This window comes from Alteribacter natronophilus (assembly GCF_006007885.1).
GTDB classification, from domain to species: domain Bacteria; phylum Bacillota; class Bacilli; order Bacillales; family Salisediminibacteriaceae; genus Alteribacter; species Alteribacter natronophilus.
Genome location: NZ_VCRO01000002.1, coordinates 173,015 through 230,685, shown reverse-complemented (window position 1 = coordinate 230,685; position 57,671 = coordinate 173,015). Strand labels below are relative to the sequence as shown.

Below are 57,671 nucleotides of genomic sequence, written 5' to 3'. Positions count from 1 at the left end.
TTCATCACCCCCGCCGGCCTCAGTGTCCCGGGGAACCTGTACGTTCTCAGGAGATGCACTTACTTCCACTGCCTCCTGATGAACGTCATCTTCTGACAGCCATACGACAAGTACCGATGGCAGCAGCAGAATGATTCCCATAAGTATAAGTCCTGTAAACAAGATCGGTTTCATGTAGTGTATCTCCCGTCCCTTCTGTTAAAAAGTACTCACTGTACTGGTAAATATCTATGTCTTTCTAGTACAGGATAGAACAGTTTTACACGCTTTTATACTATTCGCCGCCGAGGTTTTGGTAGACTGCTGACACGTCCGTAGATGTTGCGGTTAAAGGTTATATTTAAAAAGCATGCATATGTCTACAGTCAAAATCTCTTTCCCGATTATTAAGAAGAGCCTGGAGTGAAGTGAGGAAAAATAGAGAGCGAATCGTCCCCTTCCGTACTCAAGAATAAATTGATTGCACTCCAGTTCCCGGCATCAGAAAACTGACCGGCCGGACATATGCACCGGAGCTGCAGTTTCCCCGATATTTCCCGGAAAATAACGAATCAAACAAGCTTATGTCGGAAATAATTGGACTCTCACAAATGGGATAAAGTGAGCAACGCGCATTAATTACCCACTATACAACAGGAACCGCCACAGCTCAGGTACCGTCACAAACAAAAAAACACCTCCGGGTCATTTCCCGGAGGTGTTCATGTGGACTGTTTTATGCGAAGTTCGGATCCATCTTAAGCGGAGCCGGAGCTTCGAGGTTTTCCAGTTCATTTTCCTGTGCTTCGTAGATGCGCTCCACGTCGGCACCGAGTGCTTTCAGCTTGCCGGCAAAGTCAACGTACCCTCTGTCGATATGCTTCAGCTCGGTAACGCGAGTGTAGCCGTCGGCAACAAGACCGGCAACAACGAGTGCTGCGCCTGCTCTTAAGTCTGTTGCAGCTACTTCTGCACCCTGAAGGTCGTTTGGACCCGATACGATCGCAGCACGGCCTTCAATTTTAATATTCCCGTTCATACGGCGGAATTCCTCCACGTGCATGAAGCGGTTTTCAAATACTGTTTCCGTGATGACGCTCGTGCCTTCTGCTCTAAGGAGCAGTGCCATCATCTGGGCTTGCATGTCCGTTGGGAAGCCAGGGTGAGGCATGGTTTTCAGGTCTGCAGACTTAAGTGACTCAGGCCCGATCACGCGGATGCCGTCGCTTTCCTCAATAATGATGACGCCCATTTCGTTAAGCTTGGAGATGAGCGGACGAAGATGCTCAGGCTCCACGTTCTCAAGGAGAACGTTTCCTTTGGAAATCGCAGCTGCGATCATGAATGTTCCTGCTTCGATACGGTCAGGAATGATTGTATGTTCTGCACCATGAAGTTCTTTTACGCCGTCAATCCGGATTGTTCCTGTTCCGGCACCGCGAACCTTCGCGCCCATGGCGTTCAGGTAAGTAGCAAGACAGACGATTTCAGGCTCTTCCGCTGCATTTTCGATGACTGTAGTGCCTTCAGCCATTGATGCAGCCATCATAATATTCTCAGTGGCACCGACACTTGGGAAATCAAGGTAAATCTTATTTCCGACAAGCTTATCTTCCACCTTGGCTTCGATAAAGCCGTTTCCGATTTCAACCTTCGCACCCATGGCTTCAAAGCCTTTAAGATGCTGGTCGATCGGACGGGAGCCGATTGCACAGCCTCCCGGAAGCGCGATACGGGCATGACCCACACGTGCAAGGAGTGGTCCCATGACAAGAAATGATGCACGCATTTTTCTTACATACTCAAACGGTGCTTCTGTCTTGAGCTGCTTTTCCGCATCAACTTCGATGGCGCCGTCTTCATAGCTCACATCGATGTTAAGGTTTCTTAAAACTTCGTTAATCGTGTATACATCAGCCAAGGCTGGCACATCATAAATTCTGCTTTTCCCTTCGCCTGCTAAAATAGATGCTGCGATGACAGGCAATACGGCGTTCTTCGCACCTTCAATACGAACGCTGCCGCTTAACTGCCTTCCACCGCGGACGATGATTTTTTCCAACGTATTCCCCTCCGCGTCCAGTTTCTATACTTATTAATATTCAGCCGTAATTATTGGCGTTCCAATTGTGACGGTTGTTTTGCCGCCCAATCCGTCCTGTGTGGCTCTTAGAGCGATCTGTAAGTTCATTGTTTCGCCGCCTGTTTCGATTCCGTTATCCCATAAAGGGGTGTTTGCGGATAATGAAACAAACGATGGTTCGGTTAAATGCTCGATGATTTTTGCGGAAAATGTGTCTGCAATCTCCAGTCCCCATGTTTCTGCGGCTGATCCGTTCCCTTTGCCGTTACCTTCTGCACGGACAAAGTATTCGGAGTGCTTCATCCATTCCGGTGATGTCCCTGTTTCAAAAAGCAGAGAGAACGCGGATTTTTCATCTGATGTGCTGGGGAGCATTGATGCGTCATAGGCATGATATGCCCGGTATTCATCCTTTGCAACTCGTATAGACGACAGTACCAGCCTTTCGGTTACAGTTGAATGTATATCCGTTCGTTTACCTTCCCAAACCACGTTTTCATGGTCCTGTCCAACTTTTGACCATGTAAACATATCCAGCCCGTTCATGTAAGCTTCGGTAAACAGATCCATTTCCGCATGGGACATCGTTTCTGTCCCCTCATGTCTGGAGTAGATATGCCATCGACTGGTCCGGATATTGTTTTCCGCCATTGTATGATTGATGTGCTGTATTGTCTGTAAAGGTGAAACTGCTTCTGAATTCTCTTCCATGACCGCTGTCTGACTGCCGGTAAAAAAAATAAATAATACCACTGCGGCGGCTGCTGACAAGACCGTTACTTTCCCCATTTTAATTCCCCCATGCACGTGTCTTCTTATTAGCATTGTTGCCTTGTTGAACACGCACATACATGGAATTATAAGCTAAAGAACGACATCATCTGCATACGGCCGGGGTTCCGGCGCAGCACCACTGCTTTCAATGTTCTGCTAAAACAGATGTCTGAGCATTGTCGACCAGTTGAAGTAGTTGAGCAGAAAGCTGCTGACCAGGTGCGTAATCGCAACAGCGACCACAATCACCAGGGCTTTCGCCTTCGGTCCATCGGGATCGTCCACAAACAGATCCCACTTAAACGTCTGCAGTGACCACCACACCGTGACAAGTACAACAATATTCACAAACAGACTGACTAACGCTTGCTGACCGAACTGTTCCAACGCTTCTGCTTCCTCCTGCATCGACTCAAGCCACAGCTTTTCGTCTGAATAAGATTTTTGTTGAAGTTTATGTACATCCTGTGGTAACTTGAAACGTTATCTCAATCAGCTGCAGATAAACTTCACAAATCCTATCTTAACGAATTCTTAATTTAATTGCTACGGCTTTTTTCCCTAAAAATCAACTTTTTTCTAAGAATTTTGCGGGCAGTTTCCATTTTTGACTCTGCACTGCCGAATGAGTATTAATTCGGCTTGTAGTTACTAAATATCACTTGTAACACAATTGTAAACTTCTTTCGGTTAAAAAACGGTATTTTTGAGAGAAATCCGGAAATCAGTACCAAATACTCTCAACGCCACCGCTCCCTCCTCAGTCCAAAGCCCTAATTCAGACAAAAAAAAGAACCCGCCCCGACAATGTCCTAAAACATTGTCCGCTGGGCAGGTTCAATTTCTGTCCGTCTGCTGTAAAAAACAGGCTATACTCAAAACCAGGTGAGTCCAGTGAACCAGTTGGTGAGAATAAAGGGAACTAAGCCGAGTCCGATCGTTCCGGTCAGGGAGAAAGCGACCACTGTGATTATTCCCGGGGATGCCGCAGGCAGTGAGCCCGGTTCAAGGGCAGCGGCGACTTCCGTCCTTGCCGCTTCAGCTTCTCCCGGCTGCGTGAACATCCGGTGAATAATTCTGAAGTAGTAAAAGAACGAGATTACCGTTGCAGCAACCATGACAGCTGCAAGCCAGAGGTAGCCGGCAGATACGGCGTGGATGAAGATCCACGCTTTACCGATAATTCCCGCTGATACCGGGAGGCCTGCCAGTGAAACGAGAAAGGCACTCATACCGAGAGCGAGAAACGGCGAGCGGTAATAAAGCCCGCTGAACGCACTTACGTCCTCGGATCCCGCCGTTTCCGTTACTGCTGTTATTACCGCAAACGCCCCGATCGTCATAAGCATGTAAGCGACAGCGTAGAACATGAACACGCTGATGGTCAGATCCACTGTTGAGACCGCAGCGAGGGGCACGAGAAGGAATCCGGCCTGCGCGATCCCCGAGTAGGCCATAAGACGCTTCACATTTCTCTGAGGCAGGGCGATCAGGCTTCCTGCAATCATCGTGAGCGCTGCGATTACAGCAATCAGAAATGCCCACTCTTCATAAATTCCACCGAACCCGGTAAAAAACAGCCGCAGCACGACAGCGAAAGCGGCAATTTTAGATATCGCAGAGAGAAAGGCCGTAACCGGTACCGGCGCCCCCTCGTAAACATCCGGGGCCCACATATGAAACGGCACTACGGACATTTTGAAAGCAAACCCTCCGAGGATAAAAAGTAAGCTCATCATGATGAGAAACGGGTAAGCCTGAAACAGCTCGCCAATCTGCCCGCCAATGACGGTCAGGCTTGTGCTTCCGGTCAGTCCGTAAAGGAACGACATGCCGTAGAGAATGAACGCCGAGGCGGTTCCGCCGAGGACAATGTATTTTACCGCCGCTTCCGCCGACTGTTTCCGGTACCTTTTAAAGCCGACCATGCAGTAGGCGGAAATGCTGAGCAGTTCAAGACCGATAAACAGCGTAATCAGATCGGCAGAGGAAACCATGATCAGCGCCCCGATAACAGCAAACAGGATCAGAGAGTACAGCTCTCCCTGGTAAACATCCTCATGCCGCTCCACGTAATACATCGTAATCATCACAACAAGTGCCGCTCCGAGAAGAATCATGACTTTGACCACGGTGGAAAACGGATCCACAAGGAACGTATCGCCGATCCCCGCCGACTGTGTCCCGTTCACGGTGATCATGAGCACGGCTGCTGTTACGAGTGCGACAATACTGAGTCTACCGGCAAACGGCTTGTGCCCTTTAACCCCGGTCATAAAATCAATTGTGAAGATGAGCAGGGCAAATGCGGCAAGAACAATTTCCGGTGTCAATAGCGACCAGTCTGCTGTGTATGAAATCATTCCTCCGTCACCCCCCTGCCCTTGTAATTATGTCGATTACGGTTGTATTGATGATATCGCTCAAAAGGTTCGGATAAACACCGATCAGGATGCTCAGTCCAAGGAGCCCGATCAGCGGTACATACTCTCCGGGACGCACATCTGGAAGCCCTTTAAACTGCTCCTTCATTTCCCCGAACGCCGTGCGCTGAACGGCAATGAGCAGGTATCCTGCGGTAAGAATCATCCCGATGACCCCAATAATCCCGATGACCGCTGCCGCCGGAATGAGATCACCGGCACCGAAAATGCCCATAAAGGCAAGAAGCTCACTTACAAATCCGGAGAGCCCCGGAAGTCCAAGAGACGCCATTGCCGCTGCAAGCATAAATCCTGCCAGAACCGGCACAGACCTGGACAGGCCGCCGAGTTCCGATAGTGCGCCTGTCTTCGTCCGCTCGTACAGAGCACCGGCAATAAAGAACAGGAGTGCGGCAATCAGGCCGTGGGAGACCATCTGAAATATCGCGCCCTGCATGCCTGCCTGGGTATACGAAGCAGCACCCAGAAGAATAATCCCCATGTGGCTCATGCTTCCGTAGGCGATGAGCATTTTCAGGTCCGTCTGCACGAGGGCGAGACAGGCGCCGTAAATGATGTTGATGACACCGAAAATGGCAATTACGGCAGCAAACGTGGCGGCCTGGTCCGGTAAAATTCCGTAGCCGACCCGGAGCACCCCGTACGCCCCCATCTTCGACATGACACCGGCAAGAATCATCGTCACCGGCACCGGTGCCTGGGTGTAGGCAGCCGGAAGCCATGTATGAAGCGGGAAAACCGGCAGTTTTACCGCAAATGCCAGCACCACTGCGGCAAAAAGTCCTGCCCGGACTGCGGTTCCCAGCACTTCAGGAATAGCCGGGTTTGCAAACATGTCTGCCAGCACGATCATATTGAACGAAGCCTGTGCTGAGGCCGCAGCTTCGGCACCTGTAAACGCCAGGGCGATAAAAGCAACGAACATGACCGCACTCCCGAGCCCCGTGTAGAGAAGGAATTTAAATGCAGCGCGGTTCCGCTCCTTTCCGCCCCAGATGCTGATCAGGAAAAACACCGGAATCAGTGTCAGCTCGAAAAACAGGAAAAACAGGAACAGGTCGAGAGCCGTGAAGACGCCAAGGAGACCGGTGGTAAGAACGAGCATCCAGACGAAGTACTCCTTCACCCGTTCTGTTATCTTCACAGAAGCCAGCACGGCTATTGCCGCGATGACCGTGGTAAGAACGAGAAGCGGCATGGACAGCCCGTCAACACCGAGCTCGTAGCGTACCGCCGCCATCCCGAAGTCGATCCACGGATAGCTTTCACCGAGCTGCATCCCGCTGGCTGCACCGTCAAAACGGCTCCAGGCGAACAGGGAGACACCAAGCGTCAGCAGGGCAGTCCCTCCGGCCATCGAGCGGATGAGACCGTGATTTTCCCTTGGAAGCATCAGTAGAATCAGTGCACCGGCAAGCGGCAGGAACACGAGTACACTCAGCAGATTTCCGGTCATCCGAAATACCCCCTTACAGCGAAGACTGCAGCAATAAGCGCAATTCCGCCTGCCACACTCACAAGCCCGTATGTCTGCAGCTGGCCGTTATGCTGTTTGCCTGCCTGTCTGCCGGTTCTGAACGTAATGGCTCCGGTAAAGTTGACCGCTCCGTCAATGATCCACCGGTCCACTTCTACAAACAGGCGGCTCAGCGTCATAAGCGGCCGGACAATCACAGCTGCATAGATTTCATCGATATAGTACTTGTTTTCAAGGAGGTGGTGGACGGCAGGCACTTTTTCCTGCATCCCCGACTCCTCTCCTTTTCCGTACAGCCGCCAGGCAAGCCCTGCTCCTGCTGCTGCCAGAAGTAGTGATACTGCTGCGAGGCCGAGACCGCCGTGAGCCTGATCGCCGTAGTTAAGACCCGCAGTCATGAACCCTTCCAGCCAGTAGCCGTTCAGGGGAAAGTGAACGAAGCCGGCTGTGACCGCGAAAACAGCGAGCACGATGAGCGGAACTGTCACCGTTTTTCCGTTCTCGGCAGGGGCTTCCACATCTCCCCGGTACGTGCCGGCAAAAACTCTGAAAAACAGGCGGAACATGTAAAACGCCGTAAGTACAGTCGTCAGTGCTGCAAGTGTGATGAGGACCACGTCTCCGTTTGCCCAGACAGCCGCCAGTACCGCCTCCTTGCTCCAGAAACCGGCAAGGGGGAAGATCCCTGCGATCGCCAGTGTTCCGATGAGAAAGGTGACTGCAGTAGTGCGCATCCTGTGCCACAGGCCACCCATACGGGTAATGTCCTGCCGGTGGTGGAGCGCCAGAATGACGGATCCCGCCGCCAGGAACAGCAGTGCCTTAAAAAAAGCGTGCGTCATGAGATGAAACAGCCCTGCCACGTAACCCGCGGTGCCGAGCGCCAGCATCATGAGTCCGAGCTGGCTCACCGTGGAATATGCGAGAACCCGTTTGATATCCGTGTTAACGAGAGCAATCGAAGCTGCGAACACAGCGGTGATCGCTCCTGTGTATGCCACCACAGTCAGCGCTGTACCCGACGCAAGAAACAGCGGGTACGTTACCGCAACGAGATACACCCCCGCGGCCACCATCGTAGCGGCGTGGATGAGTGCACTGACCGGTGTCGGCCCTTCCATCGCGTCCGGAAGCCAGACGTGAAGGGGAAACTGCGCACTTTTTCCCACTGCTCCGAGAAAAATACAGAGAGCAATGACGGTTACCATCGTGCCGGAAACCTCGCCGGCTTCGACTGCAGCAAACGCCGCTCCGTATTCAAAACTTCCGGTGGCGTTAAACAGGAGGACGAGCCCCACAAGCAGCCCCACGTCACCGATCCGGGTCACAAGAAACGCTTTCTTTGCCGCGTCGGCTGCTTCTTTTTTGAAATACCAGAAGCCCACAAGCAGGAACGAACAGAGCCCGACAAGCTCCCAGAATATGAAAAGCTGAAGCAGGTTCGGTGCCAGGACGAGACCGAGCATGGAAAATGTGAAAAACGTCAGATACCCGTAAAATACGTGAATTCTGCCGTCTTCAGCCATATAGCGCTTTGAAAAGATATGGACGAGGAGGCTGACGGCTGTGACGACAAACAGCATCAGACTGTTAAGTGCCGTCACTTCAAATCCCATCGTCACATCCACAGGCCCGATCGTGAGCCAGCGGACCGTTGCGGCAAACGTATCTCCCCCGATTCGCTCCATCAGTACCACTGAAGAGAGCACAAACGCGCCGGCTACAGACGCAATGGCAATTACCGGGGCCGCCTGCTTCAGCTGTCTGCCTCCAAGAAGCAGGATCACGAAGGCAGCGAGGGGAAGAAGCGGTATCAGCCAGGCATTCTGTATCATACGATCACCTTCTTCTCTTTTTCCCCGGCACACCAGTTGTCTGCAGGGGCGAGGATTGGTCTGAACGAGTGAAACGTTGAATCTACCATCGGAGCAGGTCCTGTTTGATGACGTCGATTGACGATCGGTTACGGTAAAGGGCAATCAGGATCGCAAGTCCCACAGCCGCCTCCGCTGCCGCCACCGTAATGACGAAGATCGTAAACACCTGCCCGGTAATGTTTGCAAAAGGGCCGATACTGGAAAAAGCAACAAGGTTAATGTTTACGGCATTGAGCATCAGCTCGATACTGACAAGAATGATGACAAGATGGCGGCGGGTCAGCACGCCGTACAGTCCGATACAGAAGAGAATGGCCGCGAGTGCGAGAAAGAGATTCAAGGAAACCATTCTACTCCGCCTCCTTCCGCGCCAGTACGATCGCACCGGTGAGAGCCGCCAGGAGGAGAACACCGACACCGATAAAGGCAATCAGGTAATTCCCGTACAGTTCGAGCCCGATCATTTCGGCCGAGCCCACGTAAGGGTTGTCATTTGGAGCGAAATCCGCCTGCAGCACGCCGTAAAGGATCGTCCCGAGGAGAATACCCACGCCTGTGAAACTGAGCAATTTATGCACCCGGCTCCGCTCCGGACCGAAGCCTTTGGCGCGGTGGTCGGTGAGCATCATCCCGAAAATAAACAGAATCGAGACGGCTCCCACATAAACCATGATCTGTATGATCCCGATAAATTCCGCCCGGAGAAGAAAGTACAAACCGGCAATCGCCATGAATGCAAATGCCATCGATGCGATCCGGTGGGAGATCTTGTTCAGGATGAGCACCAGTACGGAACAGGCAATCACGATTGTTCCGAGTATGAGGAAAAAAATCATTTCAGCACTCATGCGTCTCCCCTCCCCTTCTCGTCCGGCGGCTCGTTTTCATTCCGGGTTTGCTCCGTCCGGGGGGTACTTTCCGGAGGTTCTGCCTGTTTTTGCTGCGGTTCTTCCTTCACCGCAGCCGTTTCCTCCGAGCTGTCGTTTTCGTCTTTCTTTTCTTTTTTCAGTTCCCTGCGCTCCGCAGCTTCCTGTGAAGAAGCTTTGCCTTTGGCCGCAGGACCGGCTGTTTCAGGAGGTACTGGTTTTTCTGCCTTCTCTGCCTTTTCCGTTTTTTCTGCAGCGGGTTTCTTTGCCGCTGCCGGCTTTTCGACCGGGGCTTTTTCCGCTTTTCCAGCGGCTGTTTTCTTCACTGGATCCTTTTCGGATTTTTCAGCTGCTTTTTTGTCCACTGGGGCCTTTGCCGCTCGTTTTGCCGCCGGCTTTTCGGTTTTCTCTGCTTTTTTCGCCGCCTTCTCGGCTTCCTCCACTTCCGGCTCCTTGTAGTTGCCGTAGACTTTGTTATCGGTGAGCCAGCGCATATCCTTGAAGTGCTCATCGCGGCTGTAGGAAGACAGATTGTCGTAGCGGGCTGTCATGACGATGGCGCTGGTGGGACACACTTCCGTGCAGAAGTCACACAGAATGCAGCCCTGGAAATCGATATTGTACGTGTCGATTACTTTCTTTTTCGGGTTCGCTTCGCTTTTTTTCCCAGTGAGGCTGATCACGTCTGTGGGACACACTTTGGCACAGAGATCGCAGACGATGCACTTTTCCGGAAAAAAGCGATGAACCCCCCGGAAGCGCTCGGGCATGTGGACCCGCTCCTCCGGGTACTGAATCGTAAATTTCTTTTTACGGAAGTAATTCAGCGTCACGCCGAATCCTTTTAATAACCGGAACATCCTACCACCCCATCCAGACTTTGATGACCGCCGTGACGACGATGTTCAGAAGCGCCAGCGGAATAAGCACTTTCCACCCGAAGCCCATCAGGTGATCGACCCGTGCCCTTGGAAGCGTGGCGCGGAGCCAGAACCAGATGAACATGAATCCGCACATTTTCAGGAGGAACCAGACAATTCCCGGCAGAAATGCAGGTCCGAGCCAGCCGCCGAGGAAGAGTGTGGTTGCGAGTGCTGAAATGGCGAGGGCGTACGTGTACTCGGCGAGCATGAAGAAGGCAAACCGGAAACCCGAATATTCCGTGTGATAGCCGGATACGAGCTCTGATTCCGCTTCCGGAAGGTCAAACGGTGACCGGTTGAGCTCGGCGATCGCTGCGATCATGTATACGAGAAAGGCGAGAAACTGCGGGATGATGAGCCACAGTCCGATCGTCTCCTGATACAGGACAATCTCCCTGAAGTTGAGTGTGCCGGCGAGAATCACCACACCGACGATAGACAGCACAAGCGGGATTTCGTAGCTGATCACCTGTGCCACGCCGCGCATGGCGCCCATAAGGGAATACTTATTGTTCGAGCTCCAGCCGCCCATGATTACGCCGAGAGTCGTAATGGAGCTGATGCCTATAAAGTACAGAACTCCGATGTTGAGATCCGCCGCGTAAATGTTTTCGCTCCAGGCGATTGTGGCAAAGATCGCAAACGCCGGAACAAACGCCACCACTGGGGCGAGGATAAAGATCGGACGGTCAGCGGCTTTTGGAATCACGTCCTCTTTCATGAGAAGCTTTGAAACGTCCGCGATCGTCTGGAGCATCCCGAACGGCCCGTGACGGTTCGGTCCGTGGCGCACCTGCATGTAGCCGATGACTTTCCGCTCAAACAGAATTGAATACGTAACAGCCCCGAGCAGGAGCATGAGAACGGTGACGGCGTAGACGACCATCATCAGCAGTTCCATTTACGCATCCACCTCCCCGAGCACGATATCGAGGCTTCCGAAAATGGCAACAAGATTGGCGATCGGCTCACCAACCAGATAGTCCTGGAGGATCTGGACATTTACAAATGAAGGCCGGCGAAGTTTCACCCGGTACGGCTGGGTTTTGCCGTCGCTCACGATGTAGACGCCGATCTCCCCTTTTGAGGCTTCACAGCGTTTATACACTTCGCCCGGCTTCGGCTTGATCATCATGATCCGCTTGCCTTTTTTATGGATGTACTCTCCGTCCGGAATGTCGGCGCACGCCTGCTCGATAATTTTGAGCGACTCGTGCATCTCGGCAATCCTGGTTTTATAGCGTGCGTACACGTCCCCTTCCTGGAACGTTGGCACGTCAAAATCGAACCGGTCGTAGATGGAGTACGGTTCCTCTTTTCTCAGGTCAAATTTCAGGCCGCTTCCTCTGGCAATCGGACCGGATAGACCCCAGTTGATGGCATCCTCCTGGGTGATTTTCCCCACCCCGATCGTCCGGGCCTGGAAAATTTCATTGCCGGTGACGAGACGGTCGTATTCGTGGATGTTTTCACGCACTTCCTTGACGGTCTCCTGGACTTTTTCGATCCAGCCGTCAGGTGCGTCCCACTTCACACCGCCGATGCGCACGTAGTTAAACGTCATCCGCGCGCCGCTGATTTCGTTCAGCCGGTCGAGAATCAGATCCCGGTCGCGGAACGCGTAAAGAAACGGGCTGAGCGCGCCAATGTCGAGGAGGAAGGTGCCCCACCACACCAGGTGGCTGGCGATCCGGTTCAGTTCCATCACAAGCACGCGCAGGTACTCGGCCCGCTCGGGAATTTCCCAGTCAAGGAGTTCCTCCACCCCGGCGCAGTAGATATAGTTGTTCGTCATGGCGTTTAAGTAATCGAGACGGTCGGTGTATGGAATGAACTGTGTGTAGAGGAGGTTTTCTGCGAGTTTTTCCGATCCCCGGTGCAGGTAGCCGATGACCGGTTCGGCTTTGACGATCGTCTCCCCTTCGATCGTCAGCACGAGCCTGAATACCCCGTGGGTACTCGGGTGCTGCGGTCCCATGTTCAGTGTCATCTGTTCCGTACGAATTGACATGTCTTCTGCGCCCCCTTAATCCAAGCCCATCGCTTTTTTATCTGTAACGTAGTCTTTTCTGAGCGGGTGCCCCTCCCAGTCGTCCTCCAGGAGAATGCGTTTAAGATTTCTATGACCCGGGAAGCTGATTCCTAACAGGTCATACGTCTCTCTTTCCAGCCAGTCTGCCGTTTTCCAGACCGGCTGAACGGACTGCACTTCCGGATTGTCCCGCGGCGTTTTCACTTTTACGTAGAGATATTGGTTGTGCGGAATCGAATACAGGTTGTACACCACTTCCATGTGCTCTTCGTAGTCGATGCCGGTTAGACAGCTCAGGAAGTTGAACTTCAGCTCGGGATCATCGTGCAGCATGCGTGCCGTGTCCTGGGTCCAGTTTTCGGTACTGATGGTGACCATCGGTTTGCCAAAATTCAGTTTTGCCTCTTCCACAGCGCTGTCGTGTCCGGCAATGTTATTGATTCTTGCGCTTACGAGTTCGAGATATTCCTCGGTCATTTTTTCGCCACCACCTGTTCGCCTCTCGCTTCACGGCGGATTTTTTCCCGGAGAAGCTCCACACCGTCGAGGAGTGCCGGCGGTGTCGGCGGACAGCCTGGTACGTACACGTCAACCGGTACAATTTTGTCGACGCCGTTTAGGACGCTGTACGCATTTTTGTATGGACCGCCGCATGTAGCGCACGAGCCCATGGCGATCACCCACTTCGGCTCGGGCATCTGATCGTACAGCTGGCGGAGCACCGGTGCCATCTTCGCTGTAACGGTTCCCGCCACAATCATGAGATCCGCATGGCGCGGGGAAGCACGAAAAATAACCCCGAAACGGTCAAAGTCATAGCGGGCAGCCCCCGTCCCCATCATTTCAATGGCGCAGCACGCTAGGCCGAATGTGAGCGGCCAGAGTGAACGCGTTCGTGCCCACGCCTTCACCTGCTCCACTTTTGTAAACAGAACATTACGTTTAAGATCCTCAGCGAGCCTCGGATCGTACTTTTCCAGATCCTGAAATCCTTTCAATTCCATTCTAGCACCTTCTTTTTCCAGGAATATGCAAGTCCCAATCCAAGTATGAAAATGAAGATCAGCATTGCATTGAGTCCGGTCCAGCCGAGCTGGCCAAGAGCCACGGCCCACGGATAAAGGAAAACGGTTTCAACATCGAAGATCACAAATTCGAGGGCAATGATATAGTAGGCAACATGAAAACGCACTTGGGCATCCCCCGTCGGCCTGATCCCGCTCTCGTACGTGATGAGCTTATCCTCGTAGGGATTCTTCGGCCTCAGAAACCGGCCTGCCGTAAGTGCCGCCACCGGAAGCGCAATGCCCAGCAGCATAAAGATGACGACGTACGTGTAATTCGAGTAGTATAGCGCCAGATCCATACTGTCACTTCTCCCTCCATTCGCCAACTTACTCTGAGTATACTTTATTTCGCATTCTATTACTTCAATATTCTAAATAATTCGAATTATACCTTTAGGAGTTTCGAACGGTTTTTGTCGAAGCGTTGTTTTGTGTGTTTTTTGTACGGATTTATTGCGGGAGGATCACCTCGCTTTGGGGTGTGGTGGTTGGTTTTGCGGTTTTTGGTTTGGCGTTTTTGGCTTGCGGTTCTTTGTTTTGGTTTTTAGTTTGGCGGGCTGCGGGTTTGCTGAGTTGTTTTGGGTAAATGGGTTTTCTGCGGGTTGGACTTCGGCTGCGGACAGCACGTCTCTGTAAAGGGTATGTCCGGGGGCGGGGGTTTAGGATAGGGAATTGGGTGGGTTTACCTGGAGGTTGCCCGTTATGTGGGTGAGGCTGTAAAAGCGGCCTCGGTTATGTCCTGCAACAGGCAGTTTCAATTCTCTTAAAAGATGCTTTGCCGTAGATGCTGATTCTATTTGGGCAAACCATCTGAATTCGATATTTGTAATCAGCGGTCCTACAAGTAGTGAAAAGTCTATCAGTGTATCCACGTGTGCGTTTCTGCTTTTCTTCCCGCAATGACTGCACAGCCATCGGTAACGATGTTTGATCATTCGTTTATTGAGACAGGCTGGGCACAGCACTCCGGTCGTGAGCTCCCCAGGCTTCACACCTGTTTCTTTTAGAATACATTGATCGTCGGGTAAATTATGCTCTAAAATGAGTGACTCAAGTTTGGATAATGAGAAGGTCGCTTTTGAATGTTGATTTAACTCGGAAGAAAGTCTGGTTGGGAGGTAGGCACTTCTGATCATGTTCCTGATAGAAGGATGATTGTTAAACTGCGGCGGAATTTCAAGCCTGCAATTGGGGTTGGAAATGACCACAAGTGGATTAATTGGAATCTGCGGCAGATCGGCTTCTGAAATCCAGTTTGCAAGGTGTTCCTTTTGAATGATGGCCTGCAGATAAAAATCAGGCAGAACTTTAACACTATTGTCGGGCTTCGTCCAGATAACCTGATGACGGTCCGGCTCGAATCTAAGCGTGCCCGCTATGTTTTTTACTTCTAGAATCAGCAGGTGAGTCTGGTGCAGGAGAAGAAAATCCATTTGAAAATCATGACCGAGAGTGTTGAGTTTCACACTGTGGAGGATTCGGTACTGTCTGCCTGCTTTTTGGGTGAGGTAGTAGTGAAGAGATTTTTCGCCACTGTATCCGGCCTCTGCCCGGTACAGTTTCTGCAGAATTTCCTGATGTTTAGGGTGGTTATGCGGAAGTCGTCGGGCTAAAGCTTCCAGTTTTAGGAGTCTGAGGGGTTTGTCGATCGGTTTTATGAACAAAACAGCACCTCTATTCTATTTTATGGGGGGAGTTCGGAGAATTGCAGGAGTGGTTGTTTGGGAAATCGACAGAAAAACTCGGGAAATCGTCGTTCGTTCTGGGAAATCGACAGAAAAACTCGGGAAATCGTCAGTCGCAAACCGGATATCGGCGAAGCGACACCCTTCGACAACCTCCGCGCACCTTCCGCCTCCCGCCAGCGCCAAGAGAGCAGCAAGGTGCAACAAATCCCCCGGCCATTTCCTCGGCCGGGGGTTCGTCGCATTCCAATATCTTAACCTCCGCTTACTTCCAGACGGTTGATTGCGCGCTTCAGCGCAAGCTCCGCACGGCGGAAATCGATGTTGTCTTTCTTTGCCTCGTCCAGACGGCGCTGAGCACGCTCTTTCGCAGCACGTGCGCGGGCGACGTCGATGTCGGTTGGCAATTCGGCTGATTCAGCCAGAATGTTGACCTCGTCACGGCGAACCTCCATGAAGCCGCCGTTTACCGCCACCAGATCAACCTTTGAGTCTTTTTTAATCCGCACCGGACCGATTCGCAGCGGCGTCACAAGCGGAATGTGCCCCGGAAGAACCCCGAGCTCACCCTCATGCGCCTTCACGCTGACGAGATTGGCCTCAGCTTCATAGACACTGCCATCCGGCGTGACGACATTGACCTGCATCGTCTTCATGGTTTATCCTCCTTCACCGTTCTACAAGCGGTTCCGGGAAAAAAGAGCGGATCGCACTCCGTTGCCGGAATACGCGGCCGGACCTTTACGCTCCGGTGCCGGCACATCTCTCAGGATGCACGGCCAGCCGCTCTCCTTTTCCCATGCCGCTCATAATCTCGGCTCTTATTCCATTTCCTTCGCTTTTTCGACAACCTCTTCGATGCGTCCCACAAGACGGAAGGCATCTTCCGGAAGGTCGTCGTATTTGCCGTCAAGGATTTCCTTAAAGCCGCGGATCGTTTCCTTAACTGGTACGTAGGAACCTTTTTGACCCGTGAACTGCTCGGCAACGTGGAAGTTCTGGGATAGGAAGAACTGAATACGACGGGCACGGTGTACGACAAGCTTATCTTCTTCGGAAAGCTCGTCCATACCGAGGATCGCAATGATATCCTGAAGCTCTTTATATTTCTGAAGCGTCTGCTGTACTTCACGGGCAGTTTCGTAATGCTCGTCTCCCACGATTTCAGGGGACAGGGCACGGGAAGTGGATGCGAGCGGGTCAACCGCAGGGTAGATACCCATCTCGGAAAGCTTACGCTCAAGGTTCGTTGTCGCATCAAGGTGGGCGAACGTTGTCGCCGGTGCCGGGTCAGTGTAGTCATCGGCAGGAACGTAGATCGCCTGGATGGATGTTACGGAACCTTTCTTCGTGGATGTGATCCGCTCCTGAAGCATACCCATCTCTGTTGCAAGTGTAGGCTGGTAACCTACCGCAGATGGCATACGTCCGAGAAGTGCGGATACCTCACCACCCGCCTGAGTAAAGCGGAAGATGTTATCAACGAAGAGCAGTACGTCTGCGCCTTTCGCATCACGGAAGTGTTCAGCCATTGTAAGACCCGACAGGGCAACACGCATACGTGCACCAGGCGGCTCGTTCATCTGACCGAATACCATTGATGTTTTCTTGATTACGCCTGAATCTGTCATTTCGAAGAACAGGTCGTTTCCTTCACGGGTACGCTCACCAACACCGGCGAATACGGAAATACCGCCGTGCTCCTGAGCGATGTTGTTGATAAGCTCCTGGATCAGTACCGTCTTACCTACACCGGCACCTCCGAAGAGTCCGATCTTACCACCTTTGATGTAAGGGGCAAGCAGGTCAACAACTTTAATTCCTGTTTCAAGGATTTCTGTTTCAGTGGAGAGTTCCTCGTATTTCGGTGCTTCCCGGTGAATCGGGTCACGCTGAACAGAGGCTGGTACTTCCTCTCCAAGATCGATGTGCTCACCGAGTACGTTGAATACACGGCCGAGTGTATCGTCTCCAACCGGAACCGTAATTGGCGTTCCTGTATCTGTTACTTCAATTCCGCGGGTCAATCCGTCCGTGGATCCCATGGCGATAGTACGCACGGAGTCGTCTCCGAGGTGAAGAGCGACCTCCAGTGTTACGTCTACGTCCACTTCCCCAGAGGATTGAGCCTGACGCTTAATTGTAAGAGCGTTGTAAATCTCAGGTAATTCTCCCCGGTTAAACTTAACGTCTACAACCGGTCCAGTTACTTGAGTGACGCGTCCTTTATTCATCATCTTTCCTCCTCACTTCCTAATGAACACGGGTGAACGTTAGTCCAGGGCCGATGCTCCACCTACAATTTCGTTGATCTCCTGCGTGATCGCTGCCTGACGGGCACGGTTGAACTTCAGGTTCAGCTGATCGATCATGTCAGAAGCATTGTCAGTAGCAGCACTCATTGCTGTCATGCGTGCTCCGAACTCACTGGCTTTCCCGTCTAATAAAGCCCCGTACACCAGGCTTTCTGCATAGTGCGGAAGCAATTGTTTCAGAATCGTTTCCTCGTCCGGCTCATACTCGTATGAAGGGGAGTCGCCTCCGCCTGAGTTTTCGCCTTCTGCAGACTCGTCAAAGTCTGTGAGAGGAAGAAGCTTTGTTTCCGTTACTTCCTGGGAGATGGCGCTGATAAAGTGGTTGTAGTGGACATAAATTTCATCGAACACTTCATCGGCAAACATTTCGACTGTAGTAGCCGCGATGTTTTTAATGTCGGCATAAGCCGGCTGATCCGACAATCCGACAATCTCCTGATAGATCGGCATGCCGCGTTTTTTGAAAAAGTCCCGGCCCACTTTCCCGATGACGATAATACCGTACTCGTCCTGGGAGCTGTGCCGTTCCTTAATCGTATTCATCGTGTGCCGAAGCAGTCCGCTGTTGTACGCTCCGCAAAGGCCGCGGTCTGATGTAATTACCAGGTAGGCGGTTTTCTTTACTTCTTCACGTGATTCAAGCATCGGATGGGAGACCATGCTCCCTTCGGCGATACTGCTCACAACGTCACGGATTTTCTGCGTGTACGGAAAAAATGCCTGCGCTTTGTTCTGCGCTTTATTTAACTTCGCAGCAGATACCATCTGCATCGCTTTGGTAATCTGCTTTGTCTTTTTCGTAGATGAGATTTTCGACTGAATATCTCTAAGAGAAGCCAACGTTCTTCACCACCTTTGTTGAAAGCTGCTCCCTGGACTGCGAATGTAACATTCGCTCCAAGCGGACGCTTTCCGTGGGCAACGCTTCAGCCTCCTCGGGTAAGTTCACCCTGCGGGGTCTTCAGCTGTTGCTTTTCCCACTGGAGTCGCCGCTTTCCGCTCCAGGTTTACCAGCGATTGTTAAAAAACTGCCTGTTCCCGTTTAGCCTCATAAAGGGTGGCAGGAACCGGCCTGAACCGGTCCCTCTCCCCTGTCCGCTTACGCGTTGAACGTTTTCTTGAAGTCTTCGATCGCTTTACGCAGATCCGCATCTTCCGGAAGGTTTCCAGTCGTGCGAATGTGGTCGAGAAGATCTTTGTTGTTGTGATCCATGTGGCTGAACAACTCTTCCTCGAACTGGCGGATATGACCGACTTCGACATCGTCAAGAAAGCCTTTCGTCAGGGCATACAGAATAACAACCTGTTTTTCAACTGCGGCTGGCTGGTGAAGACCCTGCTTCAGTACTTCTACTGTACGGGCACCACGATTCAGCTTAGCCTGTGTGGATTTATCAAGGTCCGAACCGAACTGGGCGAACGCCTCAAGCTCACGGTAGGATGCAAGGTCAAGACGCAGTGTACCGGCAACCTTCTTCATTGCCTTGATCTGCGCGGAACCCCCTACCCGTGATACAGACAGACCCGCGTCAATCGCCGGACGTACGCCGGAGAAGAAGAGGTTTGACTGAAGGAAGATCTGCCCGTCGGTAATCGAGATTACGTTTGTCGGGATATAGGCGGAGATATCTCCAGCCTGTGTTTCGATAAATGGAAGAGCTGTCAGTGAGCCCGCTCCTTTATCGTCACTTAATTTTGCTGCACGCTCAAGAAGACGTGAGTGTACATAGAATACGTCACCCGGGAAGGCTTCACGGCCTGGAGGACGACGGAGAAGAAGTGAAAGTTCACGGTAGGCTGCTGCCTGCTTGGAAAGGTCATCGTAGATTACGAGAACGTGCTTTCCGTTGTACATGAACTCCTCACCCATGGATACACCTGTGTAAGGCGCCAGGTAAAGAAGTGGTGCAGGCTTGGACGCACTCGCACTTACGACAATCGTGTAGTCAAGGGCACCGTGCTGACGGAGTGTTTCCACTACGCCTGCAACTGTGGATTCCTTCTGACCGATTGCAACGTAAATACAGATCATGTCCTGGTCAGCCTGGTTAAGAATTGTATCAATGGCAATTGCCGTCTTACCTGTCTGGCGGTCTCCGATAATAAGCTCACGCTGTCCGCGGCCGATTGGAATAAGAGAGTCGATTGCTTTAATTCCCGTCTGAAGCGGTTCGTGAACCGATTTACGGTCCATAACCCCTGGTGCCGGGCTTTCGATTGGACGGCGTTTTGATGTTTCGATGTCCCCCTGCCCGTCAAGCGGGTTACCAAGTGGATCAACAACACGTCCGAGAAGTTCCTCACCTACTGGAACCTCCATAATACGACCTGTACGTTTAACCTCGTCACCTTCACGAATACCGAGGTACTCACCGAGGATGATGATACCGACTGTATCTTCCTCAAGGTTCTGAGCCATACCCATCGTACCGTTTGCAAATTCAAGAAGCTCTCCGGCCATTACGTTCTCAAGACCGTGAGCAACGGCGATCCCGTCACCGATACGGATAACGGTGCCGACTTCATTTACTTCGATATCAGACTGATAACCTTCAATCTGTTTCTTTATCAGAGAGCTGATTTCATCGGCTCTGATGCTCATATTCTTCACCCCTATCTGCTTACGTTCCCTGTAGCATGCGTCTGTGAATTCGCTCAAGCTGGTTGGCAATGCTGCCGTCAAACACGAGATCTCCTACGCGGACTTTAATGCCGCCGATTATATCCGGATCGGTCACTTCATCGACGAGAATCTTTTCGTGTTTTGTGTGACGGGCAAACTTATCTGCAACAAGGGCCAGCTCCTCGCCTGTCAGCTTTTTCGCTGCGTAGACTGTCGCCTCTGCCACTCCTTTGGCCTCGTAGGCCATGCGCTTGAACTCGTCTGCAAGGGCAGGTACGATGTTCAGGCGCTTACGGTCTGTCAGAAGAAGGAGCAGGTTCAGCACTTCCGCTGAAACCTTTTCGCCAAAGCTTTCTTTTAAAAGCGATTTCTTCGTGTCATTCGCAATGCTCGGGTGTCTGAACACTTCGTCAAGAAGGTTCGTATCTTCAAATACATCCTTGATCAGCTGCAGCTCCTCACCAAATGCGTCGAGCTGACCGCGCTCATTGGCAAGGTCATAAAGTGCACTCGCGTAACGAAAAGCTAACGGGTCCCGCTTCATAGCTCTTCGCCAACTTCTTTAAGAGTCTCCTGAATGATTTTTTCCTGCTCTTTCTCATCCAGCTCTCTTTCGATGACCTTAGATGCCACAAGGACAGACAAGGACGAAACTTGCTCACGAAGTGCAGAGATCGCTTGCTCTTTTTCCTGCTGAATGTTGGCAAGAGCTTCCTGAGTCTTACGCTCAGCCTGCTTTTCAGCGTTTGCAATAATATCTTTTTCAGTACGTTCTGCCTGTTTGCGCGCGTTTTCCACGATTTCTTTCGCTTCTGAACGGGCTGTTTTGATGGCTTCACGTTGTTCTTCGAGGTACTTTTCCGACTCTTCGCGGTTCTTTTCAGCAGAGGAAATCTGGTCTGCTATGTGATTCTCTCGCTTTTCCATCATGTCCATAATCGGACCAAAAGCAAACTTCTTTAAGATCAGCAAGAGAACGACGAACCCGGCGAGCTGGTAAATGACATCTCCCCATTCAATAGGTCCAAACATCTGTCTCGCTCCCTTCTCTTGAATCATGCATAAGGAATGGCGAAGAGGTATGGATCCCAAACGTTCTTCGCCATTTTTGTGTTAAATTGCGTACTCGTGATGGTCCGTTATTACATTTGACCAAGAAGCAGGAATGAAACAACGACACCGATGATTGGAAGTGCCTCAACAAGCGGAATACCAATGAACATTACTGTCTGAAGCTGACCGCGCAGCTCAGGCTGACGTGTAATTCCATCAAGAGTTCCTCGTACAACAATCGCTACCCCAAGTGCACCTGCTAGTGCAGCAAAACCTGCTACAAGACCAATACCAATTGCAATCAAACCGACATCCATTTTAAAATCCTCCTTTAATATCTGTAAAACTTTATATTTACGCTCTATCATGAATTTGCTAGAGCTGGTGGTACCTTAAACTTAGTGTTCCTCGTTAACTTTGTGCGCCATGTAAACCATGGTCAGCATACAGAAGATAAATGCCTGCAGCGACCCGATAAACAGACCGAACGCCTGCCATACAACCATCGGTGCAAAGGCGAAAATACCCGCAACAATTCCGGATGTACCCAGACCGACAAGCATAATCATAAGTACTTCCTTTGCATAAACGTTACCAAACAGACGCATTCCAAGCGTGAGTGTGTTGGCAACTTCCTCAATGACTTTGAATGGGAACAGGAAGAATACCGGACGGAAGTAATCCTTTCCGTATTCACCGAATCCCTTCATCTTAATACCGTAATAGTGTGTGAGAAGCACCACCATTGCGGCCAGGGACAATGTGAGCACCGGACTTGAAGTCGGTGAGCGCCACCATACATAATGATCGTCGTCGACAATCTCAAACGGAAGTCCGAGCATATTTGCCGTGAAGACATAGAGAATGATGGTTATTCCCAGCATGATGAAGTTTTTCCCTTTACTCCAGTCCATGTTGGCACTGATGATGTTTTTAATGAACTGAACCAGGTACTCGAGAGCGTTCTGTGCGCCCGTCGGATACATTTTAATGGTCCGGGACATGAAAAAACAGACCAGGAATACGATGAGAATCGTTGCCGTGACGGTGATAATGTTTGTGAGGTTCACCGTAAGCCACGGGATCCCGAAGACTTCAACCACTCTTTCATGATGATCCAATTACTTTCACCTCTTTTCTCGATCTTGCAAGAGCCGTACGCTCAGTACAGAACATATACGCCCCTACTGCAAACGCTTAATATGGAAAATAGGTTCTATCATGATGATGGCATAGGTCAGCATAAGACCTATGATCGCACCAGCAAGATTAAACAAGTGAGGAAAACTTACGGCAATAAGGATACAGACAACGGAGAGAACGATGCGGCTGACTGTGCCGAATGCGAATTTCGTCCGCAGTGCCTTCGACTCCGAAGTGACCCGCTTGACCTGACTGTAGGTCATGAGCAGATTCAGAAGACTGAACGCTGTTCCGAGCATCATGCCGAAGAAGAACGTATCGTAAGGGGTCAGGAAAGCAAGGATTATAAATAGCACAAAAAGCGCTGCTGTGTATAAGATCATCCGTTTTGCCGTTGCACCAAACTCCATTACGTATCGTCTCCCAAAGACCTCTTCAGCACCTGATAAATGCCGTATACCGCTGCTGCCAGTCCGATTAGAAAGCCGGCTGCCATCAGCAGTCCTCCTGTTTCGAAATGACCGTCAAGCCATCTGCCGCCGAGGATCCCGATCAGGATACACCCGACAAAGTACGAAGTGATTGTTGACACGAGTGCCATTTTCCTTATCACAGACTGCAGTTTCTGATTATCTGACATCGGGAACCGCTCCTGTCTGCACATTCCGCCGGACAAATCAGTGCTTCCGGTTAAATGTCGAAAAATCACACTTTTTCGAATCCTCGCCGCAAAAAAGGCCTGGCCTTTTTCCGGGTGTCAGAGCACGGAATCCTCTTATGTATCATACGATTTCATACCCTATGCAATCGTATAATAGTGCTCTGCCTCTGTCAATTCAGTATCAGAAAAAAACAGGAATTTTCTCCGGTGAGGAAAAGCGCTTTCACAAGTTCGTGATTTTTCCGTCGAATGCAGTCATTAACCACAAGTTACATTATACATAAAATCTATTTTCCTGTGGGCTGTTTAGGGAAGAAAATAGATGTTTTAATATTCTGTAAAATGATTTTCGGCGCAGGAAAAAGACGGGCCTTTTACGCCCGCCGGTTCCTTTTTCCTACGGTGATGTTTCCGTTACGATCTGGCCGAGGAAAAGATCCCGCTCGATCGTATCTTCCTTGCCGTCCTGTTTTGCAAAAATCAGCGCTTTGTAAATCCCTGACGGCAGTCCGCCAATCTCGATTTTTTCCTCGAGCATTCCCCGCTCTACATCTGTCTTCGCTTCGATATAGTCGATGAATTCAAATGTATCGGGGTCATACAGAACGATCCCGAACTCCTCCGCTCCGCCGGGGAGGTACACTTCGTACTGGTAAACATTCTCCTCCGCTGTCTGTTCGAGCATAAAAGCCATTACCCGCGGGTAATCGGGCTCTTCCACAAAGAACAGGTACGGAACGTTTACGGATTCGGAACCGCTCTTCACTTCTATCATGCCGCTGTACATACCGCCGTCAAATACTGCCGGGAGAATATCCATAATTACCGGTACTTCCCTTTTTTCTCCGGGGTTCAGGTAAAATGAAAACGGTACTTTCCACTGAATGCCGTCAGGCACGTCAAACGGCGGATCAATTGTGTAGCGTTTTCGCTTATTCGACTGGTTATCGACGGTAATGTGCACTGTTTTTTCAATACGCCGGTCGTTTCTGAGCCACTTACCGAAGCTGACAGCCCCCGGGTAGACAAGTGTTTCGGCATTGAGGGCCTTTGCCAGGTCAACCCTTCCCGTTCCCTGCACGTGGGGCGGCTCCAGCTCGCCGTCACGGTCAACCAGTGGTTTCGCTGTGTTCATAAGTGCCGCTTTCAACTGGTCGGGTGTCCAGTCGGGGTATTTCTGAAGAATCAGGGCAGCTGCCCCGGCTATATGGGGGGCCGCCATGCTTGTGCCGTTCATATCGAGATATCCCTTGGGAACCGTGCTGTCGATCGCCACTCCAGGTGCCACCAGGTCAGGCTTGACGTCCCACGAATACGTCACTGGCCCCCGGGAGCTGAACGGGGCCATAAAATCCTCTTCTTCCCGGTAAATCGTCCGGATGAACGGATGGGCGGTTTTTGACAGCTGCTCTCTGATCGCCTCTCCGTCCTCTTTCGACATACTTACAACCGGAAGATCAAGGGCTTCCTCAAGAGCTCCGGCGTACTCACCTTCCTGATTGTTATATACGATCAGACCGGCAGCACCCGCTTCAAGAGCTGCTTTTGCTTTTACGGTGAAAGTAACGATTCCCCGCTCCACGAGGGCGATCTTCCCTTTTACATCAGTGCTTTTAAAATCCTCTTTCCGGCCAAGACCCGCATACACGATCGGCCGGTCCCGTTTGAGGTTCCATGGCTTTGCCCGCTGCATCGGAATGACACTCCACTCCTCACCCCGGTTCTCATCGAACGTGAGGTAGGGTACTTTCAGCGGCGGTGTGGAAGCCCCTACGCTGATTGCTCTGGAGGAAGTGCCGGGCGAGCCGACGGTCCACAGGTTCGGGCCGCTGTTCCCGTTCGAGGTGACAGCCACCACCCCTTCCTCCACTGCTTTATCAAGTGCCACGCTCGTTGGCCAGTCAGGGCCGTTCACAGTGTTTCCAAGAGAGAGGTTAATTACATCCACGCCGTCTTCCACTGCTTTTTCAATGGCGGCAATTACCTGCTCGGTAGTTCCCATGCCGGTAGGACCGAGTGCGCGGTAGCCGTATATTTCAGCTTCCGGAGCAACTCCTTTGAGTCGTCCGTTCGCACCGATAATCCCAGCTACGTGAGTGCCATGCATTGTAGGGGCACCCTGGTCTTTCTGTGTTTCCATAGGGTCGTTGTCTTCATCGACCACATCGTACCCCCCTTTGTAGCTGTCTCTCAGATCAGGGTGGCTGTAGTCGATTCCCGTATCGATGACTCCCACTTTCACTCCTTTACCCGTGAGATCATCGCCCCGCTCATCGTGCATACGGCCGGCATCGCGGCCGCCGATAAACGGGACACTCTCGTCCATGGATACTTCATACATAGCTACCGGATCGATTCTTCTGATCCCTTCGATAGACTGCAGGTGCTCCAGATCCCTCTGACTGATTTCAAGGGAAAAGCCGTTATAGAGAGTCATAAATGTGCGGCGGATTTCCGCATCGGGCAGCTGTTCCTGCACACGCGCCATCGCCTGCGCTGTGTCTCCTTCCGCTTCCACGATGATCACCTGGCGCTCATCCGGATCACCCTGGGGAAGCGGAGGCCGCATAGGGAAAATATCGCTCGAGTCCACTGCCAGCACCGAAGCCGGCAAAAGGAGCGTAAATATGATGATCGATGCCGCCACCCGCCATACATGCGTTTTCATGCTCTGACCCCTCCACACTTTAAAAATTGGTTACTGTATAGCATGCGAGAGTTGAGGGATTTTCATGCGGGGACGTGTGATGAAACATGAAGGGGAAGAATGATCCACTGTGTTTTTCATTTCTTATCCGGAGTAAGCTGTCTTCACCCTTTTCACCAGGCTGTGAGCATACAAAAAAACCGCCCGGAATGGACGGTTTCTATACTATAGGGCCACGCACGCCGTGCGCTCCCCTGACAGGATGCGTTACTTCGTACCAAACAGGCGGTCGCCGGCATCACCGAGACCTGGTACAATGTATCCTTTTTCGTTTAGTTTCTCGTCCATCGCGGCGAGGAAGATATCCACATCGGGATGCTCGCGCTGAAGGATCTCAACACCTTCAGGAGCAGCAACGAGACACATGAGCTTGATGTTTCTTGCACCACGCTTTTTGAGGGAATGAATCGCCTCGACAGCCGATCCGCCTGTTGCCAGCATCGGATCGATGACGATGAATTCGCGCTCCTCCACGTCGTTTGGAAGCTTTACGTAATATTCAACCGGCTCAAGTGTTTCCGGATCGCGGTAAAGACCGACGTGACCGACTTTAGCTGCCGGGATCAGTTTCAGAATGCCGTCCACCATGCCGAGTCCGGCACGAAGAATCGGTACAAGACCGAGTTTTTTCCCGGCGATTGTTTTACTTGTTGCCGGGCCGACCGGCGTTTCAATTTCCACGTCCTGCAGCGGAAGTTCCCGCGTAATCTCAAACGCCATCAGGCTCGCTACTTCATCCACAAGCTCACGAAATTCCTTTGTACCTGTCTGCTTGTCCCGAATATACGTCAGCTTGTGCTGAATTAACGGATGATCAAAAACGTACACTTTACTCATGCTCCATCCCGCTCCTTTTCCGCTTTGTCTTTCAGTACCCTTTCAAGATTCTACATAAAAAGCCCTGCCATATCAAGGTGAAAAAAGAGAACGGAATTTATTCCCGGATAAACTTGTGGATAACCGGGGTACCGAGAACGATTTTAGGAGCTCGGAAAATGTTAATCAGCCTTACGGGAAGGTGAATGAGTGATGTTATACACATCCCCACAGGAACATATCCACAGGCAGGTGTGTTTCAGGCGGGCTTATCCACAGAAATCCGGTGTTTTATACACAATTGTGGAAATCCATTCACAGAACAGGGAAGGTTATTCACATTATCCCTGCGTTTTGTCCACATTTGTGTCGAACGGGAGGAGGAGGATGCCGTTTAGCAGGTTAAATGGAGAGAACCTGAGAAGATGAGTGGATATCGACCTCTCTCAAACTCGCCTCCCGCCTTCTCAACCGGAAAACGGCCCCCTGTCAGAAACAGAGGGCCGCGGGTATGGCGTTATTTATAGAGCGGGAAGCCCGCTGTGAGTTTACTCACATCTTCACGTGCAGCATCCAGCACGTCTTTCTTTTCGTGGTTTTTAAGGACGGCGGCCATAATTCTGCCCACCTGCTTCATTTCCTCCGTGCCGAAGCCTCTTGAAGTAACAGCTGCCGTACCGAGTCGGAGACCGCTCGTTACAAACGGGCTTTCAGGATCGAAAGGAATCGTATTTTTGTTTGTCGTAATTTTAACGTCGTCGAGCACTTCTTCCGCCACTTTTCCGGTAATACCGAGGCTGCGGAGATCCAGAAGCACGAGGTGATTGTCCGTGCCCCCTGAAACAAGGTTTACGCCTTCTTCTTTCAGAGATTCGGCAAGAGCAACTGCGTTTTCTGTCACTTTTTTTGCATAACCTGTGAAGTCGTCACCGAGAGCTTCCCCAAGGGCAACGGCTTTAGCTGCAATCACATGCATAAGCGGGCCGCCCTGAAGGCCCGGGAAAATCGCTTTGTCGATTTTCTTACCGAACTCTTCCCTGCAGAGAATCATACCGCCGCGTGGACCGCGGAGGGTTTTATGGGTCGTTGTTGTAACAAAGTCCGCATGGGGAACCGGGTTCGGATGAAGACCGGCAGCCACGAGGCCGGCGATGTGGGCCATATCCACCATGAGATAAGCATCCACTTCGTCTGCAATTTCACGGAATTTTGAGAAGTCTATTTTACGCGGGTACGCACTGGCACCTGCAACAATCAGTTTCGGTTTGTGCTCGATCGCTTTCGCACGCACATCTTCGTAGTCGATGACCTGATCTTCTTTGTCCACACCGTAATCCACAAAGTTGTACTGCTTTCCGCTGAAGTTAACCGGACTGCCGTGGGTCAGGTGTCCGCCGTGATTCAGATTCATGCCTAGAACTGTGTCACCCTGATCGAGAACCGTATAATAAACCGCCATGTTTGCCTGGGCCCCGGAGTGAGGCTGGACGTTTACATGATCGGCACCAAACAGACGCTTCGCACGCTCACGGGCGAGATCCTCGACCACGTCCACGTGTTCGCACCCTCCGTAGTACCGTTTTCCAGGATACCCTTCAGCATATTTATTTGTCAGCACAGACCCCTGCGCTTCCATAACTGCTTCCGATACGAAGTTCTCCGATGCGATCAGCTCAATATTATCCTGCTGACGTTTCAGCTCGCTGTTCATTGCCTTGAATACTTCGTCATCCTGCTTCTTAATATGTGCCATACGTTCCATATCGTTCAACGTTGCCATACCTTCTTTCGCCTCCTCAATATGAATCCGGACCAGACAGGACCGCGGTTGGTTTTACAGTTGAGCTGGTAAAATCACTCACTTCTCCAGTATACCGCATCCGGGACCGGGTTTTCATCCATGAGCGAAAATTTGATTGATAGTTCAGTTTCTTATGTATCCATATTTTTATTCATGATATAGAGTCACGGGTATTCCGGCGGAAAAAAAGGCAGCTGAATTCAGCCGATAGGAAAAACACTGACGGGCCTTTTAAAAACAAAACTTCACTCCACGACGTCTGTTCGCTTTCCGCGGCGGTTGCGCTGAGCCTCCTCGGGCTAAGCCCAGCGGGGTCTCACCCTGCCAGCCCACTGCCGCAGGAGTCTCACTGCCGGCGTTCCGATTCGTCAAATTTATAAAGCCTTATCTTAAAAAAACTGACCGGCTTTTCACCGGTCAGCTAACTTTTTATTCGCAGAATGTTCCGTCAGTCGGAGACTGGTAGACAGCCCGTTCGCCGCCGATCAGTTTCGGACGTGTGCGGGCTAGTGTCAGGTGGGCCGCGCCGATTGCTTTAATCCGGCTTCGTACCGGAACAGCCACCGGCCGCAGGTGCATCCCAATGAGCGTGTCCCCGATATCAATGCCTCCGTGAGCTTTAATATCTTCAAGCACAACGGGATTTTTCATGTGGCGATACGCGTACGCTGCCATTGAGCCCCCTGCTTTGGGAACCGGAACAGCAGAAACCTGATTTTCCAGTCGCCACTCGGATGCGGCCGACTCCTCGATTACAAGGGCGCGGTTCAGATGTTCACAGCACTGAAATGCCAGGTGAATGCCTGTGTTCTGTCTGAACGACTCCAGCGCCTCCCAGAGCGCAGCAGCGATTTCCGTTGCGCCGGCCGTGCCGATCCGTTCGCCCTTCACCTCACTCGTGCTTGTACCGACTGCAAGAATCTGTCCCGGGCGAAAGGATGCCTGTTCCTGGAGATCTGCAAGTGCTGAAGAAAGATCTTCAGTAAGTGTCGTCGTTTCCAAGCTCATCACACTCCCTCCCCAAATCTGAAGTCACCGATAAGATTTAACGACGATCAGCCTTCGTAATCGGAAATTTTCCCAATCCGGGCTGCGTGGCGCCCGCCTTCGAACTCGGTTGTGAGCCACACATTGGCAATTTCCCTTGCAAGCCCAGGGCCGATCACGCGCTCGCCCATGGCAAGCACGTTACTGTCGTTATGCTCGCGGGTGGCTTTCGCGCTGAACATGTCGTGTACGAGCGCACAGCGGATCCCTTTGACTTTGTTAGCCGCAATACTCATGCCGATGCCGGTTCCGCAGATGACGATGCCGCGGTCTGCTTCCCCTTTTGCCACCATTTCCGCTGCCGGAATTCCATAATCCGGGTAGTCCACCGAATCGCTGCAGTCACAGCCTACATCTGTATAGGAAATGTTGAGGTCATCCATAAGAGACTTGATTTCTTCTTTCAGGTTTCTTCCTCCGTGATCCGAACCGATTGCTACTTTCATAAAAGGTTATCCTCCTTGGAATACTTGATGTTCTGCTATTTTCTCATGTCTTTTCTGTCCAGGCAACTTCAGGAGGCCGCCGCTCACCTGCTCTGTTTCAGCCTTTCCACAAGCCTGTCCACCGCTTCTTCGATCTCAGACAGCGTCTGCCTGTATACCTCGTCGCTGCCGCCAAAAGGATCGGCCACATCCACCGTCGGATAATCTTCAAGAATACGGTCAATCTCTTCCCGGTGAGGTCTGATTTCCTCCAGTAGCTCCCGTTCCAGCTCCTGCTGACCTGCAACATCACCGTTGGAATTGTATTCCTCCACTTTGTCCCGGTTATCATTTGTAAACCGGACGCGTTTCATTTCAAGCTCGGCAGCTTCCCGGTCGAGCTTCTGCTTTTTTTCCCGGTTTTCAGGGCTGTCATAGGCAAACTCCTTGAGCGTATAAACACTTTTGCTCATTTGGGGAAACTGTTCAATAATCCGGCGTTTATGGTCCTGGGTCATTGTCAGTACAAGATCCGCCCAGTTTAGAAGCTCTCCTGATACCGTATTCGATTTATGTGAGTGGGGAATGTTTTTTTCATCAAGGGCATTCCGGGAGCCCTGTGACATGCCCATGCCCGGCATACCATGCATTCCCGCCGACTTTACCTCCACCCCGAGTCCGTGCTCCTCCGCCCGTTTACGCAGAACTGCTTCCGCCAGCGGACTGCGGCACGTGTTTCCCGTACAGACAAACAGTATTGTTTTCATGGTCCGCTCCACCCTCCTGAAGATCGTGTATGGTCTATTCTTCCTTAATTCTGCTTTTCGGATATACGTATATTTTACCACAGACGCCGTATTAAAAACGCCCCTTTCCCTGTCAATCCCATAAGCTGTTTTCGGATAGATTGTTGTTTTATTGCGCTACAGGCGGATGCTTTCCGCGGGCATCGCTTCAGCCTCCTCGGGAAAAGCACCCTGCGGGGTCTTCACCTGATGCTTTTCCCGCTGGAGTCACCGCCTTTCGCTCCATTAATAATGTGAGCAAAAGCAACAATCTAAACGAACACAGCCATCCCATAAGAAAACCGCCTCGGTACGGGGCGGTTTACACAAACAGGATTTTTATGCCGAAGCCGATCAGGATACAGCCGCCGAGCATTTCGCTGTAGCTGCCTAATACGCCTTCTGCTTTTTTTCCCAGAACGAGTCCGGCCCAGGTCAGGACTGCGCTGAAAAGGCCGAAGCTGACGAGGGTGACGAGCGTTTTTGCACCAAGCATGCCCAGGCCGAGACCGGCAGAGAAACTGTCAATGCTCACTGTTACGGCAAAAAGAATCAGTCCCCAGCCGACAGGTGTGAAAGCAGGTCCCGTTTCGGCGGAGAAAGAGGAACGGACCATCTGCAGACCGATGTACAGAAGCAGGCCGGCTCCGATAATGTAGGCAAAAACTCCGATATATTGGGAGACGAGCTTTCCGAGAATGATGCCAAGAAGAGGCATCAGAACGTGAAATAGCCCGACTGTGGTTCCTATTAATGCGATTCGGCGCATTCTCAGTCCGATCATGCCGAGACCGATTGAAATCGAGAAGGCATCCATACTTAAGGCAAACGCCATCATTGCGAGAGTAAGCGCTTCTCCTAACACAAAATCCCCCCTTGGACGTGCTACTTCATCCGTATGCACGTCCAGGGGGGGATATATCTGTTATTTTTCCGCGATAACGCGGTTTCCCGCGGCTTTTCTCAGTCGGTTCATGATGGCCTGCCCTATCTCTGTTTCCGGAACTGCCATGGCTAGAATAAGATCGGAACGCCCGCTCAAATCGAATGAACGGAGGCTGGCGTAAAGGTCTCTGGCCACACTGGCCATATCATTTACACTTCCGCAGATCCGCTCTTCTTCCACACCGGTAAATAGATCTTTTTTCTCTTCCGGAACGAGAACACCGACTCTTCTTCCCTGTGCCGCTGCATTATTAATCTGCTCCTGGAAAAAACGGTCCGAGCCGCTTACTACCGTTACCGCGGCATTTGGCGCGTAGTGTGTATATTTCATTCCAGGCGACCGCGGCGCTTCGTCCCCGGCTGAGAGCGCCGAATCCACTTCTACGGAACCGATAATATTCTCAATCTCTTCTTTCGTAATGCCTCCCGGACGAAGAATGGCTGGCTTTTCACTGCTGCAGTCCACTACTGTGGACTCCACTCCCACACCCGTGGCACCGCCATCCACAATTGCCGCAATTTTTCCGTCCAGGTCTTCACGCACATGGACAGCTGCCGTCGGGCTCGGCCGTCCTGACGTATTTGCGCTCGGTGCCGCTACTGGTACACCGGCCTCCTCAATGATGGCCAGTGCCAGGGGATGGCCGGGCATGCGGAGTGCCACCGTGGAAAGACCCGCTGTCACCGCCTCCGGAAGCGTGCCGTTGTGGGGGAAAATGATCGTCAGCGGTCCAGGCCAGAAGGCGTCCATGAGCTGTTCAGCCTGCTCACTGACGCTGGAAGCATAACGGTACACATCGTCTTTTCTGGCCACATGGGCGATGAGAGGGTTATCTGCCGGCCGTCCCTTCGCCCGGAAGATCCGCTCGATTGCCTCACGGGACTCGGCATTCCCCCCAAGACCATAAACAGTCTCAGTGGGAAAAGCTACTGTAAGGTTATCTTTTAAAAGAGCCGCCGCAGTACGGACGGCCCCCGTTTCAGTTAAGTTATCCACATCACTGTCCACAGACAGATAACGTGTTTTCATTTGTTCGCTCAATGTTCGTACCTCCCTGCTTTGTCTATTTTGCGACGGGAACAGGCGAATGTCAACTGGGCGATGGTTTTCGGTTCCCTGCACAAAAAAGCCGACTTATCCACAAAAGGGTGTGGGCAAGTCGGCAAAACTGTGCATAACCTGTTAATAATTCTTTTATTTATTCACAGTGAGACTCATGTGCATAACCTGTGGACTGCGGACGGCGTTTTTCCGGTAATGTGCTGACTGCTTCAGGTTTTTCGGGATGTGATCCGGTGCTACCGGAGAAAATCCCATCTGTCCGAGAAACGACTGTTTGCCGGAGGTCAGAATATAAAGGCTGCCGAAGCCTTTCTTCTTTGCAAAGGCCGTCGCTGTCTCCAGGAATTCCATGAGAAACACCGCACCTGTTTTTTCCGAGTCGATGACGAGGGAGCGAAGAAGTCCTTCACCTTTGCCGATCTCTGTAATTCCGGCCGTTCCGATCAACTCGTTCTGCTCGTTTTCCGCTACGATAAATTCAGTCGGCTCCTCGTCATACACCTGTTCCATCACACCGGCTTTTGCCAGGAGGCGCTGGAGCCGGAGCGTGTCTTCCGATTCCGCTTTCCGTACGATAACACCCATATGTGCTCATCCTTTCAGCAGTAGAGTGGCAGTGTCAGGAGGTTGTCCACATCGGGGCCGGCTGCCTGTTACTGCTACTCTATGTGAGGAATGGGCGGGTTATGACGAGGGATTTTTGTCTATAGAGCTCTGCTGCTTCAGGCGCGGTCAGCTCACAGAACTGACTATCCGAAGATCCTGTCTTTCAGTCCGCTGAAGAATTCCACAAAGAAGAATGTGACCTCCACTTCCTCCTCTTCTGCTTCAGCGTCCATTTCTCCCTGCCCTTCGTCAGCTTGGGCCACGGCATCCCCGTTGGCAAAATCAAGGAAGCAGAGCGGCGGGAACAGTACACACCACCAGTTGTCTCCCTGGGCGCGGCCGATGGATACAAGCACCGCTTCATATTCGCCTGCAGGATAAAGGAAACTTCCGTACAGTTTGGTCGGGAACTGAACATTTTCATAGGATACTTCAAACGGCTGTGTGCTGCCGGCGCGGTCAAGTTCAGCCTGGACAATTTGGTCAAGCTCATCAAGACGGGTTGAAATAAGTGTGCGCGCTTCTTCAAGGGAATCAATCTCACTCACCCATTCCGTGATCTGCACGTTGATGGCGTCACGGATGTTCCGCTTGGCCAGCTGATCCATCGGAGCATTGCTGTTTGCAAGAATTCTAAGACGGATGGAGTCTTCCGGAATCGCATTCGGGTCGTTGGCAAAAGCAGGATTCACCTGCTGGGCTTCCCAGCTCATCATCAGTACAATCAGGGCGATCATCGTATATATAAGGCCTTGCTTCTGATTTCGTCTCATTTTTCTGACACCTTCCTCTCACCAGTCATTCTGGTCAGGGTGGGAGGAAGATAAACAGGGTTTCGTGCGACAGAGTGTGACAGGGCTGCGCGGATTTTGGGGAGGGACGGGGATGGAAGGTGGTTGTCGGAGGCGGGGGAGGGAGGCTGCGCTTATGGACTAAAAGCTGAATTGTGAGATTAAAAGCTAAATAAAAGTACTAACCGTCAAATCATGAAAACTAATAGCTAAATAATACTAACTAACCACCAAATCACGAAACCTAAAAACTAAATAAAATTAACCCGCCAAAATCAGCACCACACAAATCAGTAAAGGCTGCCCCCGCATGGGACAGCCTTCACATCCTGAAAATAACTCCGGTGCTACCTGTAAACAAACACCATCCGGTCATTCCCGTTCAGATCCTGCCGCACTTCAACGCCGCCGCGCCAGCCGGAGCCAAACGCTGCCCGCATCAGTGCCGGCACGCTCTCTCCCTGGTCATAACCGATCTCAAACGCCGCGAAGCCGTCCACAGCCAGAAGCCACGGGAGCTGCTCAGCCATCCTCCGGTAAAGGACGAGCCCGTCCTCGCCCCCAAAGAGCGCCGTAGCGGGATCAAACTCCCGTACGTTTACAGCAAGATTCTCCCGTTCACCTTCCGGAATGTACGGAGGATTGGAGACAACGATATCCACCGTGGCTCCTTTCAGAAGCAGAGGCTCCAAAAGATCCCCTTCCCAAAACCGTACATCCGCCCCGAGTACCCGTGCATTTTCACGGGCGGTCTCAAGTGCGGCCGCAGAAATATCGACTGCTTCGACAGTGACTTCCCCGGCCCGTTCGGAAAGCTCTTTTGCCAGTGTGACAGCAATAATTCCGCTCCCTGTACCTACATCAACGATCCGCAGCGGCCGCTCATCTGGATAGCGAACCTTAATCTCACGAAGTACACCGTCTACGAGCTCCTCCGTCTCAGGACGGGGAATAAGCACATCCGGTGATACACGGAACTCAAGGCCGTAAAACTGCTCCACCCCTGTCAGGTGCTGCACTGGCACCCCTGTGGAAGCACGCTCCACATCGGCCCAGAATGCCTCAAATATCCCCGCATCCATCTCCGACTGAAGCTCAGCCAGCCAGCGGGAGCGGGACCATCCGGTATGGTGACTCAGCAGCACTTCCGCCACGCCCCGCTCCACATTCTGTTTTTCCAAAAAAGAAGAAGCCCGCTGCAGGGCTTCATAAATGCGTACGCTCATGTTATTCTCCTGCTTCTTCCATCGCTTTGGACTGCTCTTCCACGATCAGGGCGTCGATAATTTCGTCCAGTTTACCCTGGAGAATCTGATCGAGCTTCTGAATCGTGAGACCAATGCGGTGATCAGTAACCCGGCTCTGCGGGAAATTATATGTGCGGATCCGCTCGGAACGGTCTCCCGTACCGACAGCCGACTTACGCGTTTCATCGTATTTCGCCTGTTCTTCCTTCTGCACTTTGTCATAGATCCGTGCACGAAGTACCTTCATCGCTTTTTCCTTGTTCTTGATCTGGGACTTCTCGTCCTGACACGACACCACAGTACCCGTCGGCATGTGTGTCAGACGGACGGCGGACATGGTCGTGTTTACACTCTGTCCACCCGGCCCGCTTGAAGCAAACGTATCGACGCGGATGTCCTTTTCGTGAATATCCACTTCCACTTCTTCCGCTTCCGGCATGACAGCAACCGTCGCCGTGGACGTATGAATCCGGCCGCCGGACTCAGTGGAAGGTACCCGCTGGACGCGGTGGGCGCCGTTTTCGTACTTAAGCTTCGAGTACGCACCTTTTCCATTCACAATAAAGATAACTTCCTTGAAGCCGCCGATCCCGGTCTGGTTGGACTCGATAACTTCCGTCTTCCAGCCCTGCTCCTCTGCAAAACGGGAGTACATCCGGTAAAGATCGCCGGCAAACAGCGCCGCCTCGTCTCCCCCGGCCGCCCCGCGAATTTCAACGATAACGTTTTTATCATCGTTCGGATCTTTCGGAAGAAGAAGCACACGGAGTTTATCCTCAAGAGGGGGAATCCGCTCCTGAAGCTCATCCATCTCCATCTTCACCATTTCGTACATCTCATTATCGAGATTGTCATTAAGCATTTCACGGGCATCATCGTACTGCCCTTTCACTTCCTTGTACTCTCTGTATGACTGTACCGTCTCTTCTATGTCGGACTGCTCTTTGGAATACTCCCGGAGCTTGTTCGTATCCGAAATCACATCCGGGTCCATTAGTAGTTCGTTCAAACGTTCATAGCGCTCTTCAACCGCCTGTAACCGATCAAACATCTTCTTCACCTCGTCTTCTGCATAACAGTCTTATTATAGTACAGCCCGCACCCGCCGTCAAAACCGCTCCCTACACAAAACCCCGTTTTTTTTAACCCAATCAGTGGGATAGTACAGAAAGACACGCTACAGCAGAGAAGGAGGAACAACAATGGACTATGTCATTATCGGAGGCGACGCAGCCGGCATGAGTGCCGCCATGCAGATCGTCCGAAGGGACAACAATGCGAACGTGACCACACTTGAAATGGGCGGTATTTATTCCTACGCCCAGTGCGGCCTGCCCTATTACATCGGCGGTCTCACCGGGGACCGGGACGATCTCATCGCCAGAACCCGGGACACTTTTGAACACGAATACGGCATCGATGCCAGAGTTTATCATAAGGTTACGAAGGTTGACCCGGACCGGAAAACCGTCTCCGGCACCAACCTGAAAACAGACGAGTCGTTCGAACTCAGCTACGACAAATGCCTGATTGCAACGGGAGCCGCCCCCGTCATGCCGGACCTTCAAGGCACAGACCTCGACGGTATCCATACACTGAAAACCATCCCCGACGCCGAAACCATTATGGAGGATATGTCAGCCGACGTCCTCGACGTCACCATCATCGGCGGCGGCTACATCGGCCTCGAGCTCGCCGAAAACCTGGTGGAAAAAAACAAGAAGGTCCGGATTATCGATCATGCCGACCGTCTCGGTTCCGCCTACGACCCCGAAATCAGTGCCGAGATTGAAAAAGAGGCACACCGAAAAGGCATCGCGGTTCAGACCGGTGAGGGCGTTGTGCGGTTCGAAGGAACCAGCCGGGTGCAGCAGGTCGTCACGGACAAGGAATCCTACAACACAGACATGGTTGTAGTAGCCGTTGGCGTTACGCCGAACACGGAGATGGTCGACCGGACACGGGTCCATACGATGGATAACGGGGCGATTATCGTAAATTCATACATGGAAACGAACGTACCGGACCTTTATGCTGCCGGCGACTGCGCCACCCAGTACCACAGAATCAAGGCGAAAAACGACTACCAGCCCCTCGGCACCCATGCCAACAAGCAGGGCCGGATTGCGGGGATGAATATGTGCGGCGTGGCCCAGGCGTTCCAGGGTATCGTTGGCACGTCAATTATGAAGTTTTTTGACCTCACGATCGGTAAAACCGGGATCGGGGAACAGGAAGCGGACGAAATGAATTTTAAGTGCGACTGCGATGCCTTCAAGGGTCACTCCCATGCAGGTTACTATCCGGACAACGAGCCGATGCTCATGAAAGTGGTGAGTCATCAGGTAACCGGTCACTTCCTCGGTCTTCAGGCTGTTGGCCGGCGCGGTGTGGACAAGCGGATCGACGTCGCCGCAACCGCTCTTTATCACAAAATGACCATGGCTGATATCGAGAATCTGGATCTGAGCTACGCTCCGCCATACAACGGCGTGTGGGATCCCCTTCAGCAGGCATCCAGAAGAGTAAAATAACAGAACGAGCACCTGCCGATGAGGAGGCAGGTGCTCGTTCTTTATATAAAAAATTAGGGGGGAGCAAAGTCAGCGTCTACCGGAAATCATTGATGACCACCTGGTAATTGTACCTTGGGTTTGCCTGGCGCAGCTTCCTGTAGACATGGCGGATTTTTTTATCCTTTTCTTCCTGTTTCAGACCCTGGTTCTCCAGCTGAACATGAACCGTGGCATTTCCGCCGGTTATAAGAATCGTACCGGGCACGACGCCGTCGATGTTCCAGACGACTCGTTCCATATCGTCCTGGTCGTCACCGATAGAGTGACGGGCGGAAACCGGGTCACGGTAGCTGAGACCGGTATTGTTTACTTCCTGGTCAATGTGGTGGGGCTGGCGCCGTTCGTGAATGGCGCCGTAGTTGGCTGGCCCCGGGCCGAGAAGGCCGTATGCCACGTTTTCCGCATCCGGGTGATTCGGCTCGTTCATTCCGCCGACTTCCGGGTTATCAAGGTCTGTACAGCCGGTCATGAGACCCATGAACAGCGTGAGCAGAGCGAGGCTCCTGAAGATCAATTTCATGATGAGCACCTCCTGCTAACAGTCTGCCCACGGCCCCGTCATTTTAGACACAGTTAAAAGGATTTTTCCAGAGCCTTGTGCACAGAAACGGCCGGTGAGTGTGACTCCCTTGCCCGCCGGGAATTTCACGGATAAACTGAAAATACACTGATGGCAGTTAAAAGGGAGATGTATATATGAAGACCGAGAAAGAAAAGATGCTGGCCGGAGAAATGTACAACCCTGCCGACCCGGCATTAGTAAAAGAACGTGAAGAAGCAAGACGACAAGTGAGATTCTATAATGAGACACTTGAAATAGAAGCAAAAAAACGCTCGCAGTTATTAGAGGAATTTCTTGGCTCAGCCGGGAAAAACCCATTCATGGAGCCGAATATCCGTTTTGACTACGGATCCAACACCCACGTTGGGGACAACTTTTTTGCAAACTTTGACTGCACCATTTTAGACGTGTGTGAAGTGCGGTTTGGGGACAATTGTATGCTCGGACCCGCCGTCCAGATCTATACGGCAACTCATCCGCTCGATCCACGCGAACGGAATTCCGGTGAAGAATATGCAAAACCAATTTCGTTTGGAAACAATGTGTGGATTGGCGGCAGTGCAGTGATAAACCCGGGGGTGACAGTCGGGGACAATGCCGTTATTGCAGCCGGTGCAGTAGTGGTGAAAGATGTACCGGAGAACACTGTAGTAGGAGGTAATCCGGCCAGGGTCATTAAACATATTGAAATATAAGCTGTTTGCCTGACTATAGGGAAAGACACGAAGATCTGTTCTTCGTGTCTCTTTTTATGCGTATTGGCTGTGTAAGATTGATCCCTGCCACTGCAGGCGGGCGCTTTTTCGCTCAGGTACTAATATGGGCTTCCGGTTCACTCCGGGCAAGTGATGGACTGTTCGGTACCTCGTGGCAGTGGCGGCAGCGGGGTTCGTATGATTCCGAAGCCCCTACCAGAATAATCGGATCATGATAGGACGCAGGCTTACCGTCGATGAGCCTCTGGGTGCGACTGGCCGGCGACCCGCAGGACAGGCAGATGGCCTGAAGCTTGGTTACCGTTTCTGCAATTGCCATCAGCTGCGGCATGCAGCCGAACGGCTCGCCGCGGAAATCCTGATCAAGGCCGGCGCAGATGACGCGCACACCCTGATCGGCAAGATCCTGAACGATTTCAAGAATGTCACTGCTGAAAAACTGCACTTCATCTATGGCCACGACCTGAGTCCCGTTTTCGATCAGAGCCGGAATGTCCGAAGACTCCTTGACAGGCAGGGCATACACTTTATTTCCGTTATGGGAAACCACTTCTTCTGCGCTGTAACGATTATCCAGTTCCGGTTTAAATACCTGCACTTTCAGCTTTCCGTAGCTCGCTCTCCGCACACGCCGGATCAGCTCCTCGGACTTCCCTGAAAACATACTGCCGCAGACGACTTCAAGCCATCCTTCTCTTCTCGTTAAATTCATCAAAACCTCTCCCTGATCTATGTACTTAAAAATTGACAGAGACCGTGTCCCCTGTCCGTTTAATTTGACACTTTTCACCATTATATTACCCTCTCAACGAAAAACTCAACGTCTATTTGGGGTTGTTTTGGAACTATTTCTGACGGTTATCGCCGAGGTTCTTCCTTATTCGTAAAGTTGCCTTTTTTTAAATTTCCGGCAGGTGCAGACACGTGCTGTAACCTCGGAAAAAGACTGATTCGCTACGTTCATTGCTGAATTCGCTATGCTGAGCCGGTGTTCGCTGCGTTCAGTCCCGATTTCGCTACGTTGAGCCGGGTGTTCGCTGCGTTCAGTCCCGATTTCGCTACGTTGAGCCGGGTGTTCGCTACGTTTCATCCTGATTTCCCTGCGTTCCCGGCCATCGTCCTTCTGCATAAAAAAAGCAGGCAGGATCAGCTCCTTGCCTGCTTTCGTTATCCAGTTGGAAATTAGAGGTTGTATTTCTTTTTGAAGCGGTCCACACGTCCACCAGCGTCAGCAAATTTCTGCTTACCAGTGTAGAACGGGTGAGAGTCAGAAGAAATCTCCACGTTGATCAGCGGGTACGTGTTACCGTCTTCCCACTCAACTGTGTCCTCTGATCTTCTTGTTGATCCGCTTAAGAACATAAAGCCAGTGCTTGTATCCTTAAATACAACTTTCTGATATTTAGGATGGATATCTGCTTTCATTCTTTTCATCTCCTTCCGCCCTGAAACTTTCGAATCAGAGTAAGATTCCGTGCGTACCGGACCGGTACACAGGGACTTTCACACATGACGAAATTATACCAACTGAACCGCTCATTTGCAAGAGGGGGGTGAAATTCTTCTCCCGGCAAAAATGCAGCGCTATGAACTGTCACAGAGGCATTCTATTATGATTTGATGCGGATCTTACCTGTTTTTTCCTGTTCGAAGGAATTGAAAAACTCCTCGTTCGTTTTCGTCTTCTTCACTTTTTTCAGGAAGTGTTCCAGGAAGTCAGGCTGGTCGTTCATTGTCTTTCTCATAGCCCAGAGGTTTTCAATCTGCTCTTTAGGAAGCAGCAGTTCTTCCCGGCGCGTACTTGAACGGCGGATGTCAATGGCCGGGAAAATACGGCGCTCCGCCAGGCGGCGGTCCAGGTGAATCTCACTGTTACCGGTTCCTTTGAACTCTTCATAGATGACATCATCCATCCGGGACCCTGTGTCCACAAGGGCTGTAGCAAGAATCGTCAGGCTGCCGCCTTCCTCGATGTTCCGGGCTGCCCCGAAGAACCGTTTCGGACGGTGGAAGCTGGCAGGATCGATCCCCCCTGAGAGGGTACGGCCGCTAGGCGGAATGACCAGGTTGTAGGCCCGGGCAAGACGGGTGATACTGTCCATGAGAATAACCACGTCTTTTTTGTGTTCCACAAGACGCATGGCACGTTCGAGGACGAGTTCCGCTGTTTTAATGTGGTTTTCAGGCACTTCATCGAACGTGGAACTCACCACTTCTCCTTTAACGGAACGTTCCATGTCGGTTACCTCTTCCGGACGCTCATCGATGAGAAGGACGATCAGTTCGTGATCGGGATGATTTTCCGCGATGCTGTTGGCCACTTCTTTCATCAGAAGGGTTTTACCGGCTTTCGGCGGCGCCACGATCAGACCACGCTGGCCAAAGCCCACCGGGGCGATCATATCAATCACACGGGATGCGACCATGCGCGGGTCGGTTTCAAGCGTCATCTTCTGGTCAGGATAAAGAGGCGTCAGCTGCGGGAAGTGCGGACGGCTTCTTGCAGTATCCGGGTCCTGTCCGTTAACAGCAGCCACCTGAAGCAGTCCGTAATAGCGTTCGTTTTCTTTCGGCTTACGCACTTTTCCGGAAACTTTATCGCCGTTACGCAGGTCAAACCGGCGAATCTGCGAGGCGGAAATATAGATATCCTGCGAGCTCGGTTTGTACGTATTGGAACGGAGAAAACCGAATCCTTCGTTCGGTACAATATCGAGGATCCCCTCCATGAACATAAGGTCCTCGTTTTCAGCCTGTTTTTTCAGAATGGCAAACGTAAGCTCTTTCTTTGTGAGCTGGCTGTAGTAGGAAACTTTATGTTTCTTGGCAAGATCATAAAGTTCTTTCAGTTTCATTTTTTCAAGTTCGTTGAGAGTGACTCCCATTAGTTACACCACACCTTTTTCAAAATTTACTGTGTCTGATATGTATTTCTGCCGCTGTTACCCGTGTCTGAAATTCCGAAATTAAGAGGTATGCCTGCGCCTGCATGACATACGGACAGAATTCATCCTGTGTTTCAAGAAGGTCATCCATGGAAAACAAAATAGAAAGTGTCGGGATGTAAAATACAGAAGGGTCACACGGGAGGTGTTAAGCTGAAGTAAAAAAATCTGTATTTGAAGTTTGACTGAGGGACAATTAACGTTTGTACTGTGCAGATAGATCTATCTCATTTTAATCATATTTCCTGTCCTTTTTCAAGGAAAACCTGCTGTCAGGCTTTCTTTTACTAATTATGGGCTTTTGCTTTGAGGCATAAACGTTTACACATATAACAAACAGCCGGAGTGTCGATCACCCCGGCCGTATGAGTGCTTTTCCGGAAGAACGGAACTCGCCGCCCCGGATTCTTTTTTTATTTGACTCTGTTAAAGTTCGTTGTTGATTTTCGCTCACTGCGCTCCCTTTCCGCGGGCACCACTGCAGCCTGCACAGATGTTAGCGTGCTTCTTCCTCTTCCAGTATCGCTTCGAAGTGTCTGCGTCGAAGCAGCTCGAAGCGAACACACGATGTAAACGCTCGTCCCTGCGGGGTCTTCCGTCGGTGCTTTTCCCGCAGGAGTATCGGACGCTCGCTCCATTCAACTTTCTCTATAAATCAGCATCAAGTTTTAACCCAGCCTTTTATTCAGGTGAAGCACCGACCGGAAATATATCATATGAATTGTCTAGCGGATGACAAGATCCGGTTTCTTTTTCAGACTGTGCTTACCGTCGATAAAGCGCACGGTGCCTGACTTAGCGCGCATTACCATGGACTGTGTCGTCCCGCTGTGCCCTTTGTAGCGCACCCCTTTCAGGAGTTCCCCGTCAGTTACACCGGTGGCAGCAAAAATGCAGTCATCCCCGCTTACCAGATCATCCATCCGGAGTACACGGTTCACATCCTGAATTCCCATTTTTCTGCATCGTGCCAGCTCTTCGTCGTTGTCCGGAAGAAGCTTGCCCTGAAGCTCACCACCGAGGCATTTCAGTGCCACGGCAGCCAGTACACCCTCCGGGGCTCCCCCGGATCCGATGAGCATGTCCACACCTGTGTCCTCGAATGCGGTATTGATGGCGGCAGCCACGTCTCCGTCGTTCATCAGTTTAATTCTGGCTCCTGCTTCACGGATCTGACTGATCTTTTCGGCGTGGCGGTCACGTCTAAGTATGGCAACAACAAGATCTTCAATGTCTTTATTTTTCGCTTCGGCAACTGCTCTCAAATTATCGATTACCGGTGCATCGAGATCCACTTTCCCCACCGCTTCAGGGCCGACAGCGATTTTGTCCATGTACATATCCGGAGCGTGAAGCAAATTCCCTTTGTCTGCGATTGCAATGACAGCCAGGGCGTTCCACTCTCCGTTTGCCACGATGTTTGTTCCTTCAAGGGGATCAACGGCTACGTCCACCCGGGGGCCGTAGCCGTTTCCGAGGCGTTCTCCGATATAGAGCATCGGTGCTTCGTCCATTTCCCCTTCTCCGATCACTACCGTTCCCTTCATCGGTACTGTATCAAACACATCACGCATGGCTTCTGTTGCAGCCTGGTCGGCTGATTCTTTGTTTCCTTTTCCCATCCAGCGGGCAGAAGCGAGTGCAGCAGCTTCCGTCACGCGGACAAGTTCCATGGATAAACTTCTTTCCATTGCCCTCTCCCCCAGTACGTTTGTATGTTAGTCATTTATTGCGGACGATTTTCGAGGGCCATAACCCGGCTGCCCCCGGAAAACCGCCGCTTTTTGTTTTCACATTCTCTATGAACTCTTAACTTCCTCTTCCTCGAAGGAATCAAGCTTTTCGCGCCAGATTGTGGCACCAAGGTTTTTCAGTTTTTCCTCAAGATTGGCGTAGCCTCTGTCAATGTGTTCCACACCGGTAATTTCCGTAACGCCTTTTGCCATCAGTCCTGCTATGACAAGGGAGGCTCCGGCTCGCAGATCACTTGCCCTGACCCGTGCACCCTGAAGTCCTCCGCCGCCGTTAACGAGTGCCGAACGCCCTTCCACTTTAATATCCGCTCCCATACGCCGGAGTTCGTCAATATGTTTAAAGCGGGCGTTGTAGATCGTATCGGTTACCATGCTTGTCCCTTGTGCTTTTGTCAGAAGGCTTGTAAACGGCTGCTGAAGATCTGTCGGAAATCCGGGATAGACGAGTGTTTTCACATCAACTGCGGAAAACTCCGAGTTGGCTCCGTGAATATAGATCTGTTCGTCACTTGTTTCAATTCTGACACCCATCTCACGGAGTTTTGCCGTGAGTGACTCCAGATGGTTCGGAATGATATTGTCGATCACAACAGAACGCCCCATTGCTGCTGCCGCAATCATAAACGTTCCTGCCTCAATCCGGTCGGGAATGATCGAGTGACGGCATCCTGACAGATGCTCCACTCCTTCAATCCGGATCACGTTTGTTCCGGCCCCTTTGATGCGTGCGCCCATGTTTGTCAGGAGCGTGGCCACATCAATAATCTCAGGCTCTTTCGCTGCATTTTCTATGACAGTACGTCCTTTTGCCTTCACCGCTGCGAGCATGATGTTAATCGTGGCCCCGACGCTCACCACGTCGAGATAAATGCGCGCACCGGTGAGCTCTTCCGCCTGAAGGTAAATAGCCCCCTGCTCATTGGTCACTTTGGCACCAAGTGCTTCAAATCCTTTTATATGCTGATCGATTGGACGCGGGCCGAGGTTGCATCCTCCAGGAAGGCCGATGACCGCTTTTTTGAATTTCCCGAGCATCGCTCCCATCATATAGTAGGATGCCCGCAGCTTTTTCACCCGCCCATTCGGAAGAGGCATGGCAAACATGTTTTCCGGATGAATCGTCAGTGTATCTCCATCCAGTTCCGTCGTACCGCCGATTTCCTCAAGCAGTTCCGACAGGATCCCAACATCGGAGATATCCGGCAGGTTATCGATTGTTACTGTGGAGTCTGCAAGAATCCCTGCGGGAATGAGGGCGACGGCACTGTTTTTTGCTCCACTGACCGGAACAGTGCCTTCAAGAAAATGACCACCTTCAATAAGTAATTTCTCCATAACCAGCTTCCCTTCTGTCTTCCTCATAAAGTAAATTCCTTCCCCCATTATAACCAATTGAGGTAAAAAAAGTCTTCCTGGTCGGGGGTGAATTTTTCTGTTTTCTTCTGTTTGAATCTGTCTGAAATGACTGTCTTTTCAGTCAAATAAACTTCACTGAAAAGCTCCGCTGCAGTCTGCTGCTTCCAGACAGATAAAAGTATAATAATTTCATAGATTACATATACGGACTTCCGGCCTGAAATACAGAAAGGCGCCTGCTGAGTAAGGCGCCTTCTTTTTTCAATGAGCTTTTATCCGTTTGCTTTTTCCCAGTCTTTGAGAAATTTATCGATCCCTGCATCTGTTAACGGGTGCGAGACGAGCTGGCTGATGACTTTGTAGGGAATCGTGGCAATGTGTGCTCCGCGCATCGCCGACTCTGTTACGTGCTGGGAGTGACGGATGGATGCGGCGATAATTTCGGTGCCGATGTCGTGAATGGTAAACACTTCAGCGATGGAAGTAATCAGTTCAAGACCATCGTGGCCAATATCGTCGAGTCTGCCGAGAAACGGTGACACGTACGTAGCGCCGGCACGGGCTGCAAGAAGCGCCTGGTTCACCGAGAAGACGAGTGTCACGTTTGTTTTAATATTCAGGTCTGCAAACGTCCGGACTGCCTTAAGCCCCTCCAGGGTCATTGGTACTTTTACCGTGATGTTAGGGGCGATGGCAGCCAGTTCCTTCCCTTCTTCAATCATGCTTTCAGCATCAAGGGCGATGACTTCCGCACTGACGGAACCTTCTGTTACAATGCTCGTAATTTCCCGGAGCCGTTCGTGAAAATCGACGCCTTCCTTTGCAACAAGAGACGGATTGGTTGTAACACCGGAAAGAATCCCTAAATTGTGGGCTTCTCTTATTTCTTCAATGTTTGCTGTGTCGATAAAAAATTTCATTTAAACTTTCCCTCCTCTTTCCATTGCTCTGCCATATACCTGACAGCGCTTTCTGTTTTTCCAATATTAAGACACCAGAGAGGAAAAAGAAAGCTGGAGCGGCAAGGAGCCGCTGCCAACTTCCGTTATATTGCAGGTTTTACGCTTTGTTGGAAGAACCAAACTCGCGCATTTTACCGATTACTGTTTCCTTGATCGCTTCACGGGCAGGTCCGAGGTACTTACGCGGATCGTACATTTCTGTGTTGTCCGCAAGTACTTCGCGTACACGCTTGGCAGAGGAAATCTGGTTTTCAGTGTTTACGTTGATTTTTGCTGTTCCAAGGGAAATCGCACGCTGGATATCCTTTGTCGGGATGCCTGTTCCACCGTGAAGAACGAGCGGCACACCTGTAAGCTTGGACACTTCCTCCATGCGGTCAAAGCCGAGGTTCGGCTCACCTTTGTAAGGGCCGTGTACAGAACCAAGGGCCGGCGCGAAGCAGTCTACTTTTGTTTCGCGTACAAGCTCGTCACACTCAGCCGGAATCGCATACGCTGCTTCCGCGTCGTCAACGATGATGTCGTCTTCCTGCCCGCCGATACGGCCAAGCTCTGCCTCTACGGAAATTCCAAGTGTGTGTGCAACATCAACCACTTTCTTCGTAAGGGCGATGTTTTCTTCAAGCGGGTGGTGGGAACCGTCGATCATGACAGAAGTAAATCCTGCATAAATCGCTTCCACACATTTTTCGAAGCTTGAACCGTGGTCAAGGTGGATCGCCACAGGTACAGTAACTTCATAGGACTCGATGAGAGATTCAACGATTCTTACAACCGTTTTGAATCCTCCCATGTATTTTGCAGCACCCTCGGACACACCAAGGATTACCGGAGACTGCTCTTCCTGAGCTGCCTGCAGGATCGCCTGGGTAAACTCAAGGTTGTTCAGGTTAAACTGACCAATTGCGTACCCTTCTGCTCTTCCTTTGTCAAGCATTTCCTTCATTGAAACTAAAGGCATTCTGAATATCCTCCTTTAAATATCACGAGCATTATGATCACCCTTGGAATGGGCAAATACTGGTATACAGACGATAGTGATACTATTTGCATCAGTGTGATGTTTTATCCTTACCATCTGTACATTCCGGACGTTTGCAGACGTTTCCGTTCGTATTTCCTGCTCATGCAAAAAAGCCATGATTTACCGTTTCATCACAGCCGTTCTTCGGAACAAACATTCCAACAGGTTGATTCACTCATCCATTATAGCATAACCTGTCGGGATTTCACCCTTAAAACCGAAGAATTCAGGATAAAACGGGAGACCACGGCTCAGGTGTACAGACGGCTTTTTCCCTTCGTTTCCTGCAGCAGGGTTTTAAGGAGTAATCAGGCAAGAAGATGCTCCTTTACCTTCTGCCGCACTTCGTCAATATCGAATGGTTTCGGGAAATGAGCCAGTGCCCCGAGCTTCTTTGCTTCGTTGATCATTTCCAGTTCACCATAAGCTGTCATCATAATCACATTTGTGTCGACTTCCAGCTTTTTAATCTCTCTGAGAATCTCCAGGCCGTCCATGCCGGGAATTTTCATGTCCAGCAGAACAAGATCCGGGCCTTTCTGTTTCACGATGTTAAGTGCCTGCTTTCCGTTTGAGGCTTCATATGTTTCATAGCCGTCTTTTTCAAACACTTCATGAAGCAGAACCCTGATTCCGTACTGATCATCAACAATTAACAGCTTCTTCTTCACCCTTGTTCCCCCTTTTCAGATGATATATCATCTCCAAAAATTCTCCCACTTCACATATTCGATAAAAAGAACGATTCTCCTTTTTTTCGTCAGGATTTGCGTTGGTTTTTTCAGTATACTTCATTATACTGGATGCAGAATAGTTTAAAAGGTCTCTAGTAGACCTCCAGAAAAAGACTTATGTTCATATACGGCGGACTCCCCCGTATTTCCACGATACCACAGAGTGCACAAAATTAAACGTTGTGAGGTGTCTGCTTTGCAAAAAATATTTTTGACCCAGGTCCAAGGTCTGGTAAACAAGATGAACGATTCTTATGAGGAAGCATTTGAAGACGGTGCCCGGATGATCGCTCAGTCGATTTTGAGCGGCGCAAAGATAGGGATTCATGCAGCCGGTGATATGGAAGGCATTCTTGCCCAGGCAGTAAAAGGTGTCGACCGTTTCGAAGGTCTTGAGGAAGTGGATGCAGCATCAGCAGATTCATTTTCTGAACGTGATACTGTCATGCTGTTCAGTCCTTCACCGAATGAAGCGGAAATATGCATGCTCTGCGACCAGCTCAGACAGCGCGGTGTCAGCACCGTTGCCTTATTTACCGGTGAAAAACGGGAGGAAGGGCCCTCCCTGCAGGATCTTGCTGACGTGACGGTGGATCTTGGTGTAACACGGGGGCTGGTGCCTGGTGAGGACGGTGAGCGGAAAGGCCATCCCCGTCTTCTCGCAGCACTCTACGCCTACTATTCGCTGTTTTTTACGGTGGATGAGATTCTCGAAGAACACGAAGATTAGGTAAAAAAATGACCCGGCAGCGTGTAAGCTGACCGGGTCATTTTTTTAATCTGTTTTCGGAAAAATTGTTGTTTTATTACGCTGCAGGCGGACGCTTTCCGCGGGAGTCGCCGCCTTTGGCTTCAAAATAATTAATAATGAAACGGGGAAAGTATTTTCCGATTACTGATTTTTATGAAGGCTCGCCTGAATGAAGTCGCGGAATAGCGGCTGCGGACGTGTTGGCCGGGAGACAAATTCCGGGTGGAACTGGGATGCGATAAAGTAAGGGTGATCCTCAATCTCCACAATTTCCACGAGGCGCCCGTCCGGGCTCGTACCGGAGAAGATAAATCCTGCTGCTTCCATCTCCTCGCGGTATTCATTATTGAACTCGTAGCGGTGGCGGTGACGCTCGTAAACAACCTGCTCACCGTATGAATCATAGGCAGTTGTGCCTTCTTTAAGCTTACATGGATAAAGACCGAGGCGCAGCGTCCCCCCAAAGTCTTCAACATCCTTCTGTTCAGGAAGAAGGTCGATAACCGGGAACGGCGTCTGGGGATCAAGCTCTGCCGAGTGTGCCCCTTCTTTGTTCAGGACGTTGCGGGCAAATTCAACAGAAGCCAGCTGCATACCCAGGCAGATGCCAAGGAACGGCACCTTGTTTGTCCGTGCGTATTCAATCGCAGCAATTTTACCTTCCACTCCCCGGTCGCCAAACCCGCCGGGAACAAGGACGCCGTCTGCATCCTTCAGCAGCTCGGCTGCATTTTCACGTGTCACTTCCTCGGAATTGATCCACTGAATATCCACATCGGCGTCATGTTCAAAGCCGGCATGCTTCAGTGCTTCTGCCACACTGAGATACGCATCCTGAAGTGCCACGTATTTCCCTACAAGGGCAATGGTCGTCTTCCTGGAAAGACTGGTCACTTTATTGACAAGAGCCTTCCACTCTTCCATGTTCGCTTCGGCCTCAGGCAGGCTGAGGAATTTACATACGTAATCGTCAAAATCCTGGCGCTGAAGTTCAAGCGGGACCTGGTAAAGAGTATCGGCGTCGCGGGCCTCAATGACCGCTTCTTTTTCAATGTCACAGAAGAGGGCAATCTTGTCTTTCATATCCTCCGGCACGGGACGCTCGGTACGGACAACGATGACGTTCGGCTGGATACCAAGACTGCGAAGCTCTTTAACGCTGTGCTGGGTCGGCTTGGATTTCATTTCACCGGCAGCAGACAGGTACGGGATCAGGGTACAGTGAATGTACATCACATTTCCGACGCCTACATCGCTCTTAATCTGACGGATCGCTTCAAGAAACGGAAGGCTTTCAATGTCCCCCACTGTTCCGCCGATTTCAGTAATGACCACGTCTGGATTTCCGTCTTTTGATGCTCTGAAAATGCGGTCTTTCAGTTCGTTTGTAATGTGAGGGATAACCTGCACCGTTCCGCCGAGGTAATCTCCGCGGCGCTCTTTTTTCAGTACGCTGGAATAGATTTTCCCTGTTGTAACGTTACTGTTTTTATTCAGATTAATATCGATGAATCGCTCATAATGGCCCAGGTCAAGGTCTGTTTCCGCTCCGTCGCCTGTAACAAACACTTCCCCGTGCTGGTAGGGGCTCATTGTCCCCGGATCCACGTTGATGTACGGGTCGAATTTCTGAATCGTCACTTTCAGTCCCCGGTTCTTCAGGAGGCGTCCGAGTGAGGCTGCTGTAATCCCTTTTCCAAGCGAAGAAACCACTCCGCCGGTCACGAAAATATACTTGGTCATGACTTTCCCTTCTTTCATTAGAATTCTCTCACACTTGCTGCAGGCACGGACATTGGCCATGCTGCCGAATCGGCGGGTTCTTCCGCCATTAGGATAACCGTGAATGAAAAAATGATGTTTGATCCGGGGGTGGGTTTGTGCCGGATTGTCCTATATAAAACAAAAAAAGTGCCGCCTCAATTCATAATCATTGAGGGGCACTCTGATTTAATCAGTCGTGTAATATAAAAACGTTCTGTAAAGCCCAAAATAGATTGTACCCAGTTTGACACCGCATGTCAAGACAGCTTTTGCAGGAGGTTCAGGCTACCTGTCCTCTTCCTCGTCCGCCTCGTCGTCTTCTTCACTGAAGTCTTCATCTTCTTCGGCATCCAGATCTTCGTCTTCAAAGTCTTCGTCTTCATCTTCTTCATTGGCAAGTTCGTCAAGCTCATCTTCAAGATCCTCGAACTCGTCGAAGTCGTCATCTTCACTGTCAAAAAGATCGTCCTCGTCTTCATCAGCAGAGGCTTTCATCTTTTTCTTCTTTGGTTTGTTCGTCTGGGAAAGCTCTTCCTCGGACTGATCAAACGGGTACCATGCGCGAAGGCCCCACTTGTTATCACCGAGGTTCACGAAGCGCCCGTCCAGTGACATTTCTGTATAAAGATTGGCGATCCGGTCTTTGAGTTCCTCATTGGAGATCTCTTTCATTTCGGAGACCTGCTTCAGAAGAACGTGATATTCCTCCGAGCTCCCTTTTTCCTTCATAACCTCATAGGCAATTTCAAGCATGGACAATTCCTTCAGTTCAATTTCATCATATTGCTTTAAACTCACAGACGGCACTTCCTTTCGCCAGAATATAATCACAGTCTATTTGTATCATCATTGCATTGTTTCTGTCAGGCAGATGAATCGCACCCTCCATTATATAGAAAACTCTGCCGTTCGCCAAGTGCTGAAACAAATGCTTTTCCGGGCCGGCTCCGGGCCGGAAAGCAGGGTGCTTTTTTACTTGTGCAGTATCCATTTTAACCATACTGCCAGGGTTCAAACACAGGCATTTATTAATTTCAGAGTTCAGCATCCCGGAGCCCTCTTTGCAGACCTGCTTTCACTGTGCTTTAAACAACCATGCAAATAAAAGCACCCCCGGGAAAATGACCGTCCTCCCGGGGGCAAAGAAAACAAACACTATTGGTTACAGATTCCGGCGGTACTGGCCGCCTACTTCATAGAGGGCGTTGGTAATCTGACCGAGACTCGCGTGGCGCACTGTGCGCATGAGCTCCTCGAACAGGTTGCCGCCGTCAAGGGCAGTCTGTTTAAGCTGCTCCAGTGCCCGTGCACCTTCTTCGCTGTGGGCGTTCTGGAAATGCTTCAGATGCTCGATCTGGCCTTCCTTTTCCTCTTTGGTGGCACGTGCCAGCTCCATCTCGAAATCGTCTTCTGACGGCTGGTTCGGGTTGATGTACGTGTTCACCCCGACAATCGGAAGCTCGCCTGAGTGTTTCTTCGTTTCATAGAGAAGCGACTCTTCCTGAATTTTTCCCCGCTGGTACTGGGTCTCCATAGCACCGAGAACGCCGCCGCGGTCGTTGAGGCGCTCCATCTCCATGAGCACCGCTTCTTCCACCAGGTCCGTCAGCTCGTCGATAATAAATGAGCCCTGCAGGGAGTTCTCATTTTTCGCGAGGCCAAGCTCTTTGGTAATGATCATCTGGATCGCCATGGCGCGGCGTACGGACTCCTCCGTCGGCGTGGTCACCGCTTCGTCGTAGGCGTTCGTGTGCAGGGAGTTACAGTTGTCGTAAATCGCAAGCAGCGCCTGAAGCGTCGTACGGATGTCGTTAAAGTCCACTTCCTGCGCGTGGAGGGAGCGGCCGGAAGTCTGAATGTGGTATTTGAGCTTCTGGCTGCGTTCGTTGGCTCCGTACTTGTTTTTCATGGCCACTGACCAGATCCGGCGGGCCACGCGGCCAATTACGGTATATTCCGGATCGAGGCCGTTACTGAAGAAGAACGACAGGTTCGGGGCGAAATCGTTCACGTTCATGCCCCGGCTCAGATAGTACTCCACATACGTAAAGCCGTTGGAGAGTGTAAACGCCAGCTGGCTGATCGGGTTCGCTCCTGCTTCGGCGATATGATAGCCGCTGATCGAAACTGAGTAGTAGTTTCGCACCTTATTGTCGATAAAGTACTGCTGGATGTCCCCCATCATGCGCAGAGCGAATTCCGTGGAGAAAATACACGTATTCTGTCCCTGGTCCTCTTTGAGGATATCGGCCTGAACGGTTCCGCGGACTGTGGCAACTGTCCGGGCTTCGATGTCAGCGCGTTCTTCCTCTGACGGTGCCCGCCCGTGTTCCGATTCAAAGAAACCGATCTGCTGGTCAATCGCTGTGTTCATGAACATGGCAAGAATGATCGGTGCAGGTCCATTGATCGTCATGGAAACAGACGTGCTCGGTGCGCAGAGGTCGAAGCCGTCGTACAGTTTTTTCATATCGTCGAGGGTACAGATGCTTACACCACTCTCCCCGACTTTTCCGTAAATGTCCGGACGATGCCCCGGGTCCTCTCCGTAAAGGGTAACCGAGTCAAAAGCCGTGGACAGACGTTTCGCTTCGTCGTCCTCGGAAAGATAGTGGAAACGGCGGTTGGTTCTCTCCGGTGACCCTTCACCGGCAAACTGACGCTTCGGATCCTCGCCTTTTCGTTTAAAAGGAAATACCCCTGCTGTATACGGAAATTTGCCCGGTACGTTCTCACGACGCACCCATCGCACAATTTCGCCGTAATCCTCGTACTTTGGAAGGGACACTTTTGGAATATCGATCCCGGACAGGCTGCGGGTTTTCAGCTCTGTGACGATCTCCTTATCACGGATTTTCGTTACAAACTCATCCTTTGCGTACGCTTCCTTCGTATCCTCCCACGTATCGAGAACCTGCTTCGTTTCCGGCTCCATCGCCTGGGAGTAGTGATCGCGCATCTCAAGAAGGGAACCGTGCCCCTCAAGTTCCCTGCCTTCTTCCTTAAACGCCTCGAGCGTGCCTTCAATCTGGTAGAGTCTCCGGGCTTTCTTCGCTTCTTCCTCTGTTTTTTCGTGGTAGCCTCTAACGGTCTGGGCAATTTCACGCAGATAGTGAACCTGCTCAGGCGGGATGATGGCATCCTTTGCCGTGAGCTTGTCGTTTTTGCCGAGCTCTGTCAGCCACGTGCCGCCGCACTTATTGTCCAGCACTCTGGCGAGTTCAAAAAACAGGCGGTTAGTGCCCGGATCGTTGAACTGGCTCGCAATTGTGCCATACACCGGCATGTTCTCAGGCGCTTCCTCGAACAGCGTATGGCTGCGCTGATACGTTTTCCGGACTTCCCGGAGCGCATCCTCACTGCCTTTCCGGTCAAATTTATTAATCGCGATAAGATCGGCAAAATCGATCATGTCGATTTTTTCAAGCTGGGATGGTGCACCGAACTCGCTTGTCATGACGTACATGCTCACATCGGCTACATCGGAAATTGCTGCATCCCCCTGGCCGATTCCGCTCGTCTCTACAATAATCATGTCGAATCCGGCTTTTTTCACAACGCGGATCGCTTCTTCAACCGCCTTGGAAAGCTCCTGGCGGCTGTCACGTGTGGCGAGACTTCTCATGTACACGCGCGGATGGTGAATGGCGTTCATCCGGATCCGGTCACCAAGCAGCGCTCCTCCTGTTTTCTTTTTCGTTGGATCCACGCTCAGGATCGCCAGTGTTTTGTCATCGTACGCCCGGATGAAACGGCGGACCAGCTCATCGGTGAGGGAGCTTTTACCCGCTCCGCCCGTTCCGGTAATTCCCAGCACAGGCACGTCAGCAAGCTCCGCCTGGTTGACCGCTTCCTCAAACAGCGTTTCGGCGCTGGCAGCAACTTCCTCACTGCTGAACGCCCGCTTTTCAGCAACAGTGATCATCCGGGCAATATGGGCCGGTTCGCGCTGTTCAAGACGGGAAATATCCACTCCCGACACGTCGTCGAGAGGAAAGTCGCACTGTTCCATCATATCGTTGATCATACCCTGGAGCCCCATTCTGCGGCCGTCTTCAGGGGAGTAGATCCGGGTAATGCCATAGTCGTGAAGCTCTTTAATTTCGGCAGGGATAATGACACCTCCACCGCCACCGAAAATTTTCACGTGGCTGGCGCCCCGTTCTTTAAGAGAATCGTATAAGTACTTGAAGTATTCCACGTGTCCGCCCTGGTAAGACGAGATCGCCACACCCTGGACGTCTTCCTGAACAACAGCGTCCACTACTTCCTCCACCGAGCGGTTATGGCCGAGGTGAATCACTTCGGCGCCGGTGGCCTGAAGCATCCTTCTCATAATGTTTATAGACGCATCGTGCCCGTCAAACAGCCCCGAAGCTGTGACAAAGCGGACCGGATTGTTTGTTTCATAGCGTTTCATGCTGCTTTTACCTCCTTTGAGTCCTTGTAGGACGGGAGCTGCCGATGGCGGTCCCGTTTCTGTCCTTCAATTATGTGCTCGTGCGTATTTCAGGAACTTCCTCTTTCGCCTCCTGCTTCAGTCCAAACCCTTCAAACAGCTGCCGGAGCTGAAGGTCACAGTAGCGGTCAATGGTATACTCGCGCTGCACAATCCAGCGGCGGAACGTCCACATATGACCGGCTACAAGAATGTTGTGGCAGGCGAGGCCCAGCTCTTCCTTCGTCATTGTCAGGTACCCTGCGTCGATACAGTTACGAAGCTCTTTTTCAAACATTTCCTTCATGCGGAGCTCTTTTTCGAGAACATAATTCCGCGCTTCGCCTGACAGTGACTTGGAGTTCTGGTACATGACGAGAACTTCATCCTGAAGCGCATCGACAACTCTGAAGTAGGCTTCGATTACCTGTCTCAGCCGCTCGAGTCCGTTCAGATTTTCATCCATCAGCTCTGCCCATTTGTCCACTACCATATCGTAGACCGAATCACAGACGAGATAGAGAATATCCTCCTTTGACCCGATGTATTCGTAAAGGGTGCCGATGCTGAATCCCGATTTCTGCGCCACTTCCCGGGTTGTCGTTTTGTGATAGCCTTTTTCGTTAAACAGCTCAACGGCTGCCTTTACAATCTGGTCGCGCCGTTTTGTAATAAGCCGCTGGTCTTTCACCATAGAAGGTACCTGTTTTTTCTTCACTTGCCGCCCCCCTTTCTTTCTGTGGTTCTGTAAGTAGGATCTATTTGAGTTGAGGATTACTTTGAAGAAAATGTGTATACCCCTCCGTCAGTTTTGAGTAGCTCCGCTGAACGCCATCCGCTCGCTTTCCGCGGCGGTGCCGGCGAGCCTCCGCGAGCTTCGCCCTGCGGGGTCTCGCCTGGCGAAAAAACTCCCTGCTTCTTCCTCTGCAGGTGTAGCTCTGAAGCAAAATACGTCGAAGCACCTCGAAGTTAGAGCATGATGCGGATGCTCGCCACTGCCGCAGGAGTATCGCTGCTGGCGCCAGCTACGCATAAGAACGGTTTACTGACTAAAAGGTATACTCATTTTGAAGAATGCTGTTATCGGGAAGATTGTTGTTTTATTACGCTGCAGGCAGACGCTTTCCGCTCCCTAATTAATATTGACAATCTATCTGAAAACAGCTTCGAAGAATTCATTAATTACCGTGACCCGGACTATCCGCCAGCTGACGTTTCCATTTTTCATAGAGTGTCTCTGCTGTCTCGTACGGATCCGGCGTTTCACCTGCTTTCGCCATTCGCTGGAGTTCATCAGCTACGAGAGATGATATTTCTCCGGCAAAGCTGTCTTTCATGCGCCTCGTAATCTCTGTTTCCAGCTGTGTTATCTTTTTCTCTCTGTTTTCACCGGATTCGCTCAGGTGATGATAGTGACTGTTTAAGAGACGAACCGTTTCCTCCATCCCTTTTCCTTCGATGGAGACAGTCTCTACGATCGGCGGTTTCCACTGTTTCTGCTCTGCGGTTAAATGAAGCAGATCTTCCACTTCCCCCTTCAGCTGTCCGACACCGGGAAGATCGGCTTTGTTAATCACGAACAGGTCGGCAATTTCCATAATGCCCGCCTTGAATGCCTGAATCACGTCACCACCCGAGGGATAAAGAACGAGAGCCACCGTATCGGCAACTTTCATAATATCGAGCTCGCTCTGTCCGACCCCCACCGTTTCCACGATGACAAGATCCAGACCCGAAGCGTCCATGAGCCTAATAGCGTCCTTGCACGCTTCCGACAGGCCGCCGAGGCTTCCCCGCGTGCCCATGCTCCGGATAAATACCCCCTCGTCTTCCTCGTGATCCCGCATCCGTACGCGGTCCCCGAGAAGCGCGCCTCCCGAAAAAGGGCTGGTGGGGTCCACTGCCACAACACCCACCGTTTTGCCCTCCTTCCGCCACACCTTAATGAGGCCGTTTACGAGAGAGCTTTTGCCGGCACCGGGTGATCCCGTAATCCCGATCACATGTGCCTCGCCGGTACGGGAAAAGAGAGTGGTGAGAAGCGCCTGTTTTTCCGGGTGATCGTTTTCAATATGAGTAATCCCCCGGGCAAGTGCTCTCAGCTCCCCTTTTAAAATGCGTTCTGCAAGCTGCTCCATTCCCTTTCCCGCCTTTCCGGTTCCGTCCTAGTCTGCAAGCAGCATCTTGGAGATAACAAGACGCTGGATTTCGTTTGTTCCTTCGTAGATCTGTGTAATTTTCGCGTCACGCATGTAGCGCTCAACAGGGTATTCCTTGATGTAGCCGTAGCCGCCGAAAACCTGTACTGCTTCGGTAGTCACTTCCATCGCCGTGTCCCCTGCAAACAGTTTTGACATGGCGGATTGAAGCCCGTAGGAAATACCCTTGCTTTCACGCCACGCTGCCTGATAGGTGAGAAGACGGGATGCTTCGATTTTTGTAGCCATATCCGCAAGTTTGAAGGCGATGCCCTGCTGTACGCCGATCGGCTTGCCGAACTGCTTGCGCTCTTTTGCATAGTCAACCGACGCATCAAGGGCACCCTGGGCGATTCCGACAGCCTGTGCCGCAATGCCGTTTCGCCCGCCGTCCAGAGTCATCATGGCGATCTTAAAGCCTTCCCCTTCTTTTCCGAGCATGTTTTCCGCCGGTACGCGGCACTGGTCGAAAATAATTTCAAGGGTCGGGGACGAGCGAATACCAAGTTTGCTTTCCTTTTTACCCATGGAAAAGCCCGGCGTGCCTTTTTCAACGATGAAGGCCGAGACGCCTTTATGCTTTTTCTCGGGATCTGTTACGGCAAAAACAACATAAATCTCTGCTTCGCCTGCGTTTGTGATAAAGATCTTTGAAC

At 51.3% G+C, this 57,671-nt stretch carries 55 protein-coding genes and 1 pseudogene (2 of these 56 running past the window's edge); 3 read left to right on the top strand and 53 right to left on the bottom strand.

Translation table 11 applies throughout. From position 1 onward, the window contains the following. The 38 genes and pseudogenes from spoIID to prfA form a co-directional block, all read right to left on the bottom strand. A protein-coding gene (gene spoIID, locus FGB90_RS08205; protein WP_138810342.1) for a stage II sporulation protein D crosses the window boundary here: on the bottom strand, nt 1-174 show its 5' portion. Its footprint begins 858 nt before the window's first position; the window shows 174 of its 1,032 coding nt (coding positions 1-174); its start codon is at nt 172-174; its stop codon lies off the left edge, out of view. Nucleotides 175-715: 541 nt separating this feature from the next. After that, a complete protein-coding gene (murA, locus tag FGB90_RS08200) occupies nt 716-2,041 on the bottom strand; it encodes a UDP-N-acetylglucosamine 1-carboxyvinyltransferase (RefSeq protein ID WP_138810341.1) in 1,326 nt (441 codons plus the stop codon). A gap of 33 nt (nt 2,042-2,074) precedes the next feature. Beyond that, the gene (locus tag FGB90_RS08195) at nt 2,075-2,851 is read right to left on the bottom strand and encodes a YwmB family TATA-box binding protein (protein ID WP_171051754.1); all 777 of its coding nucleotides are present in this window, start codon (nt 2,849-2,851) and stop codon (nt 2,075-2,077) included. A gap of 141 nt (nt 2,852-2,992) precedes the next feature. Further along, nucleotides 2,993-3,223 (bottom strand): DUF1146 domain-containing protein, encoded by a 231-nt coding sequence (locus FGB90_RS08190; protein ID WP_246056106.1) that lies wholly within the window; start codon nt 3,221-3,223, stop codon nt 2,993-2,995. A 488-nt stretch (nt 3,224-3,711) separates the two neighbouring features. After that, nucleotides 3,712-5,199, bottom strand: coding sequence for an NADH-quinone oxidoreductase subunit N (locus FGB90_RS08185; RefSeq protein ID WP_138810338.1), 1,488 nt, complete (start codon nt 5,197-5,199; stop codon nt 3,712-3,714). A 7-nt stretch (nt 5,200-5,206) separates the two neighbouring features. Further along, nucleotides 5,207-6,736: a complex I subunit 4 family protein gene (locus tag FGB90_RS08180; protein WP_138810337.1), complete on the bottom strand. Its 1,530-nt coding sequence runs from the start codon at nt 6,734-6,736 to the stop codon at nt 5,207-5,209. Continuing rightward, nucleotides 6,733-8,592 carry an NADH-quinone oxidoreductase subunit L gene (nuoL, locus tag FGB90_RS08175; protein ID WP_138810336.1) on the bottom strand — a complete coding sequence of 620 codons (1,860 nt, stop codon included), beginning with the start codon at nt 8,590-8,592 and terminating at the stop codon, nt 6,733-6,735. Before nuoL ends, FGB90_RS08180 begins: the two co-directional genes overlap by 4 nt. Nucleotides 8,593-8,674: 82 nt before the next feature. Beyond that, the gene (gene nuoK / locus FGB90_RS08170; protein WP_138810335.1) at nt 8,675-8,983 is read right to left on the bottom strand and encodes an NADH-quinone oxidoreductase subunit NuoK; all 309 of its coding nucleotides are present in this window, start codon (nt 8,981-8,983) and stop codon (nt 8,675-8,677) included. 1 nt (nt 8,984) lies between these two features. Beyond that, nucleotides 8,985-9,482 (bottom strand): NADH-quinone oxidoreductase subunit J, encoded by a 498-nt coding sequence (locus FGB90_RS08165; protein ID WP_138810334.1) that lies wholly within the window; start codon nt 9,480-9,482, stop codon nt 8,985-8,987. A gap of 491 nt (nt 9,483-9,973) precedes the next feature. Then, nucleotides 9,974-10,360: pseudogene (locus FGB90_RS19945) on the bottom strand (NuoI/complex I 23 kDa subunit family protein); the annotation flags it as partial. A gap of 1 nt (nt 10,361) precedes the next feature. Continuing rightward, complete coding sequence (gene nuoH, locus FGB90_RS08155) at nt 10,362-11,324, bottom strand: NADH-quinone oxidoreductase subunit NuoH (protein WP_138810332.1); 963 nt, start codon at nt 11,322-11,324, stop codon at nt 10,362-10,364. Then, nucleotides 11,325-12,434 carry an NADH-quinone oxidoreductase subunit D gene (locus FGB90_RS08150; RefSeq protein ID WP_138810331.1) on the bottom strand — a complete coding sequence of 370 codons (1,110 nt, stop codon included), beginning with the start codon at nt 12,432-12,434 and terminating at the stop codon, nt 11,325-11,327. Nucleotides 12,435-12,449: 15 nt separating this feature from the next. Next, nucleotides 12,450-12,932 (bottom strand): NADH-quinone oxidoreductase subunit C, encoded by a 483-nt coding sequence (locus FGB90_RS08145; RefSeq protein ID WP_138810330.1) that lies wholly within the window; start codon nt 12,930-12,932, stop codon nt 12,450-12,452. Next, nucleotides 12,929-13,459 carry a NuoB/complex I 20 kDa subunit family protein gene (locus tag FGB90_RS08140; protein ID WP_138810329.1) on the bottom strand — a complete coding sequence of 177 codons (531 nt, stop codon included), beginning with the start codon at nt 13,457-13,459 and terminating at the stop codon, nt 12,929-12,931. Before FGB90_RS08140 ends, FGB90_RS08145 begins: the two co-directional genes overlap by 4 nt. Beyond that, nucleotides 13,450-13,821, bottom strand: coding sequence for an NADH-quinone oxidoreductase subunit A (locus FGB90_RS08135; protein WP_138810328.1), 372 nt, complete (start codon nt 13,819-13,821; stop codon nt 13,450-13,452). The genes FGB90_RS08140 and FGB90_RS08135 overlap by 10 nt, the downstream gene beginning before the upstream one ends. A gap of 360 nt (nt 13,822-14,181) precedes the next feature. Then, nucleotides 14,182-15,186, bottom strand: a complete 1,005-nt coding sequence (locus tag FGB90_RS08130; RefSeq protein WP_138810327.1) for a nuclease-related domain-containing protein — start codon at nt 15,184-15,186, stop codon at nt 14,182-14,184. A gap of 275 nt (nt 15,187-15,461) precedes the next feature. After that, nucleotides 15,462-15,863, bottom strand: a complete 402-nt coding sequence (locus FGB90_RS08125; RefSeq protein ID WP_138810326.1) for a F0F1 ATP synthase subunit epsilon — start codon at nt 15,861-15,863, stop codon at nt 15,462-15,464. 165 nt (nt 15,864-16,028) lie between these two features. Further along, on the bottom strand, nt 16,029-17,441 hold the full coding sequence (gene atpD, locus FGB90_RS08120; protein ID WP_138810680.1) for a F0F1 ATP synthase subunit beta: 1,413 nt from the start codon (nt 17,439-17,441) through the stop codon (nt 16,029-16,031). A gap of 39 nt (nt 17,442-17,480) precedes the next feature. Beyond that, entirely contained in the window at nt 17,481-18,362 is an 882-nt protein-coding gene (gene atpG / locus FGB90_RS08115; protein ID WP_138810325.1) for an ATP synthase F1 subunit gamma, read from the bottom strand. A gap of 259 nt (nt 18,363-18,621) precedes the next feature. After that, a complete protein-coding gene (gene atpA / locus FGB90_RS08110; RefSeq protein WP_138810324.1) occupies nt 18,622-20,124 on the bottom strand; it encodes a F0F1 ATP synthase subunit alpha in 1,503 nt (500 codons plus the stop codon). A 19-nt stretch (nt 20,125-20,143) separates the two neighbouring features. Beyond that, entirely contained in the window at nt 20,144-20,689 is a 546-nt protein-coding gene (locus FGB90_RS08105; RefSeq protein WP_138810323.1) for a F0F1 ATP synthase subunit delta, read from the bottom strand. After that, the gene (gene atpF / locus FGB90_RS08100) at nt 20,686-21,177 is read right to left on the bottom strand and encodes a F0F1 ATP synthase subunit B (protein ID WP_138810322.1); all 492 of its coding nucleotides are present in this window, start codon (nt 21,175-21,177) and stop codon (nt 20,686-20,688) included. Before atpF ends, FGB90_RS08105 begins: the two co-directional genes overlap by 4 nt. Before the next feature lie 110 nt (nt 21,178-21,287). Continuing rightward, complete coding sequence (gene atpE, locus FGB90_RS08095) at nt 21,288-21,515, bottom strand: F0F1 ATP synthase subunit C (RefSeq protein WP_138810321.1); 228 nt, start codon at nt 21,513-21,515, stop codon at nt 21,288-21,290. Nucleotides 21,516-21,596: 81 nt separating this feature from the next. Further along, nucleotides 21,597-22,319 (bottom strand): F0F1 ATP synthase subunit A, encoded by a 723-nt coding sequence (gene atpB, locus FGB90_RS08090; RefSeq protein WP_138810320.1) that lies wholly within the window; start codon nt 22,317-22,319, stop codon nt 21,597-21,599. A gap of 63 nt (nt 22,320-22,382) precedes the next feature. Then, complete coding sequence (locus FGB90_RS08085; RefSeq protein ID WP_138810319.1) at nt 22,383-22,751, bottom strand: ATP synthase subunit I; 369 nt, start codon at nt 22,749-22,751, stop codon at nt 22,383-22,385. Further along, nucleotides 22,751-22,981 (bottom strand): AtpZ/AtpI family protein, encoded by a 231-nt coding sequence (locus FGB90_RS08080; protein ID WP_171051753.1) that lies wholly within the window; start codon nt 22,979-22,981, stop codon nt 22,751-22,753. The genes FGB90_RS08085 and FGB90_RS08080 overlap by 1 nt, the downstream gene beginning before the upstream one ends. 418 nt (nt 22,982-23,399) lie before the next feature. Beyond that, nucleotides 23,400-25,670, bottom strand: a complete 2,271-nt coding sequence (locus FGB90_RS08075; RefSeq protein ID WP_138810317.1) for a S8 family serine peptidase — start codon at nt 25,668-25,670, stop codon at nt 23,400-23,402. Nucleotides 25,671-25,916: 246 nt separating this feature from the next. Then, nucleotides 25,917-26,546: a uracil phosphoribosyltransferase gene (gene upp / locus FGB90_RS08070; RefSeq protein WP_138810316.1), complete on the bottom strand. Its 630-nt coding sequence runs from the start codon at nt 26,544-26,546 to the stop codon at nt 25,917-25,919. A gap of 496 nt (nt 26,547-27,042) precedes the next feature. Then, the gene (gene glyA, locus FGB90_RS08065; RefSeq protein ID WP_138810679.1) at nt 27,043-28,278 is read right to left on the bottom strand and encodes a serine hydroxymethyltransferase; all 1,236 of its coding nucleotides are present in this window, start codon (nt 28,276-28,278) and stop codon (nt 27,043-27,045) included. Nucleotides 28,279-28,755: 477 nt separating this feature from the next. Continuing rightward, nucleotides 28,756-29,334, bottom strand: coding sequence for a TIGR01440 family protein (locus FGB90_RS08060; protein WP_138810315.1), 579 nt, complete (start codon nt 29,332-29,334; stop codon nt 28,756-28,758). 47 nt (nt 29,335-29,381) lie between these two features. Further along, nucleotides 29,382-29,819: a ribose 5-phosphate isomerase B gene (rpiB, locus tag FGB90_RS08055; RefSeq protein ID WP_138810314.1), complete on the bottom strand. Its 438-nt coding sequence runs from the start codon at nt 29,817-29,819 to the stop codon at nt 29,382-29,384. An 83-nt stretch (nt 29,820-29,902) separates the two neighbouring features. Next, nucleotides 29,903-30,565 carry a low molecular weight protein arginine phosphatase gene (locus FGB90_RS08050; protein WP_138810313.1) on the bottom strand — a complete coding sequence of 221 codons (663 nt, stop codon included), beginning with the start codon at nt 30,563-30,565 and terminating at the stop codon, nt 29,903-29,905. A 340-nt stretch (nt 30,566-30,905) separates the two neighbouring features. After that, on the bottom strand, nt 30,906-31,448 hold the full coding sequence (locus FGB90_RS08045) for a manganese efflux pump MntP (RefSeq protein WP_246056105.1): 543 nt from the start codon (nt 31,446-31,448) through the stop codon (nt 30,906-30,908). Between the two features lie 60 nt (nt 31,449-31,508). Beyond that, nucleotides 31,509-32,570 (bottom strand): L-threonylcarbamoyladenylate synthase, encoded by a 1,062-nt coding sequence (locus FGB90_RS08040; RefSeq protein WP_306419228.1) that lies wholly within the window; start codon nt 32,568-32,570, stop codon nt 31,509-31,511. Between the two features lie 153 nt (nt 32,571-32,723). Then, a complete protein-coding gene (locus FGB90_RS08035) occupies nt 32,724-33,176 on the bottom strand; it encodes a GNAT family N-acetyltransferase (protein WP_138810312.1) in 453 nt (150 codons plus the stop codon). Between the two features lie 164 nt (nt 33,177-33,340). Next, nucleotides 33,341-33,970, bottom strand: a complete 630-nt coding sequence (gene spoIIR / locus FGB90_RS08030) for a stage II sporulation protein R (RefSeq protein WP_138810311.1) — start codon at nt 33,968-33,970, stop codon at nt 33,341-33,343. Nucleotides 33,971-34,335: 365 nt separating this feature from the next. Beyond that, nucleotides 34,336-35,214, bottom strand: coding sequence for a peptide chain release factor N(5)-glutamine methyltransferase (gene prmC, locus FGB90_RS08025; RefSeq protein WP_138810310.1), 879 nt, complete (start codon nt 35,212-35,214; stop codon nt 34,336-34,338). Between the two features lies 1 nt (nt 35,215). Further along, nucleotides 35,216-36,286: a peptide chain release factor 1 gene (gene prfA, locus FGB90_RS08020; protein ID WP_138810309.1), complete on the bottom strand. Its 1,071-nt coding sequence runs from the start codon at nt 36,284-36,286 to the stop codon at nt 35,216-35,218. 151 nt (nt 36,287-36,437) lie between these two features. On the opposite strand from prfA, the gene FGB90_RS08015 reads away from it, so the two are divergent. Then, nucleotides 36,438-37,769, top strand: coding sequence for an FAD-dependent oxidoreductase (locus FGB90_RS08015; protein WP_138810308.1), 1,332 nt, complete (start codon nt 36,438-36,440; stop codon nt 37,767-37,769). A 76-nt stretch (nt 37,770-37,845) separates the two neighbouring features. On the opposite strand, the gene FGB90_RS08010 is transcribed toward FGB90_RS08015, so the two are convergent. Continuing rightward, on the bottom strand, nt 37,846-38,331 hold the full coding sequence (locus FGB90_RS08010) for a hypothetical protein (RefSeq protein ID WP_138810307.1): 486 nt from the start codon (nt 38,329-38,331) through the stop codon (nt 37,846-37,848). Between the two features lie 176 nt (nt 38,332-38,507). Between FGB90_RS08010 and FGB90_RS08005 the strand changes: the two genes are divergently transcribed. Beyond that, the gene (locus tag FGB90_RS08005; RefSeq protein WP_138810306.1) at nt 38,508-39,068 is read left to right on the top strand and encodes a sugar O-acetyltransferase; all 561 of its coding nucleotides are present in this window, start codon (nt 38,508-38,510) and stop codon (nt 39,066-39,068) included. Nucleotides 39,069-39,180: 112 nt separating this feature from the next. On the opposite strand, the gene FGB90_RS08000 is transcribed toward FGB90_RS08005, so the two are convergent. The 8 genes from FGB90_RS08000 to FGB90_RS07965 form a co-directional block, all read right to left on the bottom strand. Continuing rightward, nucleotides 39,181-39,801, bottom strand: a complete 621-nt coding sequence (locus FGB90_RS08000; RefSeq protein WP_138810305.1) for a thymidine kinase — start codon at nt 39,799-39,801, stop codon at nt 39,181-39,183. A 470-nt stretch (nt 39,802-40,271) separates the two neighbouring features. Continuing rightward, complete coding sequence (locus tag FGB90_RS07995; RefSeq protein ID WP_138810304.1) at nt 40,272-40,514, bottom strand: type B 50S ribosomal protein L31; 243 nt, start codon at nt 40,512-40,514, stop codon at nt 40,272-40,274. Between the two features lie 185 nt (nt 40,515-40,699). Further along, the gene (rho, locus tag FGB90_RS07990) at nt 40,700-41,974 is read right to left on the bottom strand and encodes a transcription termination factor Rho (RefSeq protein ID WP_138810303.1); all 1,275 of its coding nucleotides are present in this window, start codon (nt 41,972-41,974) and stop codon (nt 40,700-40,702) included. Between the two features lie 785 nt (nt 41,975-42,759). Next, entirely contained in the window at nt 42,760-43,725 is a 966-nt protein-coding gene (gene glpX, locus FGB90_RS07985; protein ID WP_138810302.1) for a class II fructose-bisphosphatase, read from the bottom strand. 108 nt (nt 43,726-43,833) lie between these two features. Then, nucleotides 43,834-45,123 (bottom strand): UDP-N-acetylglucosamine 1-carboxyvinyltransferase, encoded by a 1,290-nt coding sequence (gene murA, locus FGB90_RS07980; protein WP_138810676.1) that lies wholly within the window; start codon nt 45,121-45,123, stop codon nt 43,834-43,836. Nucleotides 45,124-45,416: 293 nt separating this feature from the next. Next, nucleotides 45,417-46,064 carry a fructose-6-phosphate aldolase gene (gene fsa / locus FGB90_RS07975; RefSeq protein ID WP_138810301.1) on the bottom strand — a complete coding sequence of 216 codons (648 nt, stop codon included), beginning with the start codon at nt 46,062-46,064 and terminating at the stop codon, nt 45,417-45,419. Between the two features lie 139 nt (nt 46,065-46,203). Continuing rightward, nucleotides 46,204-47,067 (bottom strand): class II fructose-1,6-bisphosphate aldolase, encoded by an 864-nt coding sequence (fba, locus tag FGB90_RS07970; protein ID WP_138810300.1) that lies wholly within the window; start codon nt 47,065-47,067, stop codon nt 46,204-46,206. Nucleotides 47,068-47,438: 371 nt separating this feature from the next. Continuing rightward, the gene (locus FGB90_RS07965) at nt 47,439-47,801 is read right to left on the bottom strand and encodes a response regulator (protein ID WP_138810299.1); all 363 of its coding nucleotides are present in this window, start codon (nt 47,799-47,801) and stop codon (nt 47,439-47,441) included. A gap of 226 nt (nt 47,802-48,027) precedes the next feature. Here FGB90_RS07965 and FGB90_RS07960 point away from each other — a divergent pair, with 226 nt between their 5' ends. Next, entirely contained in the window at nt 48,028-48,594 is a 567-nt protein-coding gene (locus FGB90_RS07960; protein WP_306419227.1) for a DUF2529 family protein, read from the top strand. 162 nt (nt 48,595-48,756) lie between these two features. Here the strand turns inward: FGB90_RS07960 and pyrG are convergent, their stop codons facing one another. The 6 genes from pyrG to FGB90_RS07930 form a co-directional block, all read right to left on the bottom strand. Beyond that, on the bottom strand, nt 48,757-50,358 hold the full coding sequence (gene pyrG, locus FGB90_RS07955) for a CTP synthase (protein ID WP_138810297.1): 1,602 nt from the start codon (nt 50,356-50,358) through the stop codon (nt 48,757-48,759). A 306-nt stretch (nt 50,359-50,664) separates the two neighbouring features. Beyond that, entirely contained in the window at nt 50,665-51,177 is a 513-nt protein-coding gene (gene rpoE, locus FGB90_RS07950) for a DNA-directed RNA polymerase subunit delta (protein WP_138810296.1), read from the bottom strand. 364 nt (nt 51,178-51,541) lie between these two features. Then, on the bottom strand, nt 51,542-54,799 hold the full coding sequence (gene icmF, locus FGB90_RS07945) for a fused isobutyryl-CoA mutase/GTPase IcmF (RefSeq protein ID WP_138810295.1): 3,258 nt from the start codon (nt 54,797-54,799) through the stop codon (nt 51,542-51,544). Between the two features lie 70 nt (nt 54,800-54,869). Further along, a complete protein-coding gene (locus FGB90_RS07940; RefSeq protein WP_138810294.1) occupies nt 54,870-55,535 on the bottom strand; it encodes a TetR/AcrR family transcriptional regulator in 666 nt (221 codons plus the stop codon). Between the two features lie 460 nt (nt 55,536-55,995). Further along, nucleotides 55,996-56,955, bottom strand: a complete 960-nt coding sequence (gene meaB / locus FGB90_RS07935; RefSeq protein ID WP_138810293.1) for a methylmalonyl Co-A mutase-associated GTPase MeaB — start codon at nt 56,953-56,955, stop codon at nt 55,996-55,998. Between the two features lie 27 nt (nt 56,956-56,982). Beyond that, nucleotides 56,983-57,671: the 3' portion of an acyl-CoA dehydrogenase gene (locus FGB90_RS07930; RefSeq protein ID WP_138810292.1), read on the bottom strand. The gene runs 454 nt beyond the window's last position; the window shows 689 of its 1,143 coding nt (coding positions 455-1,143); its start codon lies beyond the right edge, outside the window — the gene reads right to left on this strand; it ends in the stop codon at nt 56,983-56,985.

What these genes read in the sequence shown, in the direction of transcription:
- FGB90_RS08195 (WP_171051754.1), bottom strand. Translation starts at nt 2,851, where the DNA reads ATGGGGAAAGTAACGGTCTTGTCAGCAGCCGCCGCAGTGGTATTATTT.
- FGB90_RS08185 (WP_138810338.1), bottom strand. Translation starts at nt 5,199, where the DNA reads ATGATTTCATACACAGCAGACTGGTCGCTATTGACACCGGAAATTGTT.
- FGB90_RS08180 (WP_138810337.1), bottom strand. Translation starts at nt 6,736, where the DNA reads ATGACCGGAAATCTGCTGAGTGTACTCGTGTTCCTGCCGCTTGCCGGT.
- nuoL (WP_138810336.1), bottom strand. Translation starts at nt 8,592, where the DNA reads ATGATACAGAATGCCTGGCTGATACCGCTTCTTCCCCTCGCTGCCTTC.
- nuoK (WP_138810335.1), bottom strand. Translation starts at nt 8,983, where the DNA reads ATGGTTTCCTTGAATCTCTTTCTCGCACTCGCGGCCATTCTCTTCTGT.
- FGB90_RS08165 (WP_138810334.1), bottom strand. Translation starts at nt 9,482, where the DNA reads ATGAGTGCTGAAATGATTTTTTTCCTCATACTCGGAACAATCGTGATT.
- nuoH (WP_138810332.1), bottom strand. Translation starts at nt 11,324, where the DNA reads ATGGAACTGCTGATGATGGTCGTCTACGCCGTCACCGTTCTCATGCTC.
- FGB90_RS08150 (WP_138810331.1), bottom strand. Translation starts at nt 12,434, where the DNA reads ATGTCAATTCGTACGGAACAGATGACACTGAACATGGGACCGCAGCAC.
- FGB90_RS08145 (WP_138810330.1), bottom strand. Translation starts at nt 12,932, where the DNA reads ATGACCGAGGAATATCTCGAACTCGTAAGCGCAAGAATCAATAACATT.
- FGB90_RS08140 (WP_138810329.1), bottom strand. Translation starts at nt 13,459, where the DNA reads ATGGAATTGAAAGGATTTCAGGATCTGGAAAAGTACGATCCGAGGCTC.
- FGB90_RS08135 (WP_138810328.1), bottom strand. Translation starts at nt 13,821, where the DNA reads ATGGATCTGGCGCTATACTACTCGAATTACACGTACGTCGTCATCTTT.
- FGB90_RS08125 (WP_138810326.1), bottom strand. Translation starts at nt 15,863, where the DNA reads ATGAAGACGATGCAGGTCAATGTCGTCACGCCGGATGGCAGTGTCTAT.
- atpD (WP_138810680.1), bottom strand. Translation starts at nt 17,441, where the DNA reads ATGAATAAAGGACGCGTCACTCAAGTAACTGGACCGGTTGTAGACGTT.
- atpA (WP_138810324.1), bottom strand. Translation starts at nt 20,124, where the DNA reads ATGAGCATCAGAGCCGATGAAATCAGCTCTCTGATAAAGAAACAGATT.
- FGB90_RS08105 (WP_138810323.1), bottom strand. Translation starts at nt 20,689, where the DNA reads ATGAAGCGGGACCCGTTAGCTTTTCGTTACGCGAGTGCACTTTATGAC.
- atpF (WP_138810322.1), bottom strand. Translation starts at nt 21,177, where the DNA reads ATGTTTGGACCTATTGAATGGGGAGATGTCATTTACCAGCTCGCCGGG.
- atpE (WP_138810321.1), bottom strand. Translation starts at nt 21,515, where the DNA reads ATGGATGTCGGTTTGATTGCAATTGGTATTGGTCTTGTAGCAGGTTTT.
- FGB90_RS08085 (WP_138810319.1), bottom strand. Translation starts at nt 22,751, where the DNA reads ATGGAGTTTGGTGCAACGGCAAAACGGATGATCTTATACACAGCAGCG.
- FGB90_RS08080 (WP_171051753.1), bottom strand. Translation starts at nt 22,981, where the DNA reads ATGTCAGATAATCAGAAACTGCAGTCTGTGATAAGGAAAATGGCACTC.
- FGB90_RS08075 (WP_138810317.1), bottom strand. Translation starts at nt 25,670, where the DNA reads ATGAAAACGCATGTATGGCGGGTGGCGGCATCGATCATCATATTTACG.
- upp (WP_138810316.1), bottom strand. Translation starts at nt 26,546, where the DNA reads ATGAGTAAAGTGTACGTTTTTGATCATCCGTTAATTCAGCACAAGCTG.
- glyA (WP_138810679.1), bottom strand. Translation starts at nt 28,278, where the DNA reads ATGGCACATATTAAGAAGCAGGATGACGAAGTATTCAAGGCAATGAAC.
- FGB90_RS08060 (WP_138810315.1), bottom strand. Translation starts at nt 29,334, where the DNA reads ATGAGCTTGGAAACGACGACACTTACTGAAGATCTTTCTTCAGCACTT.
- rpiB (WP_138810314.1), bottom strand. Translation starts at nt 29,819, where the DNA reads ATGAAAGTAGCAATCGGTTCGGATCACGGAGGAAGAAACCTGAAAGAA.
- FGB90_RS08050 (WP_138810313.1), bottom strand. Translation starts at nt 30,565, where the DNA reads ATGAAAACAATACTGTTTGTCTGTACGGGAAACACGTGCCGCAGTCCG.
- FGB90_RS08035 (WP_138810312.1), bottom strand. Translation starts at nt 33,176, where the DNA reads ATGGGTGTTATCGTACGGAAAGCGGAATCGGAAGACACGCTCCGGCTC.
- spoIIR (WP_138810311.1), bottom strand. Translation starts at nt 33,970, where the DNA reads ATGAGACGAAATCAGAAGCAAGGCCTTATATATACGATGATCGCCCTG.
- prmC (WP_138810310.1), bottom strand. Translation starts at nt 35,214, where the DNA reads ATGAGCGTACGCATTTATGAAGCCCTGCAGCGGGCTTCTTCTTTTTTG.
- prfA (WP_138810309.1), bottom strand. Translation starts at nt 36,286, where the DNA reads ATGTTTGATCGGTTACAGGCGGTTGAAGAGCGCTATGAACGTTTGAAC.
- FGB90_RS08015 (WP_138810308.1), top strand. Translation starts at nt 36,438, where the DNA reads ATGGACTATGTCATTATCGGAGGCGACGCAGCCGGCATGAGTGCCGCC.
- FGB90_RS08010 (WP_138810307.1), bottom strand. Translation starts at nt 38,331, where the DNA reads ATGAAATTGATCTTCAGGAGCCTCGCTCTGCTCACGCTGTTCATGGGT.
- FGB90_RS08005 (WP_138810306.1), top strand. Translation starts at nt 38,508, where the DNA reads ATGAAGACCGAGAAAGAAAAGATGCTGGCCGGAGAAATGTACAACCCT.
- FGB90_RS08000 (WP_138810305.1), bottom strand. Translation starts at nt 39,801, where the DNA reads ATGAATTTAACGAGAAGAGAAGGATGGCTTGAAGTCGTCTGCGGCAGT.
- FGB90_RS07995 (WP_138810304.1), bottom strand. Translation starts at nt 40,514, where the DNA reads ATGAAAGCAGATATCCATCCTAAATATCAGAAAGTTGTATTTAAGGAT.
- rho (WP_138810303.1), bottom strand. Translation starts at nt 41,974, where the DNA reads ATGGGAGTCACTCTCAACGAACTTGAAAAAATGAAACTGAAAGAACTT.
- glpX (WP_138810302.1), bottom strand. Translation starts at nt 43,725, where the DNA reads ATGGAAAGAAGTTTATCCATGGAACTTGTCCGCGTGACGGAAGCTGCT.
- murA (WP_138810676.1), bottom strand. Translation starts at nt 45,123, where the DNA reads ATGGAGAAATTACTTATTGAAGGTGGTCATTTTCTTGAAGGCACTGTT.
- fsa (WP_138810301.1), bottom strand. Translation starts at nt 46,064, where the DNA reads ATGAAATTTTTTATCGACACAGCAAACATTGAAGAAATAAGAGAAGCC.
- fba (WP_138810300.1), bottom strand. Translation starts at nt 47,067, where the DNA reads ATGCCTTTAGTTTCAATGAAGGAAATGCTTGACAAAGGAAGAGCAGAA.
- pyrG (WP_138810297.1), bottom strand. Translation starts at nt 50,358, where the DNA reads ATGACCAAGTATATTTTCGTGACCGGCGGAGTGGTTTCTTCGCTTGGA.
- icmF (WP_138810295.1), bottom strand. Translation starts at nt 54,799, where the DNA reads ATGAAACGCTATGAAACAAACAATCCGGTCCGCTTTGTCACAGCTTCG.
- meaB (WP_138810293.1), bottom strand. Translation starts at nt 56,955, where the DNA reads ATGGAGCAGCTTGCAGAACGCATTTTAAAAGGGGAGCTGAGAGCACTT.